This window comes from Streptomyces sp. NPDC094034, from assembly GCF_040303865.1.
GTDB lineage: Bacteria > Actinomycetota > Actinomycetes > Streptomycetales > Streptomycetaceae > Streptomyces.
In genome coordinates this window covers 1-56503 of record NZ_JBEOUD010000048.1, presented here as the reverse complement: position 1 = coordinate 56503, position 56503 = coordinate 1, and the positions used below count along the sequence as shown (strand labels likewise).

Sequence of the window (56503 nt, the reverse complement as noted above, 5' to 3'; positions counted from 1 at the left end):
CCCCCGAGTCGGAACACGCGCGCGACGCGGCCGTCGCCGTCCACCGCGAGGTGCTGGCCGGTTCGAGGGCGAAGGTCCCGGACGAACTGGCCGACCTGCTCCCGGAGTTGATGTGGCTGGCCCAGATGGGACTGGTCCTGTACTGGGTCTTCGACCGCTCCGAGGGCAGCGAGCGCTCACGCCGGCTCGCGGCGCGCGGCGCCCGGCTGACCAGCAGGGGCATCGCGCTCTCGCGGTTCCGGGTGCTGCGGCCGCTCGTACGGGAAGTGCACGAGCTGTTCGAGGACTTCCTGCCGGGGATGGCCGAGGTCGCCGCGACCCGTGCCTCCCGGAAGCCGCAACCCCAGAGCTGACGGCCCCGGGCCCGGGGCCGCCCTCACAGCCAGCCCAGCTGCCACAGCCGCCAGATCCCGGTGCCGTCCGACAGATACTGCGCACCGGTGACATCACCGCTGCTCAGTACGTAGTCCTTCTTCTGCCACAGCGGCACCACCGGCACGTCCTCGGCCACCACCTGCTGGATGGCCCTGAAGTCCTGCGAGGCCCGGGCGCGTTCGCCGTACTGCTGCGTGGACTCGATCAGCCGGTCGACGCGGTCGCTCACGTACCCCGTGCGCAGCGTGGAGTCCCGGCCGACCAGCGGCTGGATGAAGTTGTCCGGGTCCGGGAAGTCGGGCAGCCAGCCGACGGTGTACGCGTCGTACTGCCCGCTGGTGTAGCCCTTCTGGAAGGCCGTCCACTCCCGCTCCACGATCTTCACCTTGAAGAGCCCGGTGGCCTCCAGTTGCTTGCGCAGTTCCGTCGCCTCCGGCGCGGCCGAGCCGCCGTCCGCGTGCGCGAGCGTGAAGGTCACCGGGGTCTCCACGCCCGCGTCCGACAGCAGTTCCCTGGCCCGCTTCACGTCCGGCTCCGGGTAGGTGTCGAAGAACGGCGTGGTGTGCGACGTGATGCCCTGCGGGATGAGCGAGTAGAGCGGATCGACCGTCGAGGCATAGACATTGAAAGCGATCTTGGACCGGTCGACGATCGCGGCGACCGCCCGGCGTACCGCCTTGTCGGCCATCGCCGATCCCTCGCGCACATTGAAGACGAGGTTGCGGATCTCGGCGCTGTCGGCCTCGTTCATCCGGATGTCGTCCTTGCTCGCGTCCAGCCCGGCGATCAGCGACGGCGGCAGCTGACGGTGGGTGACATCGACGGTACGGGCCTCCCAGGCGGCGGCCAGCTCGGCGGACTTCTTGAAGTAGGTGATGTCCACCGGCCCGTCGACCGCCGCGATCGCGCCCCGATACAGCGGGTTGGGCTCCAGACGCGCCGAGGAGCCCGGCGCGTACGCCTTCAGGACGTACGGCCCCGAGCCGTCGGTCTCCGGGTCCGTGCGCAGCCCGTTCGCCGGGTAGCGGGTGTGGTCGACGATGGCGCCCGCTCCGGTGGCGACCTTCAGCGGGAACGTCGCGTCACGGGAGTCGAGGTGGAAGGTGACGGTCAGACCGTCCGCCTCGACCGACTTGAGCGTGGCGAAGAGGGACTGCGGACCGACGTCCGACTTGATGGCGAGCACACGGTCGAAGGAGTACTTGACGTCCTCAGCCGTGATCTTGTTGCCATTGGAGAACTGAAGATCGTCCCGCAACTCGCAGCGGTAGGTCTGGAGTTCACTCCCGACGAAACCGCAGGTACGGGCGGCGTCCGGAACCGGCGTGACCGAACTGGGTTTGAACGTCAGCAGTGATTGGTAGATGTTGCTGAACAGCGCCCAGGATCCGGCGTCGTACGCGCCGGCCGGATCGAGCGAGGTGACCACGTCGGTCGTACCGACGGTGATCGCTTTCTGGTCGGTGTCGCGGGACGGAAGCAGCTGCCAGCCGCCCACCCCCGCAACCACCAGCACAAGAGATGTGATGAGTATCCGAAGACGGATCGGCCGCATGTGCAGTGCCCCTCTATCACGCCCACCCCTGACCGTGATGGCGCTCACCCAACCACACGGCATCCGTCGGCGGAAGAGAAATCCCGGGCCCCACAGGCAACGGTCGTGTTAAGTGTGCCGGGACAGGCCCTGGGGCCTGTCCCGGCACGGTCTCAGGCGCTCCGCGAGGCCAGTTCCACGATGGTGATGTCGGAGGGGGCACCGACCCTGACCGGCGGGCCCCAGGCGCCCGCGCCGCGCGACACATACAGCTGGGTGTCGCCGTACCGCTCCAGACCGGCCACGGTCGGATTGGCCAGACCCGCGAGAAGGTTGCCCGGCCACAGCTGGCCGCCGTGGGTGTGTCCGGAGAGCTGGAGGTCGACGCCGTAGCGCACGGCGTCGTCGATGACGACGGGCTGGTGGGCGAGGAGTACGGACGCCCTGGCCCGGTCGCGGTCGTCGAGCGCCTTCGCGAAGTCGGGGCCCGCGCCCTCGCTCTCGCCCGCGACGTCGTTGACCCCGGCGAGATCGAAGCCGGGGATCTCCACGCGCTCGTTCTCCAGCGGTCGGAGGCCCAGTTCACGGACGTGGTCGACCCAGGCGCCGGCGCCCGAGAAGTACTCGTGGTTGCCGGTCACGAAGAACGAGCCGTGCCGGGCCTTCAGACCGGCCAGGGGCTCGGCCGCCGGGCCCAGGTCCTCGACGCTGCCGTCCACCAGGTCACCGACGACGGCGATCAGATCGGGCTGGGTGGAGTTGATGGTGTCCACGATGCGCTGGGTGTGGCCGCGGCCCAGGATCGGTCCGAGGTGGATGTCGCTGACGACGGCGATACGGAAGCCATGGGCGCCGCGCGGCAGCTTGGCGAGCGGGACGGTGACGCGCTTGACGCGGGGGCCGCGCAGGACGCCGTACGTGCCGTATCCGACGGTCGCGAGCGCGGCGGTGGCGGCGGCGCCGCCGACGACACGGGAGACGAACAGGCGGCGGGAGGGCGCGGGGTTGGGTGCGGTGGGTGCGGTGGGTGCCGTGGCCGGCGGTTCCGACGGGTGTGAACCGCCGTCGGATATGCCCGTACCGGCTCCCGGGCCCGGCCCAGGGCCCTTGTCCGCGCCGGCGCCCACCGGCGTACGTGCGACCGCCTGCGCCCCTGCCTGTGCCCCCGCCCCCGCCTGGGCCTCAGCCCCGGCCGACGCGTCCCGGCGCTCCAGCAGCCGCCGCAGCAACGGCCGTACGGCCTCGCCCACCAGCAGCGCGAGCAGCAGGTAGAGCAGCACCGCCAGCCACAGAAAGCCCGGCCAGGCCAGCACCTGCTGGACCAGGAACGGCATCCCCGAGCGCCCCGAGACCATGGCGCCGACCGACAGTAACGGCAGCACGACCGCGGCGACGGTGCCCAGCCGCCGGGCGAGGCCGCCGGGGCTGGTCGTGTCGCGCACCAGGCGCCGCCAGAGGTACCAGTGCGCCCCTGCCACCAGCGATACGGCGGCGAGCGCCCCCAGAACGATCACGACGACCACGAACAGGCCCCTTATCCCAGTTTTTCACGGTGTTCGCGCTGTTCGCGCAGTTCACGCTGTTCGTTCCGGAGCGCGCGCACACTACGGAACCCGATGACGCCAACGGCCGTCCCCAGAAGAAAGGACACGATGGCGAGCGTCAGGTGCACCCAGAAGTACCCCGTCGGATCACCGGCGTCGTCGAACGCGAGTCCGCTGCCGTCCTGCCACAGGTTCTTGACGAAAGTGATCCAGATGAACCAGCTCCACACCCCGAACGCGAGCAGGAACCAGGACACGGGGCGGTTGAGCTTCATGGATTCAGTATCACCGGCGCCTTCCGGCCGACGGCAGCCGGGTCCTGAGGGCGGGCGGCCGGGCCTGCACAAGACGCGGTCATCCGCTACGCACACGCCGGTAATGGGGCCGATCAGCCCACCCGGGTCGGCACCGAGGTCCGGGCCATGTACGTTTTCGATCGTGTCCGCTTTGAAAAAGACCGCGTTGACGGTCATCGCCGCCGCATTGCTTCCCGTGATGACCGTCGTACCCGCATCGGCCGACGGCAAGGTCGACGGGCCCGACAACAACAACCAGCCGAAGCCGCCCGTCTCCATGTCCTCGGTCGGCGGGGCCAAGCTCGGCCGGGCGGGTACGCAGGTGAGCCTCGGCGCGGGCGCGCCCGTTCTGCCCAAGCAGTTGAGCGGCCGGTCCTGGATCGTCGCGGACGCCGAGTCGGGCGCGGTTCTGGCCTCGCACAACGCCCACTGGCGGCTCCCGCCGGCCTCCACCCTCAAGATGCTCTTCGCGGACACGGTGCTGCCCAAGCTGCCCAAGGACGAGGTGTACAAGGTCGGGCCGACCGATCTCGCGGGGGTGGGCGCGGGCAGCAGCCTGGTCGGTGTCAAGGAGAACCTCAAGTACTCCGTCCACGATCTGTGGCTGGGGGTCTTCCTGCGCTCCGGCAACGACGCCGTCCATGTGCTCGCCGAGATGAACGGCGGGGTACCCAAGACCGTCAAGGACATGCAGAAGCACGCCGAAGAGCTCCAGGCGCTGGACACGCAGGTCGTCACCCCTGACGGCTACGACGAGAAGAACCAGGTCTCCAGCGCCTACGACCTCACCCTGATCGCCCGCTCCGGACTCCAGAAGAAGGACTTCCGGGAGTACTGCTCGACCGTGACGGCCAAGTTCCCCGGCGACGTGAAGCAGGCGAAGGAGGGCGAGAAGGTCGAGAAGGACAAGAACGGGGACCCCAAGCGCGACTCGTTCGAGATCCAGAACACCAACCGGCTGCTGACCGGCGCCCCCGGCGTCGCCACGTACAAGGGCATCGCGGGTGTGAAGAACGGCAACACCACCCACGCGGGCGCGACCTTCACCGGTGTCGCCGAGCGCGACGGCCGGGTACTGCTGGTCACCGTCATGAACCCGTCCTCCACGGAGGGCCAGGCGGTCTACCAGGAGGCGGCGCGGCTGCTGGACTGGGGCTTCTCGGCGGCCGGGAAGGTGACTCCGGTCGGTGAGCTGGTGCCGCCCAAGTCCGCCCGGCTGAAGGCCTCTCCGAACCCCACCGCCGTGGGAGCGGATTCGGCCGGGGCCGGCAAGGTCACCGAGCCCGCCAAGTTCGCGGCCACGAACGGCGAGGGCACGGGTGGCGTCGGGACGGCTCTCGCCGTCGTGGGCGGGGTGCTGGTCGTCCTGGGAGGCGCGGTGTTCCTGGTCAACCGGCGCTGGCCGCTGCCCGACCTGGTCCGTCGCCGCTCGCGCGAGTAGAGCCGGCGGCGCGGTTGCCGTCGCCGTTGTCCCGCCGCCGCTCGATCTCCGGCCCGGCATCCGCCTCGTCCGCCGTGCCCGTCTCGTCGGCGGGCGCCGTCTCGTCCGTCTTGCTGCCGGTGGCCGTCCAGGCGGCGCAGAACAGCAGCAGCTTCGCCGTGAAGTTGATCCACAGCAGCAGCGCGACGGGCACTCCGAACGCGCCGTACATGCTCTTCGCCGCCACGCCCCGCATATAGCCGCCGAGCAGCAGCTTGAGCAGTTCGAAGCCGATGGCGCCGATGAGCGCGGCGACGACGAGCCGGCGGCGCGGCGGATGGACGCGGGGCAGCAGCGTCAGTACGTAGAGCAGCAACAGGAAGTCGGCGAGGATCGCCACGGCGAGGGCGGCCACCTGGAGCAGGACGCCGCCCGCGCCGTTCTCGGGGATGCCCAGCCGCTCGGCGGTCCAGCCGACGGCGGTCGAGCCGAAGCCCGAGGCCCCGAGCGAGGCCAGCCCGACCGCTCCCAGACCGAGGAGCGCCACCGCGTCCTTGCCCTTGAGCAGGAACGGATTGCCCTCTTTCGTGTCGTCCAGTTCCCAGACGGCGCGCAGACACTCGCGCATGGAGCCGACCCAGCCGATCCCGGTGAGGAGCAGTACCGCCCCGGCCACCACTCCGACGGTGCCCGCGTTGGCCACCAGACCGCTGATGTCCAGTTGTTGGGAGATGCCGGGGACCTGCTGCGCGACGCTGTTCTGGAGCCGGTCCAACTGGCTCTGGCTGAGCAGCGCGGCGCCGATCGCGGCGCCCACGGTGATCAGCGGGAAGAGCGCGATAAAGCTGATGAACGTGATGGCGGCGGCCAGCCGTGTCCAGTGGACGCGGTCGAGCGTTTCGTACGAACGCCAGGCGTGCGTCCGCATCAGCCAGGCCACGAACGGGCCGACAAGGGGCAGTTTCTTCAGCCAGTCCATGAACGACGTGTACCCCCAGATCGGAAAACGAGCGCGAGCTTCGCGGCAAAGCCCGCAAAGAATGCAGTATGGGGCGATACGGTCATTTCACCTCGGACCTGTCGCGCCGCCTGTCGCTGTACCCGTGGCCGTAACCGCCTGTTCGCACTGCTGCTCTGCTGCTCTGCTGCCCCTACCCCCTGAGGAGCGATTCACGATGAAGGACGCCTTCGGCACCCCGCGGTCCCTGCTCATCCTCGGCGGTACGTCGGAGATCGGACTCGCCACCGCGCGCCGGCTGATCGCCCGCCGTGCCCGTACGGTCTGGCTGGCGGGCCGCCCCTCCCCCGCCCTGGACACCGCCGCCGACGGGCTCCGGACCCTGGGCGCGGACGTCCGTACCGTCGACTTCGACGCCCTGGACCCGGGCTCGCACCTGGACGTGCTCGGCAAGGTCTTCGCGGAGGGCGCCATCGACATGGTGCTGCTCGCCTTCGGGGTCCTCGGCGACCAGGCGCACGACGAGGCGGACCCGCTCGCGGCGGTACGGGTGGCGCAGACCAACTACACCGGCGCGGTGTCGGCGGGACTGGTGTGCGCGGGCGCGATGCAGACGCAGGGGCACGGTTCGCTGGTGGTGCTGTCGTCGGTGGCCGGTGAGCGGGCCCGGCGCGCGGACTTCATCTACGGGTCGAGCAAGGCGGGCCTGGACGCGTTCGCGCAGGGGCTGGGGGACGCCATGTACGGCACGGGGGTGCGGGTCATGGTCGTAAGGCCCGGCCCCGTACGGCCGAGGACGACGGCCGCCCGGCCGGAAACGCCGCTGGCCACCACCCCGGAGGCGGTCGCGACGGCCATCGAGCTGGGGCTGCGACGGCGCTCGGAGACCGTGTGGGTGCCGGGGGCGCTACGGGTGGTGATGGCGGCGGTGCGCCATCTGCCGCGCCCGCTGTTCCGCAGGCTGCCGATCTGAGCCGGCCGCGGCGGGCACCGAGGGGCGAGGGGGAGAGCGGGACTCCGAGGGGGCGAGGCGGGACTCCGAGAGGGAGGGCGGGCCTCAGCGCAGGGAGGTCGGGCCTCAGCGCAGGGAGGTCGGCCGGTCGACGGGGGTGGTCTGTGGGGGCACCCCCGAGATCTCCGCGCCACCCCCGAACGCGTACTCCTGCAACTTGCGCCACACGGCGTCCGCGCCCTGCTCGTACAGCGCGAAGGAGGTGCAGCTCCAGGCCGCGCCGTACTCGGACAGCTCCTCGTAGGCCCGGTCCATCGCCTCCTCGGCGATGCCGTGCGCCACCGTCACATGGGGGTGGTACGGGAACTGCAACTCGCGGACGAGCGGGCCCGAGGAGTCCCTGACGCGCTTCTGGAGCCAGGTGCAGGCCGACGCGCCCTCGACCACCTGGATGAAGACCACCGGCGAGAGCGGGCGGAACGTACCGGTGCCGGACAGCCTCATCGGGAACGGCCTGCCGGCCGACGCGACAGCGGCGAGATGCGCCTCGATCGCGGGCAGCGCCGACGCGTCGACCTCGGTGGGCGGCAGCAGCGTGACATGCGTGGGGATGCCGTGCGCCGCGAGATCACCGAAGCCCGCACGCCGGTCCTGGATCAGGCTGCCGTACGGCTCCGGGACCGCGATCGAAACGCCGAGCGTTACGGTCCCCACATCGATCTCCTCAGTCCCGTGGTCCATGTGTCGATGGTCTGTGTCTTCGCCGCCGCTCGCCAGTGTGACGGTCGCACCGCCCGGCCCGCCAGCGGCGACCCGAGCGGTGCGACGCGGCGGCGCTCCGGTCCGGCGCACCCCACTGACCTCCGGTGTCTTCGCTCCGGACCGCCCTCCGCGCCGGTGCGCCGCCGGTGCGCCACCGATGCTCCTCGGTACCGCGCCAGTACTCCGTCGGTGCGTGGCCCGTACTCCGTCAGTGCTTGGCGGGGAGGAAGCCGACCCTGTCGTAGGTGCACGCCAGCGTCTCGGCCGCGACCGCACGGGCCTTTTCCGCGCCCTCGGCCAGGATCGAGTCCAGCGTCTCCGGATCGTCCAGATACTCCTGCGTGCGGGTCCTGAACGGGGTGACGAACTCGACCATCGCGTCCGCCAGGTCCGTCTTCAGCGCACCGTAGCCCTTACCAGTGTATTTCTCCTCCAGCTCGGCGACGGTGGTGTCCGTGAGCGTGGAGTAGATCGTGAGCAGATTGCTCACCCCGGGCTTGGTCTCGGTGTCGAACCGGATCTCCGTGCCGGTGTCGGTGACCGCGCTCTTGATCTTCTTCGCGGTGGCCTTCGGCTCGTCGAGCAGATTGATCAGGCCCTTGGGGGTGGACGCGGACTTGCTCATCTTGATCGTCGGGTCCTGGAGGTCGTAGATCTTCGCGACCTCCTTGACGATATGCGGCGCCGGGACCGTGAACGTCTGTCCGAAGCGGCTGTTGAAGCGCTCGGCGAGATCGCGGGTCAGCTCGACATGCTGCCGCTGGTCCTCCCCGACCGGGACGGCGTTCGCCTGGTACAGCAGGATGTCGGCGACCTGGAGGATCGGGTACGTGAAGAGCCCGACCGTGGCGCGGTCCGCGCCCTGCTTCGCGGACTTGTCCTTGAACTGCGTCATCCGGGAGGCCTCGCCGAAGCCGGTGATGCAGTTCATGACCCAGGCGAGCTGCGCGTGCTCGGGCACATGACTCTGGATGAAGAGCGTGCAGCGCCGCGGGTCCAGACCGGCGGCGAGCAGCTGGGCAGCGGCGAGACGGGTGTTGGCGCGCAGCTCGGCGGGGTCCTGGGGAACGGTGATCGCGTGCAGGTCGACGACCATGTAGAAGGCGTCGTGCGTTTCTTGCAGCGCGACGTACTGGCGCACCGCGCCGAGGTAGTTCCCGAGGTGGAAAGAGCCTGCGGTGGGCTGGATTCCGGAGAGCGCGCGGGGACGATCAGAGGCCATGTTCACCATTCTCTCAGGTATGACCGACAGGTCGGGAACGGAGAGGGGGCGGGACCGGCGGGAGACAGTGCGGGAGGTCGTGCGGGACGCCGTACGGGAGATCGTGCGAGGAGGAGGCGGACGACGGGGCCTACGGTCTCCCGGCGTCCGGCCTCTGTTCAGCCAGGGCATGCCGAGGGCAAGGTTTCCTCGTCCACACTGCGAGCGACGATAGAAAGTGGGGCCGTGCCCCGCCCGTACCGCACAGCTTGTCCCGTAGACCCCGCACAGCTTGTCCTGACCGATCGGAGAAACCCGTGTCGACAACGGAGAGCGCCATCGCCTCGGCGGAGGCCCACAGCGCGCACAACTACCACCCGCTGCCCATCGTGGTCGCCTCGGCGGACGGCGCCTGGATGACCGATGTCGAGGGGCGGCGCTTCCTCGACATGCTCGCCGGGTACTCGGCTCTCAATTTCGGCCACGGCAACAGAAGGCTCATCGACGCCGCGAAGGCGCAGCTGGAGCGGGTGACGCTCACCTCACGCGCGTTCCACCACGACCGGTTCGCCGACTTCTGTACACAGCTGGCCGAGCTGTGCGGCATGGAGATGGTGCTGCCCATGAACACCGGGGCCGAGGCGGTGGAGACCGCCGTGAAGACCGCCAGGAAGTGGGGCTACCGGGTCAAGGGCGTGCCGGACGGCATGGCGAAGATCGTCGTGGCGGCCAACAACTTCCACGGCCGTACGACCACGATCGTCAGCTTCTCGACGGACGCGGAGGCGCGGGCGGACTTCGGCCCGTACACGCCGGGCTTCGAGATCGTTCCGTACGGGGATCTCACCGCGATGGACGCGGCGATGACCGAGAACACCGTGGCCGTACTCGTGGAGCCGATCCAGGGCGAGGCCGGGGTCCTGGTGCCGCCGGCGGGCTATCTCGCCGGGGTTCGGGAGCTGACCCGGCAGCGGAACGTGCTCTTCATCGCGGACGAGATCCAGTCGGGCCTGGGCCGGACGGGGAAGACCTTCGCCTGTGAGCACGAGGGCGTGGTGCCCGACATGTATGTCCTCGGCAAGGCGCTGGGCGGCGGCGTGGTGCCGGTGTCGGCGGTGGTGTCCTCGGCCGACGTGCTGGGCGTGTACCGGCCAGGCGAGCACGGCTCGACCTTCGGCGGCAATCCACTCGCCTGCGCGGTGGCGCTGGAGGTCATCGCGATGCTGCGGTCGGGCGAGTTCCAGCAGCGCGCGGCGGAGCTGGGTGACCATCTCCACCACGAACTGGGCCTGCTGACGGGCGGCGGAGCGGTGGAGGCGGTACGGGGCCGTGGCCTGTGGGCGGGGGTGGACATCGTGCCGTCCCGCGGGACGGGCCGGGAGATCTCGGAGCGGCTGATGGACCGGGGCGTACTGGTGAAGGACACGCACGGCTCCACGATCCGGATCGCCCCGCCGCTGGTGATCAGCAAGGAGGACCTGGACTGGGGCCTGGACCAGCTCAGGGCGGTACTGGCCGACTAGGTCCGTCCGCGTGTCCTCGAAGTAGCGCCGTCCGCGCGGGGCGGCCCCGGCGGCGGCCGGTGCGCGCGATCGCACGGCGGAGGGTCTCCCTCGTACTGGACGTACTGGGGAGACCCGACAACGCGGCGAGCGTGCGCGCAGGCCCATCCGCCGGACACGTCCTAGAGGATCACGTGCGGCAGGAAGCGGGCGTACCCGTCGGTGATCAGACCCGAGGACTCGCGGATGCCGAGGCCCGCCGCCTCGTCCTCGACCACCCACGCGCCGAGCACCACCCGGTTGCCGTCGAAGTCGGGCAGCGGTGCCAACTCCTGGTAGCAGCAGGGCTCGTCGCGCGGCACCGGGGGCGCCCCCGGCTGATGGATCGTGACACCGGCGCCTTCCCTGCCGAGGAGGGGCTTGGCCACATAGCCGCGGGAGACGGCCAGTTCGCGGGGGCCGTCGAGGTACGAGGGCAGCAGGTTGGGGTGCCCCGGGTGGAGCTCCCAGAGGATCGCCAGGAGCGCCTTGTTGGAGAGGAGCATCTTCCAGGCGGGTTCGATCCAGCAGGTGGTGCCCGTACCGCCACCGTTGTCCAGGGTGTCCTGGACGTACGGGCCGAAGCGGTCGGTGGCCAGCCACTCCCAGGGGTAGAGCTTGAAGCAGCTGCGGATGAAGCGCAGCCGGTCGTCCACGAAACGGCCCGACAGCCGGTCCCAGCCGATCTGTTCGACGGAGAGCGCCTCCGTCTCCAGGCCGGCCTGCTCGGCGGTCTCGCGCAGATACGCGACCGTCATCAGGTCCTCGCCCAGTTCGTCGCCGTCGGAGTGCGCGAAGTGCACCGGGCCGGGCGGGAGGAGGCCGGACTGCCGTTTCCAGGCGGCGACCAGCCGTTCGTGCAGGGAGTTCCACTGGTCGGCGTGGGGGAACCGGTCCTCCATCCAGAACCACTGGGCGCTCGCCGCCTCGACCAGTGAGGTGGGGGTGTCGGCGTTGTACTCCAGCATCTTCGCCGGACCCGCGCCGTCGTAGTGCAGATCGAACCGACCGTAGATGGAGGGCAGTTCGGCGCGACGCCGCCAGGACTCGGCTATCAGGGCGGCGAGCCGGGGGTCGGTGATGCCGAGATCGGCGAAGCGGTCGTGCTCGACGATATGCGCGGCGGCGCCCAGACACATCGCGTGGAGCTCTTCGACGACCTCTTCGAGCGCCTCGACCTCGGGCAGCGTGAAGGAGTAGTAGGCGCTCTCGTCCCAGTACGGCCGCAGCGAGTCGTCCGGGTAGCGGGTGAGCGGATAGATGACGCCCTGCTCCTCGACAATGCGCTGCCAGTCGGGGCGGGGCCGTATGGTGTGACGTTTCATCAGCGGATCAGCGGATGCGCGGTCGGCCGGCCAGGACCACTCAGCCCCCGCCGGAGCCGGAGGCACAGCCGAAGCCGCCCCGGTCGACGGCGGACTTGTCGAAGCTTCCGCCCTCGACCTTGCCCTTGCTGCTCGACCCTCCGTAGTAGTACGAGCCGCTGCCACCGCTCTTGCACTCGGAGCTCGGCAGGGTCTGCCGGGTCGTCCGGTCGGCGCACCGCTTGTCCGGATCCGAGCCGCAGGACGTGATCGTGACGGCGAGGACCCCCATGCTCCCGAGCACGACCGTGCTCGACCTCAGTCTTCGTGGACGCGTAGCCGTCATGTCCCTGCCCTTTCCCCCGTTGTTGTGAACACAATAAGCGGCTCCACCGCCCTGCCGTAAAGGCGGTACGCGGCGTTTCCTCATCCAGTGCCCCGCTAGAGCCCTTATGTGCATGTGGGGACGATCTGCACCCGCGGCTCCGCGGCCTGCTCGGCGTCCGCGCGGTGACTTTATGCGACAACGCGCATAGCCGCGCCGACGCGTAGACGGTCGGGCACGACCCTCGTACCGTCGTGGTCAACGGTCCCCACCGGCACCGTGAACCGGGAGGTTGCATGTCTGAGCGCGCGGAGCTTACCCGTCTTACGGGTGCGGGCAACGGCGACGGAAGCGGAGAGTGCGGAGAAGACGACTGCCCGAACGTGTACGCCACCGACCGAGGGTCGTTCGTCGTACAGGGGGATGTCTTCGATGGCTTTGAGCCGCCCGAAGGGGAGGGTTTGTCGAGATCCCGGAGAGCGTTCTGAGGGAGGCGATCCGTGTACTTGGATGGTGACGAGTGGCGGGCGATGTTCCGAGAGTTCCGCTCAGAGGCATGGCGACTTGAGACCTTGCCGCAATACCTCGTACCACAAGAGGATGGAGAGTTCGCGGCTTTCCGTTCCGGTAGCCGGATCGATCCTTACACATATTCATCCAGCTATACGAAAGATTTGAAGCGACTCCGCGAAAATGGACGAACCAAGGGGCGCGTGCATGTCGTGGCACAACCGCTCTCCGAATATCTTCAATTCGAGTTCTCACGCTACTACGCGCCGCACGCGCTGGCATTCGAGGACATCAGGATTCTTGACGTAACGGGCCGAGAGAATCCCTTGGAGAATGTTCAGGACTTCTGGATGTTCGATCGGTCAACGGTCGTCCTCATGCACTACAAGGCTGACGGTACGCAGATCAATCGCGAACTGTACGCCGGTGACCCCGCTCCGTTCGTCGAGCGCCAGCGCGTCGCGATCGCCGAGTCCGTCCCGTTTCTGGAGTACGTGAAGGGTGACGTTCGATCCTGAGCAACTGGGCCGGTCGACTCATGAACTGGCCGTGATGCTCCGCACCCTGCGCAAGCGAGCCGGCCTCTCCGGGGATCGGCTCGCGGCACGTTGCAACATGTCGCAATCGAAGGTCAGCAGAATCGAGAGCGGCAGGGTTCGCCCCTCCCTGGTCGACCTGGAGCAGATCCTCAGAGCCGTTGACGCGCCCCCCGATACGGTTGCGGAAGTCAACACGCTGGCCAGGATCGCGAATACGGAATGGCGGAATACGCGGGACCTGAGGCGTAAGGGACTCGATAGCCGACAGGCCGAGTTGAAATCGCTCGAAACGTCCTCCACCGAGATGCGCTATTTCCTGCTATCCATGATCACGGGGCTTCTGGCGACTCCGGAGTACGCGCGAGCGAGCCTCGCTCATTCCCCGGCTGACACCAGAAAAGCGGTGGCGGGAAAGTTGGAGCGTCAGAAGATTCTCTGTAACACCTCCAAGAATTTCCACTTCCTGCTCACGGAACAGGCCGTGAGGTGGCCCGTGGTCGGGCCACTCGCTCTCGCTGAGCAGATCGACCGTTTGACCTCTCTCACGTACCTGCCGAACGTGAGGCTCGGCGTGATCCCTACCGGGACTCCCACCCCGACCACACCCATGAACACATTCACGGTCTATGACGCCACACTCGCAACGGTCGAGACGCTGACCGGGAGCCTCGTCCTGCGTGATGGACGCGACGTTCGCAGTTGCCTCGAAGCGTTCTCCGGCTACGAGGAATGCGCCCTGTTCGGTGAGCGTGCGAGAGCGAAGCTGGCTGAATGGTCGGCTGCTTGCCGTTCTTGATCTTTAGTCCACAACGGGCATGAAGCTCATGGGCGATCACCATCCGGGTAAATCGTTGCTTGCGTCAGCAGAAACGATGTCGAGGAGGACAACATGGGCAAGCACGACGGCAACAAGGACTTTGGCGAGTCGAAGCCGAGCCCGGATACCCAGCAGCCGAAGCCCGAGCCCAAGCACAAGGACAAGGGAAAGTGACGTGAGAGGGACAAGGGAAAAGGCGGAAGTCGCCAAGCAGAGTCTGCTCCGCGCGATCAAAGGCGACTTGGGCTCACTCGCCCCCGAGTGGGAGCGCGCGTTCGTGGCGGCTCCTCGACACCGCTTTCTGCCATCGCTCATCTGGCTGGACGTCAAGGACCGATGGGTGCCGTGCGTCCGGGAGAAGGAACCCGGGCGGTGGCTGGAGGCCGCCTATGCCAACAGCCCGGTCGTTACCCAGGTCAACGACGGCCGGCCGCCGGGCGCCGACGGGGTGTGGCCCTCGTCGTCGGCATCGGCCCCCTCCATCGTCTTCCGCATGCTGGAGATGCTGGACATCCACGACGGCATGCGCCTCCTCGAAATCGGCACGGGCTCCGGCTGGAATGCCGGATTGCTCGCCGCTCGCCTCGGCGGGGACCGGGTCACCTCGGTGGAGGTGGACCGTGCGCTCGCCGAACGCGCACGTGATGTCCTTGCGGAGAACGGCCACGGCCCGCTGGTCGTGTTCGCTGACGGGGCGGAGGGATACAGCGGCCGGGCCCCGTACGACCGCATCGTCTCCACCTGCTCCGTGAGGAGGGTGCCGTATGCCTGGGTGGAGCAGTCCCGACCCGGCACTGTGGTGCTGACTCCATGGGACAACCCATGGTTCTGCTACGGCCTTCTCCGCCTGGTGGTGGCCGAAGACGGCACTGCCTCGGGCCGGTTCGCTCCGCACTCCGCTTTCATGCTGATGCGGGGGCAGCGTTCCGACATCCGGCTGTTCCGGGACTTGGTCCGCGACGAGCACCGGCCCGACGAGTCCTTCACCGGGCTGTCGCCGTGGAAGGTCACCACCAGCGACCGGTCAGCGCGTTTCGGGGTCGGGCTTTGGCTGGGCGACGTGTGGCACGCCTGGGACGAAGACCCCGAGGAGAACGGTGCCGAGGCCCGGTTGTGGCTCGCCACTACCGATGCCTCGTCCGGCTCCTGGGCCGCCGTCGACTGGGACGGAAAGCAGAAAGACCGGTTCAGGGTGCGGCAGTACGGACCTCGCCGCCTGTGGGACGAGACCGAAGCGGCTTATCAGCGTTGGCGCGCGGCCGGGGATCCCGGTCCGGAGCGCTTCGGCCTGACGGTCACGCGGGACGGTCAGGTGCCTTGGATCGATCGCCCGCCCACGGGAATCGGCCGCGCCACCCTGGTGTAACCGCACTGCTGGAATCCCTAGCGGCCACGGTTACCACGACGGCCCCGCGTCCGGGCTTCCCGCCGCCGGGCCGTCAACGCACCGCCGGGGCTCAGTGGCCGGCCGCGCGGCGGATCTCGTCTTCCGCCGGGAGCAGGTCCGTGATCATCTCCCAGATCCGCTTCGAGTCCGTCCTCGCCAGCCGCACCGCGCTCGCCGGGCCCACCTGCCCCGGGGCGACCGGCTCGGCGGAACCGCTCAGGACTGGCTCTCCACGAAGAGGCGGGTGGACCGCGAGAAGGCGGCCCGTACGGCGCCGCCCCTGGTCAGTGGGGCCCGGTCCACACCCGCGAAGAGCGCGACGAGCGCGATGTCCGCGGCGACGGCCCGGCCCGTCACCCGCACCACCAGCTTCCTGCTCGCGCCGATACCGGACTGCTTGGCCGTGATGGAGACTCCCGGATCCTCGTTGTCGGCCTCCCTCAGCAGTACGTACCGCTTCCGGTTGACCGCCCACAGCCGGTAGTGGTCCCCGCCGTATGTGAAGTGCAGGGCACGGGCCTTGTGCGTCAGCCCGAAGCGGTCGCGCCGCAGGTACACCATCGCGTCGCCGACCCTGAGAGTGGACCGGTTGAGCGTCGGCAGGTCCGCCGCCTCGGTGTGGATGCCGCGGGTCTCGAACGTCGCGGTGGGGATGAGGGTGCCGCGTACCTCGGAGGCCACGCTGCCCGGGGTGGTCTTCCTGGGCAGCGGGCAGGTCAGCACTATCTCGCCGAACTCCGGTGAGGTGCCCCGGTATCCGGCGCGCCGCTCGTGTGTGCGGCCCTCCTTCCAGAACTCCAGCGTGATCGGGGCGGTGGCGGTATGCATCGGTTTCCTTCAGTCGAACGGGTTGAGGGCGCCGCCCAGCTTCCTCGCCCCGTCGGCGATACCTTCTCCGATGTCCGACGCCTTGTCACCGAGCCAGTCCCCGGCCTTGTCGAGGCCCTTGCCGCTGGCCTCGTGATTGTCCCGGATCAGAGCACCCCGCCTAGGCGACACCGGTACCGACGGAGGTCGCGGCGGCGCCAGGCCGAGCGTAACGGGGTTGGGCGCCATGGTCAGAGCCGTCATCGGGGCGCTGAACGCGGTCCTGGCATCGGGACGCGGCGCGCCAGGGCGGCCGGGCGGCCCCGGGCTCAGCTCGCGCCTGATCCGTAGGGACGGGTGATCGCTTCCATCGCGTGACCGTCGGGATCCAGGAAGTACACGCCGCGCCCGCCGTCGTTGTGGTTGATCTCGCCGGGACGCTCGCGGTGCGGATCGGCGTAGTACGTGAGCCCGGCGTCCTGGATCCGCTGGAAGATCCCGTCGAACTCCGCCTCGGTGACCAGGAAGGCGTAGTGCTGTGAGGTGATCGACGCTTCTGGGGTGGTCGCGAAGTCGAGGGTGACGCCGTTGCTCAGTTCCACGGGGATGAACGGGCCCCATTCGTCCCCGGCCTCAAGGCCGAGGATCCGCGCGAGGAACTCGGCGGACTCCCGCTTGTTCTTGGAATGGACGATGGTGTGATTCAGCTGGATCGGCACTGTCGAATGCCTCCGTAAGGGCCAACTCACCGACACCTCCATGCCTCACCGGGACGGTGACCGACACGCGATGCCGTACGGCCCAGCGTAGGCCGGGCCCCGGGGCGCTGTCTCGCCCGTTACTCCCTACGGACCCGGTACGGCGGTACGGCACGATGCCCCACCGGCACGACGCCCGGCTCCGGCACGGATCACGGCACTACGGCTCACGGCAGTACGCGGCACAGCGCGTCCAGCGCGCCCGTCCACGCGCTGTCCGGCGGGGTGGCGTAGCCGACGACCAGGGCGTCGCGCCCCGACGGGGTCTCGGGGTGGACGAATTGGGACAGGCCCTCCACCGCGAGCCCCTGCCAGGCCGCCGCCTCGATGACCGGGCGTTCGCTGCCGGGCGGCAGTTCGAGGACGGCATGCAGGCCGGCCGCGATTCCGCTCACGCTGATGCCGGGCGCCCGTTCCGCCAGCGCCCGTACGAGCTGGTCGCGGCGGCGCCGGTAGCGCAGCCGCGAGGAACGGACATGACGGTCGTACGCGCCCGAGGCGATGAACTCCGCGAGCGTGAGCTGATCGAGCGCGCTCGACGCCCACTCCGTCTCCCCTTTCGCCGCCACCACCTCTCCGGCCAACTCCCCGGGCAGCACCAGCCATCCGAGCCGTAGCCCCGGCGCCAGGGACTTGCTCGCCGTGCCGAGGTACACGACCCGCTCGGGGTCGAGCCCTTGAAGGGCGCCGACCGGCTGGCGGTCGTACCGGAACTCCCCGTCGTAGTCGTCCTCCAGGATCAGCCCGCCCGTACCGCGCGCCCAGTCCACGGCCGCCGCGCGCCGGTCGGGGTGGAGCGCGACACCCGTCGGGAACTGGTGCGCCGGAGTCAGCAGCACCGCGCCGACGCCGCGGGCGCCCGCCGGGTGGGACAGCCCGGCCAGGTCCTCGGTGCGCGTACCGCGCGCGTCCAGTGCGAGCGCGGGGGTCCGCAGCCCGGCCGCGGTGAGCAGATTCCGGTGCTGGTCGAGGCCGTACGACTCGGTCGCCACCGCGCGCACCCGGCGCGCGACCAGGACCTTCCCGAGCAGCGACAGCCCGTGGACGAAGCCCGAGCAGACGACGATCCGCCCGGGGTCGGCGTACACGCCGCGCGCCCGCGCCAGATAGTCGGCGAGGACGGTACGCAGCTCGATCCGGCCCCGGGGGTCGCCGTACCCGAAGGCGTCGTTCGGCGCGGCCGTCAGCGCCCGGCGGGCGGCCGCGAGCCACTGCGCCCGGGGGAACGCGGCGAGGTCGGGGGCGCCAGGCAGCAGGCTGTACGCGGGCCCGCGGCGGACCGGCCGCGTTCTGGGCGCGGCGGGCGCGGCTCTGCGGGGCGCGGCGCGCCGGGCCACCCGGGTCCCCGAGCCCTGCCGCGCGGTGAGCCAGCCCTCGGCGACCAGCTCGGCGTACGCGTCGGCGACGGTGTTACGGGCGATGCCCAGATCGGCGGCGAGCGAGCGGGAGGACGGCAGCCGGGTGCCGGGCGTGAGGCGGCCCGTGCGGACGGCGTCGCGCAGGGCGTCCATGAGACCGGAGCGCAGCCCTGAGCGCCGCGCCGAGCGCGCCCCCGAGCGCGACCCGGGACCGCGCAGCTCCAGATGCAGATCGACACCCGCGATCGACGCATTGGCCCAGGAATCCGTCATGGAAGTGGACCATACAGGGGTGCCATTGGGCGCGTAGCGTCGTACTCATGACGACGAACACGACGACGAACACAACGACGGCGAACACGACGGCGGGCACTGCGGGCACGGCGGGCACTGCGGGCGCCGGCAAGGGGTACGCCCCGGAGCACACCCCTCGCCTGGACATGGCCAAGCTCGCCCCCGAGGTGTACAAGGCCATGGTCCGGCTGGACGCGGCGGCCCGGCGGGGCGTCGATCCGACCCTGCTCGAACTGGTCAAGATCCGCGCCTCCCAGCTCAACCACTGCGCGTTCTGCCTCGACATGCACACCAAGGACGCGCTGGCGGCCGGCGAGTCGGTGGAGCGGATCATTCAGCTCAGCGCCTGGGAGGAGTCGCGGCACTTCTACACGCCGAAGGAGATCGCGGCGATCGAGCTCACCGAGGCGGTCACCGTACTCACGGACGGTTTCGTGCCGGACGAGGTGTACGAGAAGGCCGCGGCCCACTTCGACGAGACCGAGCTGGCCCATCTGATTTCCGCGATCACGGTGATCAACGCCTGGAACCGGTTCGGGGTGACCACCCGGATGACCCCCGGCCACTACACCCCCGGTCAGTTCAAGCACTGATGACGGCCACGGCCTTCCGCGCCCTGCACCACGGCCGGGCCGCCGCCGACCCGCTGGTCCTGCCGGGCCCGTGGGACGCGGCCGGCGCCCGCGTCTTCGCCGACGCCGGTTTCCCGGCCCTCGCCACGCCGAGCGCGGGGGTGGCGGCCTCGCTCGGCTACGAGGACGGCGCGACCCCGCCCGACGAGATGTTCGCCGCGGTCGCGCGGATCGCGCGCGCCGTCTCCGTGCCCGTATCGGCCGATGTGGAGGACGGCTACGGCCTCGCCCCCCGCGAACTCGTCGGCCGCCTGTGGGACGCGGGCGTGGTCGGCTGCAATCTGGAGGATTCCTCCGGGGGCATCCTCAAGGACCCGCACCGGCACGCGGACTGGCTGGCGGAGGTACGGGCGGCGGCGGGCGACGCCCTCTTCGTCAACGCGCGCGTCGACACGTTCGTCCGAGGCGTCGACGACCCGGCGCGGGCGGTGGCCCGCGCCCGTCTCTATGTCGCGGCGGGCGCCGACTGCGTCTACCCGATCGCCGCGCCACCCGAGACGCTGCCCGCGCTCAGGGCGGGGATCGAGGGCCCGCTCAACGCGATCGCCCTGCCGACGGGCCCGTCCCCGGGGGAGTTGGGCGCGCTGGGCGCGACCCGGGTCACGTTCGGCCCCCTCCTGCAACGGCGCGCGATGGCAGCGCTCAGGGAGATCGCGGACCGGCTCCAGGACCCGGCTGCCCGACTCCCCGGCCCCTGACCGGCGTCCGCGGCCCGGACGTCCGCGACGACGACGTCCGGGTTCCCCGATCACTCGTCGTCGGGCTCGTCCCGTACGGTCAGCCCGGCCACCCACATGGGCATCAGCCAGTGCGGGACCAGGACCGCGATCAGTACGGGAGCGACCAGCGCCTCCATCCGTACGTCCCCGAGCCCGCCGAGGAAACCGAAGCCGACGGCGGCGGCCAGCAGCAGGAGCGTGGTCAACCGATGGGCGCGCGCGAGGACGCTGTCGCGCTCCGTGAGCTGACGTTCGTCCAGCGCGCGGGCGCGCAGTTGCAGCAGCCCGCGCGTGGCGCCATTGATCGCGCCGGTCGCCACGCACCATGGCAGCAGCGCCGCGAGGAGCACGACGAGGGGCCACCACCGTTTGTGCTCGGCGAAGACCACGGCGATCCACGCCGCTTCGAAGATGACGGTCAGCGCGATATGCGCGCAGACGAGCGCGCGCCTGCGGGCGGCCGTCGCGTAGAGCGGGTGCCCCTCGCGCCTGTTCATCAGCGTGTGCATCCGCCGGTCGTAGTTGGTCAGTCCTGTGGTCATCGTCGCTTCCTCCCGTAGACCTCGTCCGTGAGCGGGCTGAAGGGTTCGAGGGAGAACAGCGCCTCCACGGGGAGGTCGAAGAACTCCGCGATCCTCAGCGCCAGGTCGAGGCTGGGGTTGTACTGACCCCGCTCGATATAGCCGACGGTCTGGTAGTGGGCCCCGACGGCCTCGGCCAACTGCTGCCGGGACACCTTCCGTTCGGCTCTGACGACGGCCAGCCTATTGTGAACCTGCTCGCTCATATATAAGAAGTACTACATTCGAGTGAAGGTACGCAACAGCTCGCACGGATGCGCTGCGGCATCCCGGCAGCTCTCCGCACACGAAAACGCCCCCGGAACTCGCTGAGAACCGGGGGCGTTCGGGGGAAGTGGTGAGTGGTGGGTGGTGAGTGGGAGGAAGGGGCGAGTGGGGTCAGATCAGACCGAGTTCGCGCACCGCGTCGCGCTCCTCGGCCAACTCCCGCACCGAGGCGTCGATCCGCGTCCGCGAGAAGTCGTTGATCTCCAGGCCCTGGACGATCTCGTACGCGCCGTTCTTGGTGGTGACGGGGAAGGAGGAGATCAGCCCCTCCTCCACGCCGTAGGAGCCGTCCGACGGAATGCCCATGGAGGTCCAGTCGCCCTCGGCCGTGCCGTTGACCCAGGTGTGGATGTGGTCGATGGCGGCGTTGGCGGCGGAGGCGGCCGAGGACGCGCCACGGGCCTCGATGATCGCCGCGCCGCGCTTGGCGACGGTCGGGATGAAGGTGTCGGCCAGCCACGCCTCGTCGTTGACGGTCTCCGCGGCGTTCTTGCCGGCGATCTCGGCGTGGAAGATGTCCGGGTACTGCGTGGCGGAGTGGTTGCCCCAGATCGTCAGCCGCTTGATGTCGGAGACGGCGGCGCCGGTCTTCGCGGCGAGCTGCGAGATGGCGCGGTTGTGGTCGAGACGGGTCATCGCGGTGAAGCGCTCGGCCGGTACGTCGGGCGCGGCGGCGCGTGCGATCAGCGCGTTGGTGTTGGCCGGGTTGCCGACGACGAGGACCTTGATGTCGTCCGCGGCGTGGTCGTTGATGGCCTTGCCCTGCGGCTTGAAGATGCCGCCGTTGGCGGCGAGCAGGTCGCCGCGCTCCATGCCCTTGGTACGGGGGCGGGCGCCGACCAGCAGCGCCACATTGGCGCCGTCGAAGGCGACGTTCGGGTCGTCCGTGATCTCGATGCCGCTGAGCAGCGGGAAGGCACAGTCGTCCAGCTCCATCGCGGTGCCCTCGGCGGCCTTGAGGCCCTGGGGGATTTCGAGGAGACGCAGCTTGACCGGCACATCCGAGCCGAGCAGATGGCCGGAAGCGATGCGGAAGAGCAGCGCGTAGCCGATCTGGCCGGCCGCGCCGGTGACGGTGACATTCACGGGAGTGCGGGTCATGGCGATCTCCGTAAGACAGCTGGCGGTGGGGGTCCCTGCCCCTGGTGCGGGGACATCTCCCCGTCGCTGAACTGAATCTTGACGTGAAGAGATATCCAGCGGTCAGGCTATCCGACCCGGGACACCCCGAACCCACGCACCCTTGTGGCACGGCTCACGACAGGGGCGGGACGGCGTGGCGGCCTCGTGGTGCGGGGGCGCGGCGGCCTCACGGGGTGGCGGGTGGCGGGTGGCGGCCTCACGGCGGCGTGGCGTTGCGGGCGGTGCGGGGTGGTGGCGGCCTCTCGGGGTGGCGGGGGTGCGGCCCTGGGACCGGGTCACCGCACCGGCGTGCAGCCCGTCTCGCCCGAGGCGAGCGTCGCGCATGCCTTGGCACCCGCGGAGTCAGGTGAGGCGACCATCGGGGTGTAGGCGTTCGTGGCCGTCTCCACCTCGCCGGTCTGACCGCTCGTCTCCCCGCCCGCGGTGATCCGTACCTCGTCGCCCATCGCCGCCTGGGTGATCCGCGCCCAGGCCGCCGAGCAGGTCTTGCTGTAGCGGACCTCGATCAGGGCCGTACCGACGGTCGCGCTGGAGACGGTCTCGACGAACTCGCCGCCGCATCCCATCTCTTCGGGGTCCTTCCCGGTGCAGGCGTCGCCGCCGCACTTCACCCCGGCCGGCAGTACGGGGGCGCTGCTGGACGGCGAGGGCGACGGGGACTGGGCGACGGCCCGCTCGCCGCCGTCACCACCGAGATCGGTCAGCAGGACCGCGGCGGCGACCACCAGCGCCGCGCCCACGACACCCGCCACGAAGATCGTCAGCTTTCGCCGTCCGCGCTTCGGGCCACCCGTCGGCGACGGCCCGGCCGGAGACGGGCCACCCGGCCGCGACGGACCGCCGGGACCCCGCTGCTGCGGTACGGAGGGCGCCCCGGGCACGCGCACGACACCGAAGTCGACGGTCGTACCGGCCGGCCGGTCCCCCGAACCGCCGGGCCTGCCGGAGCCACCGGCCGGGTGCTGGCTGAACTCCCCGAGCGCCGACCGCGCCTGGGAGATCCGTATCGCTTCCATCGTCATGTCGTGGCGCATCTCGGACCGGCTCCAGGCGCGCTCCGCCAGCTCCCACATCGTGGTCAGATGCCCCTGATGCGTGCCCGTCACCTCGGCCAGCGCGACGATCGCGCCCTTGGGCGCGAGCAGCCGCCCGTTCAGATAGCGCTCCCACGACGTCTTGCTGTAGCCGGTCCTGTCGGACAGGGCGGCGATGCTCAGTCCACTGCGGTCGACGAGCCCGCGCAGCTGGCTCGTGAACTCGCTGACCTCCGGATCGAGCCCGTCCGGCAGCGCCTTCCAACGAGGCATTCTTTGCCCCCCCTTGTCCCCCCGCACGTGGTGGATGTGCCCCGTGCTGTCACCCCCCGCCACCCGCCGCCCTCCCCGGCGATGGGCGGTGCCCTCCCCCTGCCGCTTCCCGCGGTGGGCCCCCAGGCCGGGCCACCCATGTCGGGCTACCCACAGGGATGCACCGGGCAAGGATGTCAGTTCCTCGATCGACAGCGCACAGGAGCATTCGGGACGGTTTTCACGCCCCGTTGCGCGCCCCGTACCGAACCCCGCACAGTCTCGCATCCGTTGCCCGTTGATCACACCACGGCGGAATGGTCACTTCCGTGCACAGGCACCGGGCGGGCCTTGGAACGGTGGCCGGTCCTCGACGCTTGTCGACGGTGTCGTGGTACCCGTGTCCGCCACGGCCGTGTCCGCCGCCGTCATACGCCGTGACACGCGCCGCCGTGGGACCTAGGGAACCGACGAGTGGACGACATCCTCCAGGAACGGGATCTCCAGCCACGGCTTGGGCTGCGTCATCAGGCTGAGCAGCACGATCGCGAGGCCCAGGAGGCCGTACGTCAGCATGTCGGTGTAGCGCGACCGTACGGCCAGCATGCCCACGGAGGGCAGTACGCGCCGCAGGACGGCGCCGCCGATCAGGGCGATGCCGATCAGGATCGTGCCGACCCTGAACGCCTCCGGGAAGGGGTGCGTGCCGACGACCAGCAGTCCGAGAGCGATCGTCCCTAGGACACTGAGCAGGGGCCACTGCCGGGCGGGCGCCGAGGCGTCCGAGGGCGCGGCCCGGCCACCGCCCTCGGGCCGCGCGGTGTCCTTGGTGAGCGAGAAGCGCCGGCCGCGCTGCTCAGAGGCGCCGGTCGTGCCAGAGGCGCCGGTCATGCCCGAAGCGACGGTCCTGTCCGGGGTGACGGCCGTGTCCGAGGCTCCGGTCGTGCCCGAAGCGGGGCCGGTCCTGTCCGGGGTGCCGGTCGTGTCCGGGTCCGAGGGGGCCGTACGCCCCGTGCTCCCCGTTCCCGCCACAGCGCCGGTGACCTCCGTCTCCGTGCCCGCCGTACGCTCCACCGCCACCGTGCTCTCCCCGCCGACGCCCGCGGCGGTCGCGGAAACGGGCTCCGTGACCGCCTGCCCGTCGGCCTCCGACGCCTGCCGTGTCCCGCGCCCCGACCGCGCCGCGTCGCCCGCGCTCGTACCAGCACCCATCACTGGCGCCCCTTTCCGGTTCCGGTTCGGCTCGCCGTTCAGCCCGCGTCCGCGACCGCGACGGCGCGTTCGGCCGCCTCGACCACATTGACGAGCAGCTGGGCTCGGGTCATCGGACCGACGCCGCCCGGGTTCGGCGAGATCCAGCCTGCCACGTCGGCGACGTCCGGATGGACATCGCCGACGATCTTGCCGTCCCCGTCCCGGCTGACCCCGACATCGAGGACGGCCGCGCCCGGCTTCACATCCTCGGGCTTGATGATGTGCGGCACCCCGGCGGCGGCCACGATGATGTCGGCCTGCCTGAGCTGCGCCGACAGATCACGGGTGCCGGTGTGGCACTGCGTGACCGTCGCGTTCTCCGACTTACGGGTCAGCAGGAGCGGGATCGACCGGCCGACGGTGATCCCGCGGCCCACGACCACCACATGCGCGCCCTTGATCTCGACGCCGTGGTGGCGCAGCAGCTGGATGATGCCGTACGGGGTGCAGGGCAGCGGCCCCGTCTCGTTGAGCACCAGCCGGCCGAGACTCATCGGGTGCAGCCCGTCGGCGTCCTTGGCCGGGTCCATCAGCTCAAGCACCCGGTTGGTGTTGATGCCCTTGGGCAGCGGCAGTTGCACGATGTAGCCCGTGCACTCGGGATTGGCGTTCAGCTCCTCGACCACGGCCTCGATCTCCGCCTGGGAGGCGGTGTCGGGCAGTTCGCGCTGGATCGAGGCGATACCGACCTGGGCGCAGTCGCGGTGCTTGCCGTTCACGTACCAGCGGCTGCCCGGGTCGTCACCGACCAGCAGGGTGCCGAGCCCGGGTGTGACGCCCCGCGCCTTGAGGGCCGCCACGCGGGCGGTCAGATCGGACTTGATCGCGGCTGCGGTGGCCTTGCCATCGAGAATCTGGGCGCTCATACCCCCATCCTCGCGGATGACCCCTCCACTCTTCCAATTCGTGTCCCGTCCTGAGACGACCTGGGCATTCGCCCGCCCCGTCACGGGCATCGCGGGAGGTTGCGCTTGCACAACGCCCATCCGTAGCGACTGGACAAAATAAGAGGTAGATAACACGATTACGGGCGCAGTACGCGGCCATCGACGGGGGGAAGACCGCTCACTTCTGAGAAGTTCCTCCTCCCCGTTGGGTCGCACCGTCCCCGCATTACCAACGGAGGAACCCCGCCATGAGCTTCGGCGACCCCAACAACCCGTACGGCCAGCAGCCCCCGCCCGGATCCGGCCAGCCCCAGGGCCAGCCGGGCTACGGCTACCCGCAGGGTCAGCCGCAGCAGCCCGGCTACGGCTACCCGCAGGCGCCGCCGGTCCAGCCGTACGGCGGCGGTGGCTTCCCGGGCGGCCCGACGGAGATGCCGGGCGGGGTGAAGGCCGCGCGCGTGATGCTGTGGGTCATCTCCGGTCTCTGTCTGATCGGAACGCTGATCTTCTTCGGCGCCGCGGCGTCGCTCAACGCGGCGAAGGACAACGAAACGCTGCAGAGCGACTCGCAGTTCCAGGACCTCGTGGATCAGTCGAGCGGCGTTCTCTACGCCCTCGGCGCGCTGGCTCTCGTGTGGCTGGTGCTGTCGGCGGTCCTCGCCACGAAGGTCAAGAACGGCGGGAACGGCGTCCGTGTCACTCTCATCGTCTTCGGCGTCGTGACCGCCATCCTCGCCATCTACCCGTTCACGGTGTTCGGCATCGTGCACCTCGTTCTCGCCATCCTGATCGCCGTCTTCGCCGGCAAGTCGGACGGCGCCGCCTGGTTCCAGCGTCCGCGCCACTGACGGTTCATCAGCTCATCACCTCGTCAGCGAACCGTCAGCGCGCTCACTGACGGTCCGCCGACACGCTCCTCGGCGTGACACCCGCAGGCGTGACCCGCAGGCGCGACCCGGATGACATGAAGGCCGTAATCCTCGCCGTTCGGCGGGAGATTACGGCCTTCCGGCGTTTCCGCATTCCGGTGTTTCCGCATTCCGGTGTTTCCGCGCCTCCGCGTCCCCCCGCCCTCGTCGGCAGGGGGACGCGGGGGGGCTCAGTGGAAGAAGTGCCGCGTCCCCGTGAAGTACATCGTCACGCCCGCCTTGCGCGCCGCCTCGACGACCGACTCGTCACGGACCGAACCACCCGGCTGCACCACCGCCTTGACGCCCGCGTTCAGCAGGATCTCCAGCCCGTCGGGGAACGGGAAGAACGCGTCGGACGCGGCGTACGCGCCACGCGCCCGCTCCTCACCGGCCCGCTCCACCGCGAGCTTCGCGGAGTCGACGCGGTTGACCTGGCCCATGCCGACGCCCACCGACGCCCCGCCCTTGGCGAGCAGGATCGCGTTGGACTTGACCGCGCGCGACGCCTTCCAGGCGAAGGCCAGTTCGCGCAGGTCGGCCTCGGAAAGCGCGTCGCCGGTCGCGAGCGTCCAGTTGGCCGGGTCGTCACCGTCGGCCTGGAGCCGGTCGGTTACCTGGAGCAGCGCGCCCCCGTCGATCGGCTTGACCTCCACGGTCGCGGACGGAGCCTCGGGACAGCGCAGCACGCGGATGTTCTTCTTGCGGGCCAGCACCTCGACCGCGCCGTCCTCGTAACCGGGCGCCACAATAACCTCGGTGAAGATCTCGGCGACCTGCTCGGCCATCGCCACGGAGACCGGACGGTTGACGGCGATCACCCCGCCGAACGCGGACAGCGGGTCGCAGGCGTGCGCCTTGCGGTGCGCCTCGGCCACATCGTCACCGATCGCGATACCGCACGGATTGGCGTGCTTGATGATCGCGACACACGGCTCGGCGTGGTCGTACGCGGCACGGCGCGCGGCGTCGGTGTCCGTGTAGTTGTTGTACGACATCTCCTTGCCGTGCAGTTGCTCGGCCTCGGCGAGACCGCCCTCGGCGCCCGTGTAGAGCGCGGCGGGCTGGTGCGGGTTCTCGCCGTACCGGAGCACGTTCTTCCGCGTGTACGTGGCGCCCAGGAAGTCCGGGAACCCCGAGTCGTCGGGTGCCGCGTAACCCTCCGCGAACCAGGCGGCCACCGCCACGTCGTTCGCGGCCGTGTGCTGGAACGCCTCGGCGGCCAGCCGCTTGCGGGTCGCCAGGTCGAACCCGCCGTCCCGTACGGCGCCGAGGACATCCCCGTACCGCCCGGGGCTGGTGACGACCGCGACCGAGGGGTGGTTCTTGGCGGCGGCGCGGACCATCGAGGGCCCGCCGATGTCGATCTGCTCCACGCACTCGTCGGGGGTGGCGCCGGAGGCGACCGTCTCGCGGAACGGGTAGAGGTTCACCACGACCAGGTCGAACGGCTCGATGTCCAGCTCGGCGAGCTGCTCACGATGCGAGTCGAGCCGGAGGTCGGCGAGGATGCCGGCGTGGACGCGCGGATGCAGCGTCTTGACCCGGCCGTCCAGGCACTCGGGGAAGCCGGTCAGCTCCTCGACCTTGGTGACCGGCACCCCTGCGGCCGCGATCCTCCCCGCGGTGGAGCCGGTCGAGACCAGGGTGACGCCCGCCTCGTGCAGCCCGCGGGCCAGCTCTTCCAGGCCCGTCTTGTCGTAGACGCTGACCAGCGCTCTGCGAATGGGGCGCTTCGTACCTTCGGCGGTCACTGGATCGTTACCTTTCGTCCCTCAATGCGATAGCCGTGCCGGGCCAGACGCCCCACGACCTCGACGAGCAGGCGTCGCTCGACTTCCTTGATGCGCTCATGGAGAGCGTCTTCATCGTCCTCGTCCCGCACCTCGACCACGCCCTGCGCGATGATCGGGCCGGTGTCGACACCGTCGTCGACGAAGTGGACCGTGCAGCCGGTGACCTTCGCTCCGTAGGCGAGCGCCTCGCGCACCCCGTGGGCACCGGGAAAGCTGGGGAGCAGCGCGGGATGGGTGTTGACGAACCGCCCGCCGAAGCGCGCGAGGAACTCCTTCCCCACGATCTTCATGAAACCGGCCGAGATCACCAGATCCGGCTCGTGCGCCGCCGTCGCCTCGGCGAGCGCCGCGTCCCAGTCGTCACGGCTCGGGTAGTCCTTCACCCGGCACACGAACGTGGGCAGCCCGGCGCGCTCGGCGCGCTCAAGACCCGCGATGGAGCCGCGGTCGGCGCCGACGGCCACGATCCGCGCGCCGAAGGCCACCGGATCGTCACCGATCGCGTCGAGCAGAGCCTGCAGATTCGTACCGGATCCGGAGACCAGGACCACGAGCCGGGCCGGGCGGGCGGAGGAGGGCGGGGAGGCCACGGCGGGCGCCTTTCTGCGACAGCGTTGTGCGAGCGGCAGCTTGACTTGACTCTGCTTGAGTCGTCGTACGGTTTGTGTGGTCGTACGAACGAATCACGTCCCCCGATACGGGGAACTCTACGAAGAAGCCGACCGTCAGCAACGATACCGGCACACCAAGCGGCCCCCACGGGACGGGGGCTTGGCCGGGAGGTAGCGTCTGGGGACAGGGTTCGTCTCCAGGGCGGGCCACACGAGACAAGACCCCCGCGCACTGGGTCTGAGGGGAAGACGTTCACCTGATGTCGGACCGACGCCGCCGCACGGCGCTCCACCTCCCGCCGCCTTCTGGGCCGGTGCTGCTGCCGCGGGAACGCCAGTCCTCTTCCACCGGCTCCACCGGCTCCACCGGCTCCACCGGGCCTTCGGGAACCTCCGGGCCCTCCGGGGCACCGGGCTCCTCCGGGGCACCGGCTCCGCAGTCCGCGGGCTCCGGCTCGCCGGAGTCGTCCTCGTCGGGCTCCGCCGAGGACAATCCGTTCGCGCCGCCGCCCGAGGGAAGGCCCGACCAGCCGTGGCAGCCGCGCCATCCCGAGCACGGCGGGAACTCGTCGAGCGACGGATCCGGCCAGTCGCGGGGCGGCTGGGGCAGCCAGTGGAGCAGCCGCCAGCCCGGCCGCTCCCCGGGCGGCTTCGGCAGCCGTCCCGGTGGTCAGAACGGCCAGCACGGCCAGAACGGTCAGGGCTCCGGCAAGGACGGGCCCGACGGAGGCCGCGGCGGACTGCGCTGGGACCCGACGGACCCGGCCCAGCGCCGCGCCCGCTACGCCCTGCTCTCCGGGATGTGGGCCTTCTTCTTCGCGCTCTTCGACTTCCCGGAGATCGCGCTGCTGCTCGGGGCCCTGGCGCTGTACTGGGGCATCAGCTCGCTGCGCAACAAGTCCAGGACGTCGTCGTCGGACACCGACGGCGCACCCGACGGCACGTCCCCGGCGGCGGTGCGGTCGGCCGGTACCCCGGCACAGACCGCACAGCCAGGACAGACGGCGCAGCTGACGCGGACGGGACAGGCAGGAGAGGCGGGACGGGCGGCGGCGTTCGGCGGGCCCGGCCAGTCCGGAGCCGCGCTCCCGGCGTCGAACAGGCCGCAGACCACCGCGGCGGTGAGCGGGCTGGTGACAGCCGTCATCGCGCTGGCGATCGTGGCCACGACCTTCACGGTGCAGCTGGTGTACCGCGACTACTACACATGCCTGAACGACGCCCTGACGACCACGGGCCAGCTCTCCTGCAACGATCTGCTGCCCGACTCGCTGGTGCCGGTCTTCGGCGTCAAGGAGTAACCGGCCCAGGTCCTTCGTCCGCATCGGAGCCGCCTTTCCTGAGGGAGGGCGGCTCCGGCGCGCGCGACCCCGGCCCTGGGGCCCGCGTCCCCGGCCCTGGGGTGGGCGAACCTGGCGCCGGACCCGCGGTGGGGGAGCCTGGGGTCGGACCCGCGGTGGTCGCGCCTGGGGTCGGGGAGCCCGGGGTCGGGGAGCCCGGGGTGGGACGCTCGCCGGGCGGCGGTGACGTGGCTGGGCAATCGGCCATCAGACCCCCCGACACCTCCTTGAACGCGGCCCAGCGCGCCTCCCGGGCCCCGCGCTCATGCCAGGCCTCGGCCGGCAGGAAGTCATACGGCTCGAAGTCCGGATCGAACGCTTCCGGCCGGCCGGCTCCCGCACCGCCCGCACCCCCGGCGCCCCCACCCGCGCCGGTACGCGCCCCGGCCTCCGCCGCCTCCAGGATGTCCAGGCCGCCGATCGCCTCGCCCGCCTCCGACGCGGCGCGGGGTGCCGACGCCGCCGCTTCCGTGGCTCTCCGCCCTCTCAGCCGCCGCCAGGGAGCCCGCCGCCAGGGAGCCCGCCGCCGCGACCGCCGCTCCGGAGCACCGGACTGGGCACTCCCGTTCCCGCTCCCGCTCCCGGCCCCTGCCCCTGCTCTGGAGCTGGTCACAGTCCCGGTCCTGGACTCGGCCGGAGCCCCGGTCCTGGGCTCGGCCAGGGCACCGGTCCTGGGCTCGGCCGGAGCCCCGGCCCCCGCCGGGGCCCTCGTCGCGGGGAGCGGTTCGGCCGCCGGTACGTCCTTCAGACGTCGCTCCCGGAGTCGCCAGAGGCGGAGCAGCAGCGCTGTCGGCACGCCGAGCGTCACCGTCCACGCCAGCGCCGCGGCGCCCGTCAGCCACCAGACAGGACCGAACTCCGCCAGTCTGCCGTTCCCCAGCGGGCCGCCCGCGAGCCCCGCGAACACCGCCGTCAGCCCCGCGCACACGACACCCCCGAGCGCCGCCGTCAACGCCGTCCCGCGTGCGCTCCACGCCTCTTCCCGCACCGCGAACGGGGGCGCGGCCACCCGTACGGTGAACCACGCGACCGCCAGCCCCGCGACGGCCGGCACCCCGGCCGCCGCCCAGTTCGCCGCCGTGCCAGGACCTTCCGGTACGGCGGCGAGCAGCGGGAAGGACGGCAGCGCGGGTGGGCCGACGACCCCGAGCGGGGTGGCCGTCGCTGTCGTACCGAGCGCGAAGCCGGGCCCCAGGCCGTAAGCGGCGCCCCAGACCGCCGCGTTCGGCACCAGGGCCAGCCCCAGCAGCAGCACGGCGACCCGCCCCGACCAGTCGCCCGCGAGCTGGACGAACGAGGTGTGTGCCGGATCTCCGTGCCATACGAGCGAGGCGCCGACCAGGAGCGCGCCGCCGCCCACCAGCAGCAGGAAGGCCGCCACCCCCGACCGCCCCGCGACGACGACCCCCCGGCGTCCCGCGGGCGCCCAGACCATACGGGCCAGCGGCCTCCGTACCGCCCCGGGCAGCCGCTGGGGCAGCGGCACGCGCGGACAGCCATGCGCCGTCCATGCCCCGGCCGCCGCCGAGAGCACCGTCAGCACGGGCAGCGTGAGCGCCGCGCGCAGTGGGTGCGCGGTGAGCGCGCCGCCCCCCGCGTAGAGCACGGCAGCCCCGCCGACCAGCAGATATCCCCCGGACACGGTGCATACGGCGCCGAGCCCGGTGAGCTGGGGCCGTCCCTCGTCGGGTTCGAGGGCGTCGCGGGCGGCGCGGTAGGCCAGCCAGGCCGGCAGACCCATTAGGAGCAGCGGTACGACTCCGATGGGCGCGGGGGTCCCGGAGAGGGTGTCCGGGCGCATCAGCTCGACGCCGTGGCCCAGCAGCCAGAGCCCGGCCGCGATGTGCAGAGCACCGTCCGCACCGCTGTCGGGGAACGGTGAAGTGATCCACATCGCCATCACCAGCACGGCGATGGCGCCGAGCCCGAGGCACGCGGCGATGGCCCCACGGAGAACGGCGGAGGTCAGTGCCGCGGCCTTACCACGCTCAAGGGCCCCGGCCGAGGACAACGGCGCACTGTGTTCGGTCAATTGGGTCACGAACTCATGCTGCCCACGACACCCATCTAATTCGCGCAACAGGCGAATAGTCGCCGTGTCGCCCAATATACGTTTATGTGCTTTTTCGCCCAGAACCGTGCTGCGGGGAGTCCCACATGACGCAGAAGGCCACGCAGAGCACCGCCCGAGGCACCAAGGCCGGCGGCCCGTCGCTGCCCACCCCCGAACAGCGGCGAAGACTGCGCGAGTCGAAGCCGATGACCGAGAAGCAGGCCGCCGCCGCGGTGGGCGTCACACGGTCGACGCTCAGGTCCTGGGAGACCGGTCGTACGACTCCCCGCGGTCGCAAGGGGGAGTTGTACGCGAAGCTGCTGGCCGGGATCGCCGCGGAACTCCGGGAGAAGGCCGCGCTGGAGGAACGGGCCAGGAGGGAGGCGGCGAAGGCCGCCGCGCAGCGGTCCGCGGCGCGGAACCGCGGCACATCCGCCGCGAGAGCCGTGCGTACCACGAGGACCGCCGCGGCGCCCACGGCCGGCGCCGCGCCACCGGCCACGCCCACCACCGCCGGACGCGGCCGTAGGGCGAACGCGGCGCCCACGAACGGGGCTTCGGCGAGTACACCCGCCAGAGGCCGGGCCGGAAAACGCACCACCGGAAAGGGCACGACCGGAGCAAGCACGACGGGTGCGAGGAAGACGGGAGCGAGCAAGACCACGGCCGGCGCGACCGGAGCGGGCACCACCGGAGCGGGCACGACGGGAGCGAGCACGACGGGAGCGAGCACGACCGCGGCGCGCGCGCCCGCCGTTGATGTGCGCAACACCGACTGGCCCACCCCGCCCGACCCCGGGTTCGAGGCACGCACACCCGACGAGGCCTTCGACGCCCTGTACGCGTTCACCGCGCCCGCCCTCGTACGTCAGGCGTATCTGCTCACCGGGCAGCGCGTCCTCTCCCAGCAGTCCGTCGAGCGCGCCTTCCATCTCGCGTGGGCGCGCTGGCCCGAAGTCGCGGTCGACCGGGACCCGGCGGGCTGGCTGCGGGCCGCCGCGTACGAGTACGCGATGTCGCCGTGGCACCGGCTGCGCAGCCCCCGCATGCGCCCCGACGCGGTCCCCCGCGACCAGGAGCCGCCGGAGGAGCGGGAGTTGCGCGAGGCGCTGCTGCGACTTCCCGCGTCGTACCGCCGCACGCTGCTGCTCTACGACGGACTCGGCCTCGATCTGCCGGAGACGGCGGCCGAGACCGAGGCGAGCACCCCGGCCACCGCCAACCGGCTGCTGAACGCGCGCAAGGCGGTCGCCGCGCAGATGCCCGAGCTGACCGACACACAGGTGCTTCAGGAACGGCTCGGCGCGCTCGTGCGGGAGGTGACACCACCCCCGATCGCACAGGCGCCGGCCATACGGTCCGGCTGCGAGCGGCGGGCCCGGTTCTGGACGCGGGCGGCCATCGCCTTCACCGTGCTGATCATCGGGGCGACGGGGTTCACCCTGGCCACCGCTCCGACGCACTATCAGCCACGGGTGTCGCCGGGCGAGCAGGTCGGCGGTGTTCCGGTGCCGAACGGTCCGCAGCGCCTGAGCAAGCAGGACCAGGTGCTGCGCGACAAGCTCCGCCACGAGTCGGTGACCGGTCCCCCGCGGCTCGTGCCGCGACCGCGCTGAACGGTCGCCTGCCGCTCAGGAACGCGCGTGGGCCCGCACCCGGGAGAGGGTGCGGGCCCACGCGCGTGGTGCCCTGCGGAGAGGCGGGGACTCAGCCCGCGAGGATGGCGCGGGCGAGCCCGGCCGTCTCGGTCGGCGTCTTGCCGACCTTCACGCCCGCGGCCTCCAGGGCCTCCTTCTTCGCCTGGGCGGTGCCGGAGGAGCCGGAGACGATGGCGCCGGCGTGGCCCATGGTCTTGCCCTCGGGCGCGGTGAAGCCCGCGACGTAGCCGACGACCGGCTTGGTGACGTTCTTGGCGATGAAGTCCGCCGCGCGCTCCTCGGCGTCGCCGCCGATCTCGCCGATCATCACGATCAGGTCGGTGTCGGGGTCGGCCTCGAACGCGGCGAGCGCGTCGATGTGCGTCGTACCGATGACCGGGTCGCCACCGATGCCGACGGCCGAGGAGAAGCCGATGTCACGGAGCTCGTACATCATCTGGTAGGTCAGCGTGCCGGACTTGGACACGAGACCGATCCGGCCGGGCTTGGTGATGTCGCCCGGGATGATGCCCGCGTTGGACTGCCCGGGGGTGATCAGGCCGGGGCAGTTCGGACCGATGATCCGGGTCTTGTTGCCCTTGCTGCCCGCGTACGCCCAGAAGGCGGCGGAGTCGTGCACCGCGATGCCCTCGGTGATCACGACGGCCAGGCCGATCTCGGCGTCGATCGCCTCGATGACGGCGGCCTTGGCGAAGGCCGGCGGCACGAAGACGACGGACACGTCGGCGCCGGTCTTCTCAATGGCCTCGGCGACGGAGCCGAAGACCGGTACGGAGGTGCCGTCGAAGTCGACGGACGTGCCGGCCTTGCGCGGGTTCACACCGCCGACGATGTTGGTGCCGTCGGCGAGCATGAGCTTGGTGTGCTTCATGCCGGTGGCGCCGGTCATCCCCTGGACGATGACCTTGCTTTCCTTGGTCAGGAAAATAGCCATGGTGTTGGAGTCCCTGTCCCTTACTTCGCAGCCGCGAGCTCGGCGGCCTTGTCGGCCGCGCCGTCCATGGTGTCCACGCGCTGCACGAGCGGGTGGTTGGCGTCGGACAGGATCTTGCGACCCAGCTCCGCGTTGTTGCCGTCCAGACGCACGACCAGCGGCTTGGTGACGTCCTCGCCCTTGGTCTTGAGCAGCTCAAGGGCCTGGACGATGCCGTTGGCGACCTCGTCACAGGCGGTGATGCCACCGAAGACATTGACGAACACGGACTTGACGTCCGGGTCGCCGAGGATGATCTCCAGGCCGTTCGCCATGACTTCGGCGGAGGCGCCGCCGCCGATGTCGAGGAAGTTGGCGGGCTTCACGCCGTTGTGGGCCTCACCGGCGTACGCGACGACGTCGAGGGTCGACATGACCAGACCCGCGCCGTTGCCGATGATGCCGACCTCGCCGTCGAGCTTGACGTAGTTGAGGTTCTTGGCCTTGGCCGCGGCCTCAAGCGGGTTGGCGGCGTCCTTGTCCTCAAGTGCCTCGTGCTCCGGCTGGCGGAAGGCCGCGTTCTCGTCGAGCGAGACCTTGCCGTCGAGCGCGATGATCTTGCCGTCACCGGACTTGATCAGCGGGTTGACCTCGACGAGGAGGGCGTCTTCCGCGATGAAGACGGTCCACAGCTTCTGCAGGACGTCGGCGACCTGGTCGGCGATCTCGGCCGGGAACTTCGCGGCGGCGACGATCTCGGCGGCCTTCTCGGGCGTGCAGCCCTCGTTGGCGTCGACCGGGATCTTGGCGAGCGCGTCGGGGTTCTCCTCCGCGACGACCTCGATCTCCACGCCGCCCTCGACGGAGGCCATGGCGAGGAAGGTGCGGTTGGTGCGGTCCAGCAGGAAGGAGACGTAGTACTCCTCCGCGATGTCCGCGGTCTGGGCCAGCATCACCTTGTGGACCGTGTGGCCCTTGATGTCCATGCCCAGGATCTGACCGGCCTTCTCGACGGCGTCCGCCGGGTCGGCGGCCAGCTTCACGCCACCCGCCTTCCCGCGCCCGCCGACCTTGACCTGCGCCTTGACGACGGCCTTGCCGCCGAGCCGCTCGGTCACCTCGCGAGCCGCGTCAGGCGTCGTGATGACTTCACCGGCCAGCACCGGTACACCGTGCTTGGCGAAGAGGTCCCTCGCCTGATACTCGAACAGGTCCACGCGTGTCCGTCCCTTGTGTCTTTTAAACCGCAGCCTGGTGATCGCGGGTTCGTTGTCTGCGTGGGCGTGCCGCGAAGGGCAACGTGACTGCGCTGTCACAGAGGGAGGCGTACTCGCTGTCCGGTACGCGGCATGTCCGTCTCGCAGGTTATCCCCGTGAACCGTGGCTCCCTAAATCAAGGATCACAGATGAGCGGTGATACCTGTCACAGAGCGGAGAGACGCGTCACACCAGGCGCGGAAGCCCTCCGTATCACCGGGAGATCGCCCGGCTCGGCAGCTCCTTGTCCGGTATGGGAAGGGGGCGCTTCTCGATCGCCGCCGCCATCACCTCCGGGAAGAGATCGGGGGTGCAGGCGAAGGCCGGCGCACCGAGCGCGACGAGGGCCGCCGCGTGCTCGCGGTCGTACGCGGGCGCTCCCTCGTCGGACAGCGCGAGCAGCGCCACGAACTGCACGCCGGACGCCTTCATCGCCGCGACGCGCTTGAGCATCCCGTCACGTATCCCGCCCTCGTAGAGGTCGCTGATCAGGACGACCACGGTGTCGGCGGGCCGGGTGATCCGGGACTGGCAGTAGGTGAGCGCGCGGTTGATGTCGGTGCCCCCGCCGAGCTGGGTGCCGAACAGCACGTCGACGGGGTCGTCGAGCTGATCCGTGAGATCGACGACTGCGGTGTCGAAGACGACGAGCCGGGTGGCGAGCGAGCGCATGGAGGCCAGGACGGCGCCGAAGACGGAGGCGTAGACGACGGACGCCGCCATCGAACCGGACTGGTCGATGCAGAGGATGACCTCCTTCTTCACGGACTGCGCGGCGCGGCCGTAGCCGATGAGCCGCTCCGGCACCACCGTGCCGTGCTCAGGGAGGTAGTTCTTGAGGTTCACGCGGATCGTACGGTCCCAGTCGATGTCCCGGTGGCGTGGCCGGCTGACGCGCGCGGACCGGTCGAGCGCGCCGGTCAGGGTGGCGCGGGTGCGGGTGGCGAGCCGCTTCTCGATGTCCGCGACCACCTTGCGCACGACGGCGCGGGCCGTCTCCTTGGTCGTCTCGGGCATCGCCTTGTTGAGCGAGAGCAGTGTGCCGACGAGATGGACGTCCGCCTCGACGGCCTCCAGCATCTCCGGCTCCAGGAGCAGCGCGGACAGCCCGAGCCGGTCGATCGCGTCACGCTGCATGACCTGGACGACGGAGCTGGGGAAGTACGTACGGATGTCCCCGAGCCAGCGGGCGACGGCGGGCGCGGAGGCGCCGAGCCCGGCGGAGCGGTCGGTGCCGGCCGCTCCGCCCTTCTCCTTGCCCGAGCCGTAGAGGGCGGACAGCGCGCCGTCCATCGCCGCGTCCCTGCCGGAGAGCGCGCGGCCCGTCCCGTCGGCGCTCTCCCCGCCGAGCACCATCCGCCAGCGGCGCAGCCGCTCGTCGGCGGCGCGGTCCGTCCCCTCGGTGCCGACGCCGTCGCCCATCCCACCGCCCGTTCCACCGCGCGTTCCACCGCTCGTCGCGCCGCTCATCCCGTCGCCTCCAGAAGATCGTCGTTGTCGTCGGCGGTTGCGCTGACGTCGGAGCCCAGCAGCAGACGGAGCACCGGCAGTACGGCGTCCGCGCGCGTCTCGTCGAGCCCCGGGCCGAAGCCGGGCGCGGCGGCCTCGGACGCCACCGGGCCGCCCCGCGCGGGCCCGCGTCCGACCAACTCGCCCAGCGTGCGCCGCACGCCCGGCTCGTACGCGGAGAACGTGCGGCGCAGCAGCGGGAGCACATCCGTGAAGGCCTCGGCCGACACCCCGGTCAGCCAGCCGTCCACGAGGCCGAGGAGGCGTTCGTCATGGACCAGGAGCATGCCGCCCGCGCTGCTCCCCGCCTGCCGGCTCCCCGCACCGGCCGGTCCGCCGACGAAGCCCTCGATCCAGGCCGCCGCGTCGGTCGGCGGCGTTCCGGGCGACAGCGCGAGCCCCATGAACCGCGCGGCCTCGTCCTCGGCGAGCCGGCCGTCGTCCAGCAGCAGCCGGGCGGCCCGGCCCCTGATCACCCCCGGGACGGTGTCCCGTCCGGCGAGCTTGTGCAGGACGGCTCCCCAGCGCCCGGCCAGATCCCGGCCGCGGTCGTCCGGGAGGAGGCCGACGGCGATATGGACGCTGTCGAGATGCCCCCGCATCTGCGCCGCTCCGTCCGCGTCGAGCCCGGCGCAGGCGGGCGGCAGACCGACGCAGATCCGCTCGGCCAGCCCCCCGGCCACCTCACCGAGGGCCCCGGTGTCGGTGGAGCGCACGTCCCCGTACCGCAGCGAGCGGGCCAGCGCGGGCAGCGCCTGGGCGAGCCCGCCGACGTCGGCGTCGAGCGCGGCGCGATCGGCGAGGGCCCGCATCACCACGGGCAGAGCGTCGGGGAGCGCGGCCAGCAGACAGCGCTCGGCCAGCGCCGTGACCTCCGCGAGCGCGGTCGCGGAAAGGGCCCGCGACTCGGCCTTGGCGGTGGCGGCGGAGAGCACGGTCGTGCCCCACACACCGGCCTCCGCGACCCGTACGTACAGCTCGGGCTCCCAGCGCAGCCGCCAGGTCTCCCGGAACGTGCCGGTGCTCCCCCGCCCCACGACCGGTTCGCCCCAGTCGATACCGAGCAGTCGCAGCCGGTGCAGGAGCCTGCCGCGCTCGGCGTCGGTCTCCTTACGGAGGTCGAGGTCCAGCTCGCGCTCCAGCGCCTCCGGCTTGAGCCGCAGCGTGCGCTGGAGCGCGGTGAGATCGCGCTGGAGCGGCACGGCGGGGGCCGTGTCCGGAACCTCACCGAGCACCTCGCCGACGATGAGCCGGTCGTGGATGAGGTCGAGCGGCACATCCGATCCCTCGCACATCACGGCCCGGATCGCGTCGGTGGTCTCGGTCAGACCGGCGAGCGGACGCCCGCGCATGGCGGCCAGCGTCTCGGCGAGCCGTACCGCCTCGATGACATGGGCCGAGGAGACGGTCCTGTCCTCCTCCCGGAGCAGTCCGGCGACCTTGGTGAGCCAGCGCTCCACGGGGCGGTCGGGCACCGCGAAGAGATGTCCGTACCAGCCGGGCGAGTCGATGCCCGCGCCGTAGCCGCTGTGCCGGGCCAGCCTGCGGTGGGTCCAGGGCACCCATGTCATCCCTGTCCTGACCTTGGGCAGCCCCTTCAGCAGCGCGCGGTCCGCCGCGACAGTGGTCTTCCGGCCGAGCGCGGGCACATGCCAGGCGCCGCAGACCACGGCGACGCCGTCGTCCCCGAACTCCTTGCACGCGGCCCTGAGCCGACCGCGCATATGGGCCTCGCGGACGAGATCGCGCCGGGGTCCGCCGTCGCCGTACCGCTCGCGCAGGGCGCCCATGGCCTCGGCGACCGCGGCGAACGGCGCGAAGGGGTCGTCGGCGCCGCCTGCGCCCTGATGCTCGACGACGTCCTCCCACCAGCGCTCGGGGTCGTCGTACCCGGCGGCCTCGGCGAGAACGGCGAGCGGATCGATCCGCAGGCTCTCGTCGTCCCGGGAGGCGTCGGACTCGGCGGGGTCGGCGGACTCGGCGGGCTCGTCGGGGTCCGCGGGGTCGGCGGACTCGCCGGATCCGGCGTCGCCGGCAGCGTCGTCCGCCGCGGCGAGCGCCAGCGAGTGCGCCGCGGGCAGATCGATGAACCGGGCCGGTACGTCATGCGCCAGCGCCCAGCGGATCGCGACCCACTCCGGGGAGAACTCGGCCAGCGGCCAGAACGCCGCGCGCCCCGGATCGTCCACCGCGTGCGCCAGGAGCGCGACGGGCGGCCGCATCGCCTCGTCGGCGGCGAGCGCCAGCAGCGCGTCCCCCTCGGGCGGGCCCTCGATGAGGACGACCCGGGGCGCCGCCGCGTCGAGCGCCGCCCGAACCGCACGCGCGGACCCCGGCCCGTGATGCCGGACCCCGAGCAGCGTCGGTCCGTGCGTCGTGGTCACGCGCTCACCTCGCGGCAGGCGCGGTAGAAGTCCTTCCAGCCGTCGCGCTCGCGGACCACCGTCTCGACATACTCCTGCCAGATCACCCGGTCCGCCGCCGGGTCACGGACCACCGCGCCGAGGATGCCCGCCGCGACATCGCCCGGCCGCAGCACGCCGTCCCCGAAGTGGGCGGCGAGCGCGAGGCCGTTGGTGACCACGGAGATCGCCTCGGCCGTGGAGAGCGTCCCCGAGGGGGACTTGAGTTTCGTACGGCCGTCGGTCGTTACGCCGTCGCGCAGTTCACGGAAGACCGTGACGACCCGGCGGATCTCGTCGATGCCCTCAGGCCCGGTCGGCAGATCGAGCGAGCGTCCCATCTGGTCCACCCGCCGGGAGACGATGTCGACCTCGGCCTCCGGGGTGGCCGGCAGCGGCAGGACCACGGTGTTGAAGCGGCGGCGCAGCGCGCTGGAGAGGTCGTTGACCCCCCGGTCGCGGTCATTGGCCGTGGCGATCAGATTGAACCCCCGGACGGCCTGCACCTCTTGTCCCAGCTCGGGGACCGGCAGGGTCTTCTCCGACAGGATCGTGATGAGCGAGTCCTGCACATCGGCGGGGATACGGGTCAGCTCCTCGACGCGCGCGGTCATCCCCTCCGACATGGCCCGCATCACCGGACTGGGCACCAGCGCGTCACGGCTGGGGCCGTGGGCGAGCAACTGCGCGTAGTTCCAGCCGTAGCGGATCGCCTCCTCGGGCGTGCCGGCCGTGCCCTGCACGAGCAGGGTCGAGTCGCCGCTGACGGCGGCGGCGAGATGCTCGGACACCCAGGTCTTGGCGGTGCCCGGCACCCCGAGGAGCAGCAGCGCCCGGTCGGTGGCGAGCGTGGTGACCGCGACTTCGACGATCCGCCGCGGTCCCACGTACTTCGGTGTGATCACCGTCCCGTCGGCCAGCGTGCCACCGAGCAGATACGTGGCCACGGCCCAGGGCGACAGCCGCCATCTGACGGGCCGCTGCCGGTCGTCGGCCGCGGCCAGCGCCGTCAGCTCGTCGGCGAACGCGTCCTCGGCGTGCGGGCGCAGCGCCTCCTCGGTCCCGGCGGGCGCGGTGTTTTCGGGCACGGTCATGGATCCCCCTCCAGATCGGTCGACCGGATGTGAGTTCCACGGTGCACCACACCACTGACAATCGGCCGTCGCCGCGGGCCGGGCGGGACCTCGCGGACGCGCCCGCGTACGAGGGGAGTCACCGGCGACGGCGATCACCGGCGAGGGAAGTTACGTGGCGAGGGAAGTTACGCGAGGGGTTACCCGGCGATCGGGGACACCGCGATGCAGCCGCCCGCCGCGGCCTTGCCCGCGTCCGTCTCCTCCTTGATGACCTCACCGTTGTAGATGATCTTGCAGGTGACCTCGGCGCCCGCCGGGTCCAGGGCGGTCGGCATGACACCGGGCGGCATGATGCCGCGCAGCGTGACCGTCTTCGTCCACGGCAGCGTGGGCTTCTCGACCGTCTCGATCTTGGGCTCCATGGCCTCGCCGCCTCCGCCGTGGTAGTCGATCGTGTCGATGTTCTTGCCGGTGACCTCGTAGGTGACCTCGTAGGTCTCGTTGACGGCCTTGTCGACCTCGTCGGTCACGGCCTTGTCCACTCGCTCCGCGGTCTCGGAACAGGCGCCGAGGCCCAGCGCGAGACCGGTGACGGCGAGGGTGGAGAGGGCGGCGCGGACAGTGCGGTTCATTGGTGATCCCCCCGGATCGTGGCGTTGGAAGCTCGCCCGACATAGCAAAGGCAAAGTACGGTCATGCTGCCGTTTGTTCGTTGAATCCGCAGGTCAGAGCGATTGTCAGTGGGGCGCTCTAACGTCGTGGACATGAATCAAACGGGGGTGCGCTGGACGACGGAACAGGTGCTCGCTCTGGCTCCTGACGAAGCGTCACGCAAAGCGGGCGACAAACTGAGCACGGCCGGTCCGTGGTCGGAGGCGGGCAGCGGCTCCGCGGGGGCCGTGTGGGGTCTGTGCAAAGGCAGCGGCAGTAAGCCGTATCAGACCATTGTGGACACAACGGGCCCCGCTTACAAGTGCAGTTGTCCGAGCCGGAAGTTTCCGTGCAAGCACGCGCTGGGGCTGCTGCTGCTCTGGGCGGCGGACGAGCGAAGCGTGCCGGAGACGGCGCAGGAGCCCGGCTGGGCCGGGGAATGGCTCGACGGGCGCCGGAAGAAGGACGGGGAGCGGGACGCGGGGGAAGCCGGCGCGGCCGGGACCGGGAAGCCCGCCGATCCCGAGGCCGCGCGGCGCAGGGCGGAGCGCAGGGCCACCAGGATCAGCGCGGGCGCCTCGGAGCTTGAGCAGCGGCTGACGGATCTCCTGCGCGGCGGGCTGGCCTCGGCGGAGCAGTCGGGGTACGGGCTGTGGGAGGAGACGGCGGCCCGCATGGTCGACGCGCAGGCGCCGGGGCTCGCGGGCCGGGTGCGGGAGCTGGGAGCCATCCCCGGCTCGGGCCCCGGCTGGCCGGTACGACTGCTGGAGGAGTCCGCGCTGCTGCATCTGCTGACCACGGCATGGCTCGGCCGCGACCGGCTGCCGGAGCCGCTGGCGACGACGGTGCGTACGAGGATCGGCCTCCCGTCGCCGGCCGGGGGTCCGACGGTCAGGGACCATTGGCTGGTCCTGGCGCAGTACGACTCCTCGGACGGCAAGCTCCTCACCCGCCGGATCCGGTTGTACGGACGGAATTCGGGGCGTTCCGCGCTGCTGCTCGCCTTCGGCGCGGCGGGGCGCTCCCCACAACTGGGCCTGCCGGTGGGCCTGATGATCGAGGCCGAGATCACCCCGCACGGCGGCGCGGGGCAGCTACGGGCCGACTGGGGGCAGCAGTTCGGCGCCCCGGCCCCGATCCCGGGACCGCCGCCCGGTGGCTCCACGACAGCGGCGATCGAGGCATACGGGGCGGCGCTGCGCGCGGATCCCTGGCTGGACGCGTGGCCGGTGACGCTGACGGACGTCATACCCGTGCCGGCGCCGGGCGGTGGCTGGCAACTGGCGGACGCGGACGGGGAATCCGCACTGCCCATCACGGGCTCGGCCCTCTCAGGGCCCGGTCCCTGGAAGCTGGCCGCGCTGTCCGGCGGCGGTCCGGTCACGGTCTTCGGCGAGTGCGGCCACCGCGGCTTCCGTCCGCTCGCGGCCTGGGCCGAGGACGGTGCCACTCATCCGCCGGTCCCGCTGACCTGACGGTTCCGCTGACTTGACGGCCCCGCTGACCTGAGCGTTTCACCGGCCAGAGCGTCCTACTGGCCTCACCTACTGGCCTCAGGGTCCCGCTGACCCGACGGTCCTGCCGCTCCGACGGCCCCGTTCACCCATTGGTCCCGCTCGGCCGACCGCGCCGACAACGGAGGGCTCCATGACGGACACGACTCGCACCATCGCCCCGGCGGGCCCCACCGGCACGCCCCGCGTCACGACGCTCTGGGAAGGGCTGGTCACCTCCGCCCTGCTCGGTACGGAACGCCGCACCCCGCCCACGGAGATCCTGGCCCCGGGCAAGGAGGCGCCGGTGGCCCTGCTGGACGCCGCCGCGCTGCACACCGTACGGCGCAGGGCCGGGCTCCTTCCGGCGCGCGCCGCCGCCCGCCCGGAGCGCGCGCCCCACGACGGCCGCGCGCGGCTGCCGGAGGCGGCGGGACGACGGCTCGGCCGGCTGCTGGCCGACCGTTCGGGGTCCTCCGGCGGCGGTGGGCGGCGCGGCGCGGCGCCCGACCTCACCGAACTGCTCCCGCAGTGGCTCGCCGCGGCGAATGAGCACGGCTACCGCGCGCCCGCCGCCGTACTGCCCGCGCTGCTCGACGCGGCCCGCGCGCGCACCGATCTGCGACCACAGGCACTGACGTTCGCCGGGCCGCGCGGGCTCTGGCTCGCCCGGCTCAACCCGGAGTGGAAGTTCGCGCTGCGGGGTGCGTCCGGCGGGGCCCTGCTCCCCGATCCACGGGACGGGGAGGCGGTCCGACTGCTCTGGGAGGAGGGCCTGTTCGCGGAGCGGGTCGCGCTGCTCGCCGCCGTACGGGCCCGCGACGCGGAGGCTTCCCGGGCGCTGCTCGCCTCGACGTGGACCACCGAGCGCGCCGAGGACCGGCTGATGTTCCTCGACTCGCTGCGTACGGGGCTGTCGGGGGCCGACGAGCCGTTCCTGGAGCGGGCCCTGTCGGACCGCAGCCGCAACGTCCGCCATACCGCCGCCGAGTTGCTTTCCGCGCTGCCGGGCTCCGCCCTCGCGGGAAGGATGGCGGCCCGCGCGGCGACCTGCGTGAGCATGGACCGTACGGGCGGCGGGCAGGTCATCTCGGTCGAGGCGCCGCACGAATGCGACGCGGACATGCAGCGCGACGGAGTGGTCCCGGCCCCGCCGGCCGGCCGGGGGGAACGGTCCTGGTGGCTGGGCCAGTTGGTCGAGGCGGCCCCGCTGGCCACCTGGCCCGCCAGGCTGGGCGGCCGTACCCCCGAGGAGATCGTCGCGCTGCCCGTCCTGGACGACTGGGCCGCCGAACTCCACGCCGCGTGGTGCCGGGCGGCCGTACGGCAGCGGGACGCGCGCTGGTCCACGGCCCTGCTGGGCGCCCCGGCCACCTCCCCGGCCGCCGGCCCCGGCACCTCGTCGCTGGCGGAACGGGCGAAGCTCCTGGCCACGCTGGAGCCTGCCGAACGAGCCTCCTGGGTGGCCGCGTTCATAGCCGCGCACGGTCTCTCGGAGGCGTTCCAACTGCTCGGCGTCTGCGCGGTGCCGTGGGCGGAGCCGCTGGGCCGCGCGGTCGTGGACGCGCTGGACATCGCCCGGGACGCGGGAAGCTACCCCTGGAGCTTCAGCGGGGTCATGGGCCTCGCCGAGCGATGCCTCGACCCCGCCGAGGCAGGCCGGCTGGAGCTGCTCACCGCGGCCCAGGACGAGCCGGAGGACGCGTCACCGGGCGCGGGCGGTTACTGGTCGGAAGCCTTCCTGCGGCTGGTCTCCACGCTGCGTCTGCGCGCGTCGATGCTGGCGGAACTGAAGGGGCTCGACGGGGTCAATGGGGCCGAGGGCGCCGACGGCCTCGGCCACGTCGCCGGACTCACCGAACCGGCGGCGTCATGAACGACGGCGCGCGTCACGCGCCCGCGTGCTGGCGGACGTTGGCGTTGACCCACGTGACGATCGAGGTCGTCGTCGCCCCGGGGGTGAAGATCTCGGCCACGCCCAGCTCCTTGAGCGGGGCGATGTCCGCCTCCGGGATGATGCCGCCGCCGAAGACCTTGATGTCCGCCGCGTCCCGCTCCTTGAGCAGTTCGATCACCTTCGCGAAAAGCGTGTTGTGCGCCCCGGAGAGAATCGACAGACCGATCGCCTCGGCGTCCTCCTGGATCGCGGTGTCCACGATCTGCTCGGGCGTCTGGTGGAGCCCCGTGTAGATGACCTCCATCCCCGCGTCCCGCAGCGCTCGCGCGATCACCTTGGCCCCGCGGTCGTGTCCGTCGAGCCCCGGCTTCGCCACCACCACCCGGATCGGGCCGCCGGCCGCCTGCGCTCCGCTCGTCCTGTCCTGGCTCCGCGACTGATTCTCCGGATGCTGATTCTCCGGCTCCCAGGCCACACCCATCACTGCCTCCACATACCGACCGCACTGTCATTGGCACGGGTCCCCGCGCCCCGGTCCGGTCGGGATCGGGCACACGGAAGTGAACGAACGTTATCCACAGCATCCCGCACGCGGCTGTTTCGCGGAGGACGGCGAGGGGGAAATCACACGTGGGACATGTTCGCTTTGCGTCGTTCCGGTATGACTCGGCATACCCGGCCGGGTCGGGACGACCGCAAGGGGAGCCGCAAGAGGAGTCGCCACACGGGCGCCGTTCCACCGTGCCGCCAGCCGCGCGGCGCGGTGGCACGGCTCGTGTGTACCGACCCCGGCACTTCAGGCGTGCCGGAAGCCATCCGACCCGCCCGGCGGCGCCCCGTGAGGGCACGCGGGGGTCAGAGCCGCCCCCCGGGTGTCGTTCGGAGGTCGGCCATGAAGGTTTCGCCGTTCTTGCCGCTCTTTCCCTTCGTTCCGCCGCTCCTGCGTCAGGCCGGCCGCGTGTGGAACGCCACGCCCGCCGCCGATCTGCTCCGCGCCACGGCGCTCGATCTGGCGGTGCTCAGCGGCCATCTCGTCCTCTACCCGGCCGGAATCGTCCAGGAGCGCCGCGCCGAGCCCCTGCCCCCGGAAACCGCCCAGCTGCCCACGGAGGGCCGCGCGCACCCCCCTGTGGTCCTGCTCCACGGCCTCGTCGACAACCGGTCCGTCTTCGTCCTGCTGCGCCGCTCCCTCGCCCGGCACGGCTGGACCCGTCTTGTATCGCTCAACTACTCGCCGCTGACCTGCGACATCCGTACCGCGGCCGAGTCTCTCGCCCAGTACGTCGAGGAGATCTGCGCACGCACCGGCCACCGCCAGGTCGATGTGATCGGACACAGCCTCGGCGGTCTGATCGCGCGGTATTACGTACAGCGTCTGGGCGGTGACACTCGGGTACGTACGCTGATCACGATCGCCACGCCGCACGAGGGCACGGCCGTCGTCCCGCTGGCGAACGCCCACCCCGTCGTACGGCAGATGCGGCCCGGTTCGGACGTGATCGAGGAGTTGCGGCTGCCCGCGCCCGGCTGCCGAACGCGGTTCGTGAGCTTCTGGAGCGATCTCGACCAACTGATGGCACCGGCCCTCACCGCGCGTATCACGCACCCTGATCTGCGGGCGGAGAACGTGCTGGTGAGCGGGGTGGGACATCTCGCCATGACGGTGCACCCCGGAGTCGCGGCCGGCATCCGGCACGCGCTCGAATCTCCCGGGCACATAGGCGAATCCGGCCTGGACCCGGTCAACTCCGGCCGCGCGTCCGGGGAATCCGGGGAGGCGTCCACGGAGGAAGCCGGGGACGAGCCGGGCGACGAACCGGGGGACGAGTCCGGAGGGAACGGTCCACGTTTCGACGGACCGGCCTCCGCCGCCTGACGCGTGACTCCTGGCGCGTAAAGCGGCTCTCGAATTCCCGCTCCCATTTCGAACAAATTTCGAACATAGGGCCAAGTCTGCGCCCGTCGTCCGCCGAAACACGGCCGAATGCCCGTTTCAACGGAACGCAAAACCTGCCGAAGATTGTCGCCGTCCTATACCGCCGGGTACAGTCGCGGCCACTGCTTTCACTCAGGGGCCCTGTCCGTCCGACAGGCCCCGGAGGAAACCCTGGTTCTGCTGCCGAGGCGAGAGAGAAGTTGGTGAACGACCAGCACGCCCACGCCGGGTACGCCGCATATGACGGCTACCAGACCGGCAGCTTCGAGACCGACCCACTCTTCGGCACCCTGCCGGACGGCTCGGGCGGCTACGAGAACCCCCAGGCCGCCACCGGCCAGTACGACAGCACACAGTGGCAGACCGGCGCCCATCAGACGACCGGATATGACGCGTACGCCACACCGCAGTACGACACCAGCGGTCAGTGGGCCACCGTCACCACCGCGTCCGACCACAATTATCAGCAGGTCCCGGGCATCCCGAGCCAGTCGGTGGAGCCGGATATCACGGGCCAATGGGACGCCGATGCCTGGAACCAGGCGAACCAGGTGAACCAGGCGAACCACGCGCATCCGACCGACCAGCTGAACGGAACCGACAGCACGGGGCAGTTCGACTCCACACAGTTCGGTTACGGCATCTCGGAGCACACCGCCGCGGCACCGTTCGACGCCGCCGCACAGTTCGCGGGCGCACAGTTCGAGACCGCGCAGTTCGACGCCACGCAGCTTGACCCCACGCAGCTTGACGCCACGCAGTTCGAGGCAGCGCAGTTCGGGTACGAGGCGAGCGCGCAGTGGGCGGCGGCGCCCGCGTTCGACACCGGCGCGTACGACGCCACCGCCTGGAACTCGCCCGGTACGACGGCCGATACCGCGTACGACGCCGCGCACGAGCGCTACGGCCAGGACAGCGGCACCGGCCCGTACGAGCAGTACGACCTCGCCCAGGGCGCCGAGTACGGCGCCCCCGGGCCGGAGCCTGAACACGCCTTCGACGCGGAGCCCGGCTACGAAGCCGGGACCGGCACGGAGAAAGACGCCCACTCCGAGACCGAAGAGGCCGGGCACGAAGGCGACACGGAAGCGGACTCCGCTCCCGAGGCCGAACAGCCGCACATGGCGGAGACGATGACCGCCCCCGTCGTCAGTCTCCCGTCCCGCGGCGAACGCCGGGCCGGTGGCGGCTCGGTCGGCGGCCGGAGCCGGCGCCGTAGCCCCGCCAAGCGCTCCGCGCTCCTCACCGTCGCCGTCCCCTCCGCCTGTGTGATGGGCGTCGCCGGTGTCGCCGCCGCCTCCGTCGGTGGCCTCGGCGCGGCCGAAGAGCCCCAGGCCGACAAGACCACGACCGCCACGGCCGCCGATCCCGGCTCCGTGAAGCCCGTGGCCGCGAACAACAAGCTGGACACCCAGCTCGCCGCACTCAACGCGGACGCCCGTGACTTCGGTGACCGCGCCAGCCGTACGCAGGAGCGCATCGACCTCCAGGCGCGGCAGGAGGCGGAGCGCAAGAAGCGCGAGGCGGAGGCGGCCCGCAAGGAGGCCGAGCGCCCCAAGTTCGTCCTTCCCGTCTCGCAGCACGGACTCAGCGCGTACTACGGCCAGGCTGGGGTCAACTGGATGTCCATGCACACCGGGATCGACTTCCCCGTGTCGTACGGTACGCCGGTGATGGCCGCGACGGACGGCACCGTTCGCACGCAGTACAACAGCGCCTACGGCAACATGGCCATCGTGACCTCACCCGACGGCACCGAGACCTGGTATTGCCATCTCAGCACCACGAAGATCCGCTCCGGTTCGGTCAAGGCCGGTGATGTGATCGCGTATTCGGGGAACTCGGGCAACTCCACAGGGCCGCACCTGCACTTCGAGGTACGGCCCGGTGGTGGCGCCTCGATCGACCCGCTGGCCTGGCTCCGCAGCCACGGCGTCGACCCGACGTAAGCGCGCCGCGCCCGGCGCGTTTCGCGTCGGGTACGGCGCACGCCCCGGGCCCTGCCCGCCCCGCCAAGCCCCTACAGCTTCTCGACGGGCGCGTATCGCAGCAGCAGCCGCTTGGGCTTCGTGTCACCGAAATCGACCGTCGCCTGCGTGTCCGCGCCCGTACCCGTCACCGCCATGACCGTGCCGAGACCGAACTGGTCATGCGTGACGCGGTCCCCGACCGCCAGCGCGATCACCGGCTTCTCGGTGGTGCGCCGCGTGGCGAAGCCCGAGGGGCCGCCGCCCGACCTCGACCGCGAGGCGGCCGACAGGGACGACGACAGCGAGGACGTCACCCCGGACGTGGGCCCCGCCGGGATCTGCGCGCCGGTCCGCTTCCACTCCAGATGGTGTCCCGGGATCTCCTCCAGGAACCTGGACGGTGGGTTGTACGAGGGCTGGCCCCACGCGCTCCGCATCGACGACCGGGTCAGATAAAGACGCTCGCGGGCGCGGGTGATGCCCACATACGCCAGCCGTCGCTCCTCCTCCAGTTCCTTCGTCTGGCCGAGGGCGCGCATGTGCGGGAAGACGCCGTCCTCCATGCCCGACAGGAACACGACAGGAAATTCAAGGCCCTTGGCGGTGTGCAGCGTCATCAACGTGATGACACCGGAGCCGTCCTCGTCCTCGTCGGGGATCTGGTCGGAGTCGGCGACGAGCGCCACCTTCTCCAGGAACTCGGCGAGCGTACCGGTCGTCGGACCGGTCGCGGCGGCCGTACCGGCGGCGCCACCAGCACCGGCCGCGCCACCAGCACCGGCCGCGCCGCCGGCGCCCTCGCCCGCCGCCTCCGCCGCGGCCTGGTCGCGCTCCTGCTCGAACTCCAGCGCCACCGCGGCCAGTTCCTGAAGGTTCTCGATACGCGTCTCGTCCTGCGGATCGGTCGACGCCTGCAACTCGGCCAGATAGCCGGTCCGTTCGAGCACGGCCTCCAGGATCGTCGCGGGCCCGGCGCCGGACTCGACGACCGTACGCAACTCCTCCATCAGCGTGTTGAACCGCTTGACGGCGTTGGCCGAGCGTGCGGCCATTCCGTACGCCTCGTCCACCCGCCGCAGCGCCTGCGGGAAGGTGATCTTCTCGCGCAGCGCGAGCGCGTCGATCATCGCCTCCGCGCGGTCCCCGATACCGCGCTTGGGCACATTGAGGATCCGGCGCAGCGGGACATTGTCCTCCGGGTTGGCCAGCACGCGCAGATAGGCCAGCACATCGCGGACCTCCTTGCGCTCGTAGAAGCGCACTCCTCCGACGACCTTGTAGGGCAGGCCGACGCGGATGAAGATCTCCTCGAAGACACGGGACTGCGCGTTCGTACGGTAGAAGACCGCGACATCGCCCGCCTTGGCCTCGCCCGCGTCCGTCAGCCGGTCGATCTCATCGGCGACGAACTGCGCCTCGTCGTGTTCCGTGTCCGCGACATAGCCGGTGATCTGGGCGCCCGCGCCGGCCTTCGTCCACAGATTCTTCGGCCGACGGCTCTCGTTCCGCTCGATGACGGCGTTGGCGGCGCTCAGGATCGTCTGTGTGGAGCGGTAGTTCTGCTCCAGCAGGATGGTCGTCGCGTCCGGGTAGTCCTCCTCGAACTGGAGGATGTTACGGATCGTGGCGCCCCGGAAGGCGTAGATCGACTGGTCGGCGTCTCCGACGACACACAGCTCGGCCGGGTCGTGCTCCTCGCCGGAGGGGCCCACCAGCTCGCGTACGAGGGTGTACTGCGCGTGGTTGGTGTCCTGGTACTCGTCCACCAGGACATGCCGGAAGCGCCGCCGGTAGTGCTCGGCGACATCGGGGAACGCCTGGAGCAGATGGACGGTGGTCATGATGATGTCGTCGAAGTCCAGCGCGTTGGCCTCGCGCAGCCGCGCCTGGTACATCCGGTAGGCCTCGGCGAGCGTCTTCTCGAAGCCGTCGGTGGCCTGGTCGGCGAAGGTCTCCTCGTCGATCAGCTCGTTCTTCAGATTCGAGATCTTGGCGCTGAAGGACTTGGGCGGGTAGCGCTTGGGGTCGAGGTCCAGATCACGGCAGACCAGGGCCATCAGACGCTTGGAGTCGGCGGCGTCGTAGATGGAGAACGACGAGGTGAACCCGAGCCGCTTCGACTCGCGCCGCAGAATCCGCACGCAGGCGCTGTGGAACGTCATGACCCACATGGCGTTGGCGCGCGGGCCGACGAGCTGGCCGACGCGCTCCTTCATCTCGCCCGCGGCCTTGTTGGTGAACGTGATCGCCAGTATCTGACCGGGGTGGACACCGCGGTTGCCCAGCAGATACGCGATCCGGTGGGTCAGCACCCGGGTCTTGCCCGACCCGGCCCCGGCCACGATGAGCAGCGGCGAGCCGGTGTGCACAACGGCGGCACGCTGCTCCTCGTTCAGCCCTTCGAGCAGCGCGGCGGGGTCCACGACCGTGCGCGGGGCGCCGCCCCGGTGGTACGGGTCCCGCGCCGGAGGCGCGTCGTAGGCACCCTGGAAGAGGTCGTCCGGCACCTGCTCCGGTGCGTGCTCGGCGTCGTCCTCGGGCGGCGGTGGATGCTCGTCGCCGGAGGGCTGGAGGTCCGCCAGGAAACTGTCGTCAAAGAGGCTGCTCATCGCTTTCCGAGTCTAGGCCGCCGCACTGACACACCGCGCCCGCCTTCGGGATTCCCCGGCATTCCCCCGGCCGCTGTCACCCTCGCCGCACCCCCCGTCGCCCTCACCGCGGGCGGCACCTCGGTCACTCATCGTGGCGGAAAGGCGTCACCGACCCCCTTCGCACATCGCACGCGCAAATGGTCACGAAAATGTATCGGGCATTTCGGCCATCGTCCTTCACACCAGCACCACACTTTGGCTAGCGTGCTCGATCAGGCAGCCCGTACCCCCAACGGCGACCCACGCCAAGCGGGCAGCCCACGCCGAATTCGGACTTTCCCGAAGAAAGTTCGGAACCGGGGACCCACACTGCACAACCGGGGTGAATCGGGCCTTTCGCTCAAGGCCCGTAGGGCAGCCTTCCGTTCCGCCCGAACCCGACAGCTAACCCGGTAGGCGGTCCACGGAAGGAGATGCAGACCTTGGCGTCGCATCGCAAGCCGCGCAGTCTCAGCGGAGTACGTACCGCCTCTCCCGCCGTCGGGCTCACGACAGCCGCGCTCGCCTCGGTCACACTGCTCTCGACGCAGAGCGCGAGCGCCACGCCCGTCGAGCCGAAGCCGTCCATGGAAGAGGTACAGAAGAAGGTCGACGATCTGTATCGCCAGGCCGGAAGCGAGACACAGAAGTACAACAGGGCGAAAGAGGCCACGCAGAAGCAGAAGCGCGCGGTCGACCGCGTGCTCGACGAAGTCGCCAAGCGCGCGGACAAGCTGAATGAGGCCCGGCGTACGCTCGGCTCGTTCGCGGCCGCGCAGTACCGCGAAGGCGCGGTCACCCCGACCGCCGCCCTGCTCTTCGCGGACAGCCCCCAGGCGTTCTTCGAGCAGAAGCAGGTGACGGACCGGCTGACGGAGCGTCAGCGCGGAGTCCTCACCGACTACCAGACACAACAGGCCGCCGCCGCGAAGCAGCGGGCGCAGGCGTCGAAGGACCTGGAGTCGCTCACCGCCTCGCAGGCCGCGCTGCGCACCAGCAAGCAGAGCGTGCAGCAGAAGCTCGGCGCGGCGCGTGCGCTGCTGTCGAAGCTGACCACGGAGGAGAAGGCGCGGCTGGCCGCGCTGGAGCGCAAGAAGGAAGAGGAGGCCCGCCGCAAGGCGGAGGCGCGGGCCAAGGAGGAGGCCCGCGCGAAGGCGGAGGCCGAGCGCAAGCGCAAGGAACGCCAGGCCCAGAACAACCCGCCGACCGATACGAGCACGGGCTCAGGGACGGGCTCGGGCCAGAGCGGCACAGGCTCCGGTACGGATACCGGCAGCGGCACCGGGACGGGCACGAGCGGCGGCACGGGAGCCTCGGACGGCAGCTACGCCACCAAGACCGCCAAGGTCCTCTCCTTCGCCCGCGCCCAGATAGGCAAGCCGTACGTCTGGGGCGCCACGGGACCCAGCTCGTACGACTGCTCGGGCCTGACGCAGGCCGCCTGGAAGGAGGCGGGCGTGGAGCTGCCGCGTACCACCTGGGAACAGGTGAAGGCCGGCACGCGCGTCGCGACCGACGATCTGCTCCCCGGTGACCTGGTCTTCTTCTACGACGACATCAGCCATGTCGGGATCTATATCGGCGACGGCATGATGATCCACGCCCCCAAGCCGGGCGCGAACGTCCGCGAGGAGTCGATCTACTACATGCCGATCTACGGGGGCGTCCGCCCCGCCTGACGGGCGGTCAGCGGTGCGGGGACGCAGCACCCACGCGCCCTCGGGCAATAACTTCAGAAAGTACCGCCACACAAAGAACTTCCACCGCGGAACCTTACGTCTGACCTTATGAAAATCGCGCGGAGCAGAGCCAATGGCCTGCCGGCCGGGGAACCTTCGCGCGATGAACTGAGGTCCTCAGGCGTGCGGCCCGGCGCGGCGCTGGTCGGTCACCGCCTCGCGCCCCCTCGTGCCGCGGCCTGAGGCATGGTTACGACGTAGGGAAGTTCATGCATTTTCGAAAGACGATCCCCGCGATCGCTCTCGGTGTGGTGTCGCTGACGGCTCCCCTCGCCGTCGCGGGTACCAGCACCGCGGCGACGGCGCTCGAAGCGACGGCGGCGGATTCCTCCCAGGTAGAGGACACCACGCTCACCGACGGCAACGGCAAGCCCGCCGGCGCCCTGTCGGCGAAGGCGGGATCAGGGACCGGCAAGGTGTTCTCCACCGGCGAGATCACCGGTGAGCGCTTCTCGTCGATCGGCCTCAGCTGGAAGAAGGAGTCCGCCGTCGACGACGGGCTGACCGCCGAGACGCGGGTCCACCGCAACGGGGCCTGGGAATCATGGCGGGAGGTCCCCCTGGAGCTTGACGAGGGAGTGGCCGAGGAAGCGAAGCGGGCCGGCGCGCCCGCCTTCTACACGGACGACGCGGACGGGGTGGAGGTCCGCTTCACCTCTCCGAAGGGCAGCCTGCCGCAGGACCTGCGGCTGTCGTTCATCGACCCGGCCCAGAGAAGCCAGGCCGCCTCTTCCTCGAACCACCGACCGCGGTCCGCGGAGACCGGGCAGCCGGACGTGAAGCTGCGGAAGGACTGGGGCGCGGACGAGACGCTGGCCGATCCCGGGTACAAGACCCAGCCCTCGATCAAGGCCGCCGTCATCCATCACACCGTGACGGGGAACAACTCCTATACCCAGGAGCAGGTGCCGCAGATCATCAACGGCATCTACGTCCAGCACATCAAGGTCCTCGGCTACGGCGACTTCCCCTACCACTTCATCGTCGACCGCTTCGGCGGCATCTGGGAAGGCCGCAAGGGCTCCATCGAGATGCGGCCGGGCACCGAGATTCCCGGCATCCTCGGCGGCCACGCGGCCGGCTTCAACACCAACACCTTCGGTGTCGCGATGCTCGGCAACTTCGAGCCGAACAACAGCGAGGGCGGCGAGGACACCGGCCCCGACCCGAAGCCGACCGAAGCCATGGTCAAGAGCCTGGCCGACGTGCTCGCCTGGAAGAGCGGCCAGTACCAGCTGAACCCCGAAGGCTCCACGCAGCTCGTCTCGGCCGGCGGAGGCGGCACCAACCCGCACCCGGTGGGCACGGTGCTCGACGTACCGGTCATCTCCAGCCACCGGGACGTGAATGTGACGGCCTGCCCGGGCGCCAAGCTCTACGAAATGCTTCCTGACCTGCGCAAGCAGGTGGCCGACCAGCTCGGCTGAGAGGTGTGAGGGGCGCCTGTGTCCGCCGGGACACGGGCGCCTCGGTCCCGGTATCAGGTCCAGAGCGTGGCGATGAAGATATTGGCCACCGTCAGCCCGCCCACCGCGCCGAACAGCGGCTTCGGGGCGGTCTCGTCGTCGCGCTTCACATACACCACGGCCAGGATCACGACCAGCACCGCGAGCTTGATGCCGACCTTGATGTTGTTCACCGTCTGGTCGTCGGCCTGGTTGAGGCCCACCAGGGCGACCCCCGTGACGAGCATCGTCAGCGCGCCGTGCAGCATCGCCTTGTTGAAGCGGGCCGTGCCCGTGCTCATCGACTTCATCTGAGTGAGAAAGCCGCCGAGCAGCGAGGCTATGCCGATGATGTGGAGCGCGACGAAGACATTGATGAGTACGTCCATGCCCGGAGCCTATCGAGGGCCTTATCACCGCCGAGCGGCGAGGTGGGCCTCCGTTCCGATATCGGTCGGGTCCGGCCGGAAAGGCATTCCGAGTTCGCGATCACGTCGGTCATAAGACAGTCCTGTTCTGCCACCTCTCGCCAATACCGGCCATGCCGAGGCCGGACTGTGACCTTGCGCCTTAGCGTCCTTCTCCTGGCGACCGGCCATGACCCACCGTGACCGACTAGGGAAGAGGATCCACCCCCGTGGCAGCGCACCGAAAGCCCAGACAGCGCACGCTCACCGGCCCCGCCGGCCGTACCGCCGCCACCCTCGCGCTCGCCGGAGCCGCGACCGCCACCGCGTTCGACGGCGCCGCACACGCCGAGCCACAGCTCACCCCGGCCCAGGTCAAGGCCGAGGTCGACGCGCTGTACGAGCAGGCGGAGACCGCCACCGAGCGGTACAACGGCACGAAGGTGAAGGCGGACAAGGCCCGTACCGCGCTCACGCGGCTGCGGGACGAGGCCACGCGCAGGACGGAACGGCTCAACAGCTCGCGCAACGCGCTCGGTTCGATCGCCTCCGCGCAGTACCGGGCGGGTGGGCTCGACCCCGCCGTACAACTCGCGCTCAGCTCCTCGCCCGAGGAGTACCTGGAAGGCGCCTCGCTCGCCGAACGGGCCGGTTCCCGGCAGGCCGCCAGGATCACCGCGATCCGCAAGGAACTCGCCCGGATCGCCGAACTGCGCACCCGGGCCGACGGCCGACTCACCGAGCTGACGGCCACTCAGTCCGAGCTGGCCCGGCACAAATCCGCCGTCCAGCAGAAGATCGGCTCGGCCCAGCGGCTGCTCGACCGGCTCACCGCGGCGCAGCGTGCCCAGTACGACCAGGAGCGGGACGGCCGGGGCCCGAACGCCACGTCCGTGGCGCCCGGTGCGGTGCGGGCGCCGAACGCGCGGGCCGCCGCGGCCGTCGCCTTCGCCTACGGGGCGATCGGCAAGCCGTACGTCTGGGGCGCGACCGGGCCCGGCGCCTTCGACTGCTCCGGGCTCACCCAGGCCGCCTGGCGCTCCGCGGGCGTCGCCCTCCCCCGTACCACCTACACCCAGATCAACACGGGACAGCGGGTCTCACGTGGCGATCTCGCCCCCGGCGACCTGGTGTTCTTCTTCTCCGGCATCAGTCATGTGGGGATCTATGTCGGCGGCGGCCAGATGGTGCACGCACCCCGGCCCGGCTCGGCGGTCCGGCTGGCGCCGATCGGCCAGATGCCGTTCGCCGGGGCGAGCCGGCCGGCCTAGACGAGTAAGTCCGAAGGCTTGGTTAGTGGTCGTAGGCGGTTAGCGAGCGTGTGATGGTTCGGCCGGTGTTGCGGTTGTGCCAGATCGCGG

At 70.8% G+C, this 56503-nt stretch carries 49 protein-coding genes, 1 pseudogene and 1 riboswitch (1 of these 51 cut by a window edge); of the genes and pseudogenes, 20 read left to right on the top strand and 30 right to left on the bottom strand.

Translation table 11 applies throughout. The features are described from left to right. On the top strand, nucleotides 1-353 hold the end of the coding sequence (locus ABTZ59_RS31140) for a TetR/AcrR family transcriptional regulator (RefSeq protein WP_351420679.1). The gene continues 400 nt to the left of window position 1, outside the view; only the last 353 of its 753 coding nucleotides appear in the window; the start codon falls outside the window, past its left edge; it ends in the stop codon at nucleotides 351-353. Nucleotides 354-376: 23 nt separating this feature from the next. Here the strand turns inward: ABTZ59_RS31140 and ABTZ59_RS31135 are convergent, their stop codons facing one another. The 3 genes from ABTZ59_RS31135 to ABTZ59_RS31125 all read right to left on the bottom strand — a co-directional run bounded on the left by ABTZ59_RS31135 (nucleotide 377) and on the right by ABTZ59_RS31125 (nucleotide 3728). Next, nucleotides 377-1930, bottom strand: coding sequence for an ABC transporter substrate-binding protein (locus ABTZ59_RS31135; protein ID WP_351420676.1), 1554 nt, complete (start codon nucleotides 1928-1930; stop codon nucleotides 377-379). A 152-nt stretch (nucleotides 1931-2082) separates the two neighbouring features. Continuing rightward, nucleotides 2083-3432, bottom strand: coding sequence for a metallophosphoesterase (locus ABTZ59_RS31130; protein ID WP_351420672.1), 1350 nt, complete (start codon nucleotides 3430-3432; stop codon nucleotides 2083-2085). A gap of 11 nt (nucleotides 3433-3443) precedes the next feature. Then, on the bottom strand, nucleotides 3444-3728 hold the full coding sequence (locus ABTZ59_RS31125; protein ID WP_351420713.1) for an SCO4848 family membrane protein: 285 nt from the start codon (nucleotides 3726-3728) through the stop codon (nucleotides 3444-3446). A gap of 163 nt (nucleotides 3729-3891) precedes the next feature. On the opposite strand from ABTZ59_RS31125, the gene ABTZ59_RS31120 reads away from it, so the two are divergent. Next, nucleotides 3892-5190 carry a D-alanyl-D-alanine carboxypeptidase family protein gene (locus ABTZ59_RS31120; protein ID WP_503003788.1) on the top strand — a complete coding sequence of 433 codons (1299 nt, stop codon included), beginning with the start codon at nucleotides 3892-3894 and terminating at the stop codon, nucleotides 5188-5190. Here ABTZ59_RS31120 and ABTZ59_RS31115 read toward each other — a convergent pair. After that, the gene (locus ABTZ59_RS31115) at nucleotides 5138-6148 is read right to left on the bottom strand and encodes a YihY/virulence factor BrkB family protein (RefSeq protein WP_351420667.1); all 1011 of its coding nucleotides are present in this window, start codon (nucleotides 6146-6148) and stop codon (nucleotides 5138-5140) included. The genes ABTZ59_RS31120 and ABTZ59_RS31115 overlap by 53 nt on opposite strands. A 196-nt stretch (nucleotides 6149-6344) precedes the next feature. Here ABTZ59_RS31115 and dprE2 point away from each other — a divergent pair, with 196 nt between their 5' ends. Beyond that, nucleotides 6345-7100 carry a decaprenylphospho-beta-D-erythro-pentofuranosid-2-ulose 2-reductase gene (dprE2, locus tag ABTZ59_RS31110; protein ID WP_351420664.1) on the top strand — a complete coding sequence of 252 codons (756 nt, stop codon included), beginning with the start codon at nucleotides 6345-6347 and terminating at the stop codon, nucleotides 7098-7100. Between the two features lie 105 nt (nucleotides 7101-7205). Here the strand turns inward: dprE2 and ABTZ59_RS31105 are convergent, their stop codons facing one another. Together ABTZ59_RS31105 and trpS are read right to left on the bottom strand one after the other, a co-directional pair. Further along, a complete protein-coding gene (locus ABTZ59_RS31105; protein ID WP_351420706.1) occupies nucleotides 7206-7793 on the bottom strand; it encodes a 2'-5' RNA ligase family protein in 588 nt (195 codons plus the stop codon). Between the two features lie 256 nt (nucleotides 7794-8049). After that, entirely contained in the window at nucleotides 8050-9063 is a 1014-nt protein-coding gene (gene trpS, locus ABTZ59_RS31100; protein ID WP_351420661.1) for a tryptophan--tRNA ligase, read from the bottom strand. A gap of 296 nt (nucleotides 9064-9359) precedes the next feature. Here trpS and rocD point away from each other — a divergent pair, with 296 nt between their 5' ends. Beyond that, nucleotides 9360-10565 (top strand): ornithine--oxo-acid transaminase, encoded by a 1206-nt coding sequence (gene rocD / locus ABTZ59_RS31095; protein ID WP_351420657.1) that lies wholly within the window; start codon nucleotides 9360-9362, stop codon nucleotides 10563-10565. A 161-nt stretch (nucleotides 10566-10726) separates the two neighbouring features. Here rocD and ABTZ59_RS31090 read toward each other — a convergent pair whose 3' ends face one another. Beyond that, nucleotides 10727-11908 carry a glutathionylspermidine synthase family protein gene (locus tag ABTZ59_RS31090; protein ID WP_351420655.1) on the bottom strand — a complete coding sequence of 394 codons (1182 nt, stop codon included), beginning with the start codon at nucleotides 11906-11908 and terminating at the stop codon, nucleotides 10727-10729. Between the two features lie 40 nt (nucleotides 11909-11948). After that, entirely contained in the window at nucleotides 11949-12233 is a 285-nt protein-coding gene (locus ABTZ59_RS31085) for a hypothetical protein (RefSeq protein ID WP_351420653.1), read from the bottom strand. 275 nt (nucleotides 12234-12508) lie between these two features. On the opposite strand from ABTZ59_RS31085, the pseudogene ABTZ59_RS31080 reads away from it, so the two are divergent. From ABTZ59_RS31080 to ABTZ59_RS31065, 4 genes and pseudogenes are all read left to right on the top strand, one after another. After that, nucleotides 12509-12729 (top strand): annotated as a pseudogene (locus tag ABTZ59_RS31080) (hypothetical protein). Then, on the top strand, nucleotides 12713-13240 hold the full coding sequence (locus tag ABTZ59_RS31075; protein WP_351420651.1) for a DUF6879 family protein: 528 nt from the start codon (nucleotides 12713-12715) through the stop codon (nucleotides 13238-13240). The pseudogene ABTZ59_RS31080 and the gene ABTZ59_RS31075 overlap by 17 nt, the downstream one beginning before the upstream one ends. After that, complete coding sequence (locus ABTZ59_RS31070; protein ID WP_351420649.1) at nucleotides 13224-14057, top strand: helix-turn-helix domain-containing protein; 834 nt, start codon at nucleotides 13224-13226, stop codon at nucleotides 14055-14057. The genes ABTZ59_RS31075 and ABTZ59_RS31070 overlap by 17 nt, the downstream gene beginning before the upstream one ends. A 196-nt stretch (nucleotides 14058-14253) precedes the next feature. Continuing rightward, the gene (locus tag ABTZ59_RS31065; protein ID WP_351420645.1) at nucleotides 14254-15444 is read left to right on the top strand and encodes a methyltransferase domain-containing protein; all 1191 of its coding nucleotides are present in this window, start codon (nucleotides 14254-14256) and stop codon (nucleotides 15442-15444) included. A 237-nt stretch (nucleotides 15445-15681) separates the two neighbouring features. On the opposite strand, the gene ABTZ59_RS31060 is transcribed toward ABTZ59_RS31065, so the two are convergent. The 4 genes from ABTZ59_RS31060 to pdxR form a co-directional block, all read right to left on the bottom strand. After that, nucleotides 15682-16293, bottom strand: coding sequence for a hypothetical protein (locus ABTZ59_RS31060; protein ID WP_351420642.1), 612 nt, complete (start codon nucleotides 16291-16293; stop codon nucleotides 15682-15684). Nucleotides 16294-16302: 9 nt separating this feature from the next. Beyond that, a complete protein-coding gene (locus ABTZ59_RS31055) occupies nucleotides 16303-16464 on the bottom strand; it encodes a hypothetical protein (RefSeq protein ID WP_351420639.1) in 162 nt (53 codons plus the stop codon). 137 nt (nucleotides 16465-16601) lie between these two features. Then, nucleotides 16602-16991 (bottom strand): VOC family protein, encoded by a 390-nt coding sequence (locus ABTZ59_RS31050; protein WP_351420634.1) that lies wholly within the window; start codon nucleotides 16989-16991, stop codon nucleotides 16602-16604. Nucleotides 16992-17197: 206 nt separating this feature from the next. Then, a complete protein-coding gene (pdxR, locus tag ABTZ59_RS31045) occupies nucleotides 17198-18661 on the bottom strand; it encodes a MocR-like pyridoxine biosynthesis transcription factor PdxR (protein ID WP_351420629.1) in 1464 nt (487 codons plus the stop codon). 47 nt (nucleotides 18662-18708) lie between these two features. On the opposite strand from pdxR, the gene ABTZ59_RS31040 reads away from it, so the two are divergent. Together ABTZ59_RS31040 and ABTZ59_RS31035 are read left to right on the top strand one after the other, a co-directional pair. After that, on the top strand, nucleotides 18709-19275 hold the full coding sequence (locus ABTZ59_RS31040; RefSeq protein WP_351420625.1) for a carboxymuconolactone decarboxylase family protein: 567 nt from the start codon (nucleotides 18709-18711) through the stop codon (nucleotides 19273-19275). Continuing rightward, a complete protein-coding gene (locus tag ABTZ59_RS31035) occupies nucleotides 19275-20012 on the top strand; it encodes an isocitrate lyase/PEP mutase family protein (RefSeq protein ID WP_351420621.1) in 738 nt (245 codons plus the stop codon). Before ABTZ59_RS31040 ends, ABTZ59_RS31035 begins: the two co-directional genes overlap by 1 nt. A gap of 50 nt (nucleotides 20013-20062) precedes the next feature. On the opposite strand, the gene ABTZ59_RS31030 is transcribed toward ABTZ59_RS31035, so the two are convergent. From ABTZ59_RS31030 to ABTZ59_RS31005, 6 genes are all read right to left on the bottom strand, one after another. Then, a complete protein-coding gene (locus ABTZ59_RS31030) occupies nucleotides 20063-20575 on the bottom strand; it encodes a hypothetical protein (protein WP_351420618.1) in 513 nt (170 codons plus the stop codon). After that, nucleotides 20572-20820, bottom strand: a complete 249-nt coding sequence (locus ABTZ59_RS31025; protein WP_249948249.1) for a helix-turn-helix transcriptional regulator — start codon at nucleotides 20818-20820, stop codon at nucleotides 20572-20574. Before ABTZ59_RS31025 ends, ABTZ59_RS31030 begins: the two co-directional genes overlap by 4 nt. Before the next feature lie 172 nt (nucleotides 20821-20992). Next, entirely contained in the window at nucleotides 20993-21982 is a 990-nt protein-coding gene (locus ABTZ59_RS31020) for a malate dehydrogenase (protein ID WP_351420613.1), read from the bottom strand. A 317-nt stretch (nucleotides 21983-22299) separates the two neighbouring features. Continuing rightward, a complete protein-coding gene (locus ABTZ59_RS31015) occupies nucleotides 22300-23331 on the bottom strand; it encodes an XRE family transcriptional regulator (RefSeq protein WP_351420609.1) in 1032 nt (343 codons plus the stop codon). Nucleotides 23332-23769: 438 nt separating this feature from the next. After that, a complete protein-coding gene (locus ABTZ59_RS31010; RefSeq protein ID WP_351420606.1) occupies nucleotides 23770-24522 on the bottom strand; it encodes a DUF3017 domain-containing protein in 753 nt (250 codons plus the stop codon). Nucleotides 24523-24560: 38 nt separating this feature from the next. Next, a complete protein-coding gene (locus ABTZ59_RS31005; RefSeq protein WP_351420603.1) occupies nucleotides 24561-25430 on the bottom strand; it encodes a bifunctional methylenetetrahydrofolate dehydrogenase/methenyltetrahydrofolate cyclohydrolase in 870 nt (289 codons plus the stop codon). A 269-nt stretch (nucleotides 25431-25699) separates the two neighbouring features. On the opposite strand from ABTZ59_RS31005, the gene ABTZ59_RS31000 reads away from it, so the two are divergent. Further along, nucleotides 25700-26299, top strand: a complete 600-nt coding sequence (locus ABTZ59_RS31000; protein ID WP_351420599.1) for a proline-rich domain-containing protein — start codon at nucleotides 25700-25702, stop codon at nucleotides 26297-26299. Between the two features lie 251 nt (nucleotides 26300-26550). Here ABTZ59_RS31000 and purH read toward each other — a convergent pair whose 3' ends face one another. Both purH and purN read right to left on the bottom strand, forming a co-directional pair. Next, nucleotides 26551-28113: a bifunctional phosphoribosylaminoimidazolecarboxamide formyltransferase/IMP cyclohydrolase gene (gene purH / locus ABTZ59_RS30995; RefSeq protein ID WP_351420596.1), complete on the bottom strand. Its 1563-nt coding sequence runs from the start codon at nucleotides 28111-28113 to the stop codon at nucleotides 26551-26553. After that, nucleotides 28110-28745 carry a phosphoribosylglycinamide formyltransferase gene (purN, locus tag ABTZ59_RS30990; protein WP_351420593.1) on the bottom strand — a complete coding sequence of 212 codons (636 nt, stop codon included), beginning with the start codon at nucleotides 28743-28745 and terminating at the stop codon, nucleotides 28110-28112. Before purN ends, purH begins: the two co-directional genes overlap by 4 nt. A 281-nt stretch (nucleotides 28746-29026) precedes the next feature. On the opposite strand from purN, the gene ABTZ59_RS30985 reads away from it, so the two are divergent. Beyond that, the gene (locus ABTZ59_RS30985) at nucleotides 29027-30067 is read left to right on the top strand and encodes a hypothetical protein (RefSeq protein WP_351420588.1); all 1041 of its coding nucleotides are present in this window, start codon (nucleotides 29027-29029) and stop codon (nucleotides 30065-30067) included. Here the strand turns inward: ABTZ59_RS30985 and ABTZ59_RS30980 are convergent. Beyond that, complete coding sequence (locus ABTZ59_RS30980) at nucleotides 30057-32147, bottom strand: cell division protein PerM (RefSeq protein ID WP_351420584.1); 2091 nt, start codon at nucleotides 32145-32147, stop codon at nucleotides 30057-30059. The genes ABTZ59_RS30985 and ABTZ59_RS30980 overlap by 11 nt on opposite strands. 116 nt (nucleotides 32148-32263) lie before the next feature. Between ABTZ59_RS30980 and ABTZ59_RS30975 the strand changes: the two genes are divergently transcribed. After that, complete coding sequence (locus tag ABTZ59_RS30975) at nucleotides 32264-33775, top strand: helix-turn-helix domain-containing protein (RefSeq protein ID WP_351420581.1); 1512 nt, start codon at nucleotides 32264-32266, stop codon at nucleotides 33773-33775. A 91-nt stretch (nucleotides 33776-33866) separates the two neighbouring features. Here ABTZ59_RS30975 and sucD read toward each other — a convergent pair whose 3' ends face one another. The 6 genes from sucD to ABTZ59_RS30945 all read right to left on the bottom strand — a co-directional run bounded on the left by sucD (nucleotide 33867) and on the right by ABTZ59_RS30945 (nucleotide 41606). After that, a complete protein-coding gene (sucD, locus tag ABTZ59_RS30970) occupies nucleotides 33867-34751 on the bottom strand; it encodes a succinate--CoA ligase subunit alpha (RefSeq protein WP_249948262.1) in 885 nt (294 codons plus the stop codon). Nucleotides 34752-34771: 20 nt separating this feature from the next. After that, nucleotides 34772-35947, bottom strand: coding sequence for an ADP-forming succinate--CoA ligase subunit beta (gene sucC, locus ABTZ59_RS30965; RefSeq protein ID WP_351420575.1), 1176 nt, complete (start codon nucleotides 35945-35947; stop codon nucleotides 34772-34774). 253 nt (nucleotides 35948-36200) lie between these two features. Further along, entirely contained in the window at nucleotides 36201-37409 is a 1209-nt protein-coding gene (locus tag ABTZ59_RS30960) for a vWA domain-containing protein (protein ID WP_351420702.1), read from the bottom strand. 44 nt (nucleotides 37410-37453) lie between these two features. After that, on the bottom strand, nucleotides 37454-39880 hold the full coding sequence (locus ABTZ59_RS30955) for a DUF5682 family protein (protein ID WP_351420572.1): 2427 nt from the start codon (nucleotides 39878-39880) through the stop codon (nucleotides 37454-37456). Next, entirely contained in the window at nucleotides 39877-40992 is a 1116-nt protein-coding gene (locus ABTZ59_RS30950; protein WP_351420567.1) for an ATP-binding protein, read from the bottom strand. Before ABTZ59_RS30950 ends, ABTZ59_RS30955 begins: the two co-directional genes overlap by 4 nt. Nucleotides 40993-41171: 179 nt before the next feature. Next, nucleotides 41172-41606: an MmpS family transport accessory protein gene (locus ABTZ59_RS30945; RefSeq protein ID WP_351420564.1), complete on the bottom strand. Its 435-nt coding sequence runs from the start codon at nucleotides 41604-41606 to the stop codon at nucleotides 41172-41174. Nucleotides 41607-41738: 132 nt separating this feature from the next. Here ABTZ59_RS30945 and ABTZ59_RS30940 point away from each other — a divergent pair, with 132 nt between their 5' ends. Together ABTZ59_RS30940 and ABTZ59_RS30935 are read left to right on the top strand one after the other, a co-directional pair. Beyond that, nucleotides 41739-43100: an SWIM zinc finger family protein gene (locus ABTZ59_RS30940; RefSeq protein WP_351420561.1), complete on the top strand. Its 1362-nt coding sequence runs from the start codon at nucleotides 41739-41741 to the stop codon at nucleotides 43098-43100. A gap of 172 nt (nucleotides 43101-43272) precedes the next feature. Further along, nucleotides 43273-44994, top strand: a complete 1722-nt coding sequence (locus ABTZ59_RS30935) for a DUF5691 domain-containing protein (RefSeq protein WP_351420557.1) — start codon at nucleotides 43273-43275, stop codon at nucleotides 44992-44994. Between the two features lie 13 nt (nucleotides 44995-45007). On the opposite strand, the gene ABTZ59_RS30930 is transcribed toward ABTZ59_RS30935, so the two are convergent. Further along, entirely contained in the window at nucleotides 45008-45496 is a 489-nt protein-coding gene (locus ABTZ59_RS30930) for a cobalamin B12-binding domain-containing protein (protein ID WP_351420554.1), read from the bottom strand. A 411-nt stretch (nucleotides 45497-45907) separates the two neighbouring features. On the opposite strand from ABTZ59_RS30930, the gene ABTZ59_RS30925 reads away from it, so the two are divergent. Together ABTZ59_RS30925 and ABTZ59_RS30920 are read left to right on the top strand one after the other, a co-directional pair. After that, a complete protein-coding gene (locus ABTZ59_RS30925; RefSeq protein ID WP_351420551.1) occupies nucleotides 45908-46891 on the top strand; it encodes an esterase/lipase family protein in 984 nt (327 codons plus the stop codon). A 263-nt stretch (nucleotides 46892-47154) separates the two neighbouring features. After that, nucleotides 47155-48900 (top strand): M23 family metallopeptidase, encoded by a 1746-nt coding sequence (locus ABTZ59_RS30920; RefSeq protein WP_351420548.1) that lies wholly within the window; start codon nucleotides 47155-47157, stop codon nucleotides 48898-48900. Nucleotides 48901-48971: 71 nt separating this feature from the next. Here ABTZ59_RS30920 and ABTZ59_RS30915 read toward each other — a convergent pair whose 3' ends face one another. Further along, nucleotides 48972-51530, bottom strand: a complete 2559-nt coding sequence (locus tag ABTZ59_RS30915; protein ID WP_351420545.1) for an ATP-dependent DNA helicase — start codon at nucleotides 51528-51530, stop codon at nucleotides 48972-48974. Between the two features lie 293 nt (nucleotides 51531-51823). Further along, a riboswitch (cyclic di-AMP (ydaO/yuaA leader) is annotated at nucleotides 51824-51987 on the top strand. On the opposite strand from ABTZ59_RS30915, the gene ABTZ59_RS30910 reads away from it, so the two are divergent. Next, a complete protein-coding gene (locus tag ABTZ59_RS30910; protein ID WP_351420541.1) occupies nucleotides 51986-53230 on the top strand; it encodes a C40 family peptidase in 1245 nt (414 codons plus the stop codon). (Overlaps the previous riboswitch by 2 nt.) Before the next feature lie 269 nt (nucleotides 53231-53499). Beyond that, the gene (locus tag ABTZ59_RS30905; protein ID WP_351420536.1) at nucleotides 53500-54717 is read left to right on the top strand and encodes an N-acetylmuramoyl-L-alanine amidase; all 1218 of its coding nucleotides are present in this window, start codon (nucleotides 53500-53502) and stop codon (nucleotides 54715-54717) included. A 53-nt stretch (nucleotides 54718-54770) separates the two neighbouring features. Here ABTZ59_RS30905 and ABTZ59_RS30900 read toward each other — a convergent pair whose 3' ends face one another. After that, nucleotides 54771-55124 carry a hypothetical protein gene (locus ABTZ59_RS30900; protein WP_030351510.1) on the bottom strand — a complete coding sequence of 118 codons (354 nt, stop codon included), beginning with the start codon at nucleotides 55122-55124 and terminating at the stop codon, nucleotides 54771-54773. A gap of 248 nt (nucleotides 55125-55372) precedes the next feature. On the opposite strand from ABTZ59_RS30900, the gene ABTZ59_RS30895 reads away from it, so the two are divergent. Beyond that, entirely contained in the window at nucleotides 55373-56413 is a 1041-nt protein-coding gene (locus ABTZ59_RS30895; protein WP_351420532.1) for a C40 family peptidase, read from the top strand. Nucleotides 56414-56503 lie beyond the last annotated feature (90 nt).

Coding starts and splice junctions, on each gene's coding strand:
- ABTZ59_RS31135 (WP_351420676.1), bottom strand. CDS start 1,930: ATGCGGCCGATCCGTCTTCGGATACTCATCACATCTCTTGTGCTGGTG.
- ABTZ59_RS31125 (WP_351420713.1), bottom strand. CDS start 3,728: ATGAAGCTCAACCGCCCCGTGTCCTGGTTCCTGCTCGCGTTCGGGGTG.
- ABTZ59_RS31115 (WP_351420667.1), bottom strand. CDS start 6,148: ATGGACTGGCTGAAGAAACTGCCCCTTGTCGGCCCGTTCGTGGCCTGG.
- dprE2 (WP_351420664.1), top strand. CDS start 6,345: ATGAAGGACGCCTTCGGCACCCCGCGGTCCCTGCTCATCCTCGGCGGT.
- trpS (WP_351420661.1), bottom strand. CDS start 9,063: ATGGCCTCTGATCGTCCCCGCGCGCTCTCCGGAATCCAGCCCACCGCA.
- ABTZ59_RS31090 (WP_351420655.1), bottom strand. CDS start 11,908: ATGAAACGTCACACCATACGGCCCCGCCCCGACTGGCAGCGCATTGTC.
- ABTZ59_RS31085 (WP_351420653.1), bottom strand. CDS start 12,233: ATGACGGCTACGCGTCCACGAAGACTGAGGTCGAGCACGGTCGTGCTC.
- ABTZ59_RS31060 (WP_351420642.1), bottom strand. CDS start 16,293: ATGCATACCGCCACCGCCCCGATCACGCTGGAGTTCTGGAAGGAGGGC.
- pdxR (WP_351420629.1), bottom strand. CDS start 18,661: ATGACGGATTCCTGGGCCAATGCGTCGATCGCGGGTGTCGATCTGCAT.
- ABTZ59_RS31040 (WP_351420625.1), top strand. CDS start 18,709: ATGACGACGAACACGACGACGAACACAACGACGGCGAACACGACGGCG.
- ABTZ59_RS31035 (WP_351420621.1), top strand. CDS start 19,275: ATGACGGCCACGGCCTTCCGCGCCCTGCACCACGGCCGGGCCGCCGCC.
- ABTZ59_RS31030 (WP_351420618.1), bottom strand. CDS start 20,575: ATGACCACAGGACTGACCAACTACGACCGGCGGATGCACACGCTGATG.
- ABTZ59_RS31025 (WP_249948249.1), bottom strand. CDS start 20,820: ATGAGCGAGCAGGTTCACAATAGGCTGGCCGTCGTCAGAGCCGAACGG.
- ABTZ59_RS31020 (WP_351420613.1), bottom strand. CDS start 21,982: ATGACCCGCACTCCCGTGAATGTCACCGTCACCGGCGCGGCCGGCCAG.
- ABTZ59_RS31015 (WP_351420609.1), bottom strand. CDS start 23,331: ATGCCTCGTTGGAAGGCGCTGCCGGACGGGCTCGATCCGGAGGTCAGC.
- ABTZ59_RS31010 (WP_351420606.1), bottom strand. CDS start 24,522: ATGGGTGCTGGTACGAGCGCGGGCGACGCGGCGCGGTCGGGGCGCGGG.
- ABTZ59_RS31005 (WP_351420603.1), bottom strand. CDS start 25,430: ATGAGCGCCCAGATTCTCGATGGCAAGGCCACCGCAGCCGCGATCAAG.
- ABTZ59_RS31000 (WP_351420599.1), top strand. CDS start 25,700: ATGAGCTTCGGCGACCCCAACAACCCGTACGGCCAGCAGCCCCCGCCC.
- ABTZ59_RS30985 (WP_351420588.1), top strand. CDS start 29,027: ATGTCGGACCGACGCCGCCGCACGGCGCTCCACCTCCCGCCGCCTTCT.
- ABTZ59_RS30975 (WP_351420581.1), top strand. CDS start 32,264: ATGACGCAGAAGGCCACGCAGAGCACCGCCCGAGGCACCAAGGCCGGC.
- sucD (WP_249948262.1), bottom strand. CDS start 34,751: ATGGCTATTTTCCTGACCAAGGAAAGCAAGGTCATCGTCCAGGGGATG.
- ABTZ59_RS30960 (WP_351420702.1), bottom strand. CDS start 37,409: ATGGGCGACGGCGTCGGCACCGAGGGGACGGACCGCGCCGCCGACGAG.
- ABTZ59_RS30950 (WP_351420567.1), bottom strand. CDS start 40,992: ATGACCGTGCCCGAAAACACCGCGCCCGCCGGGACCGAGGAGGCGCTG.
- ABTZ59_RS30945 (WP_351420564.1), bottom strand. CDS start 41,606: ATGAACCGCACTGTCCGCGCCGCCCTCTCCACCCTCGCCGTCACCGGT.
- ABTZ59_RS30940 (WP_351420561.1), top strand. CDS start 41,739: ATGAATCAAACGGGGGTGCGCTGGACGACGGAACAGGTGCTCGCTCTG.
- ABTZ59_RS30935 (WP_351420557.1), top strand. CDS start 43,273: ATGACGGACACGACTCGCACCATCGCCCCGGCGGGCCCCACCGGCACG.
- ABTZ59_RS30930 (WP_351420554.1), bottom strand. CDS start 45,496: ATGGGTGTGGCCTGGGAGCCGGAGAATCAGCATCCGGAGAATCAGTCG.
- ABTZ59_RS30925 (WP_351420551.1), top strand. CDS start 45,908: ATGAAGGTTTCGCCGTTCTTGCCGCTCTTTCCCTTCGTTCCGCCGCTC.
- ABTZ59_RS30915 (WP_351420545.1), bottom strand. CDS start 51,530: ATGAGCAGCCTCTTTGACGACAGTTTCCTGGCGGACCTCCAGCCCTCC.
- ABTZ59_RS30910 (WP_351420541.1), top strand. CDS start 51,986: ATGCAGACCTTGGCGTCGCATCGCAAGCCGCGCAGTCTCAGCGGAGTA.
- ABTZ59_RS30905 (WP_351420536.1), top strand. CDS start 53,500: ATGCATTTTCGAAAGACGATCCCCGCGATCGCTCTCGGTGTGGTGTCG.
- ABTZ59_RS30900 (WP_030351510.1), bottom strand. CDS start 55,124: ATGGACGTACTCATCAATGTCTTCGTCGCGCTCCACATCATCGGCATA.